Genomic DNA, 55,279 nt, shown 5'->3' with positions numbered 1-55,279 from the left:
TCGCGGACGTTCGCGGGGAGGCTATCGCGCTCGACTGCGAAGCCGTGGTTCATGCTGGTGATCTCGACCGCGCCGTCGGACAGGCGCTTGACCGGGTGGTTGGCGCCGCGGTGGCCCTGGAACATCTTGGTCGTAGTCGCGCCGACCGCGAGGCCGAGCAACTGGTGACCGAGGCAGATGCCGAACAGCGGCTTGCCCGTCTCCAGCAGCTGGCGGATCACCGGCACCGCGTATTCGGCGGTCGCGGCGGGATCGCCGGGGCCGTTCGACAGGAAGATGCCATCGGGCGCGAGCGCCATCACGTCGTCGAAACTGGCGGTGGCGGAGACGACGGAGACTTTCGCGCCTGCCTCCACGAGGTTGCGGAAGATGTTGCGCTTCGAGCCATAATCGATCGCGACGACGTGGGGCCGGCCCTTCTGCTCCCCTTCCGCGGAGCGGGAGGGGTCGGGGGAGGGCATTACCTCAGGCGGGGTCGGCACTGATTGGTCAGCCCCTCCCCCGACCCCTCCCGCAAGCGGGAGGGGAGCAGAAGCGCCCTCTCCCGCTTGCGAGCTGTCGCCGTAGCCGAAGCCCAGCTTCCAGACACCGCCGGGCGCATCCTCACCCCAGCCATAATGCATCTCGGTCGAGACATCCTTGGCGAGGTCCATCCCCTCAAGCCCCGGCCACGCCCGCGCCATCGCCAGCAACGCCGCCACGTCGAACTCGCCGCTCGCCGAATGCGCGATCACGCCATTAGGCGCGCCCGCCACCCGGATCCGCCGCGTCAGCGCGCGCGTGTCGACGCCCGACAGCCCGATCCGCGCATGCCGCTTCATCCAGCCATCCAGCCCCTCGACCGCACGGAAGCTCGACGGCTGCGTCACGTCCTCGCGAACGATGATGCCGAGCGCGTGCGGGTCGTCCGCCTCGACGTCGTCGGGGTTCGCGCCGACATTGCCGATGTGCGGGAAGGTGAAGCAGATCATCTGCCCGGCGAACGACGGGTCGGTCAGCACCTCCTGATAGCCGGTCATCGCGGTGTGGAAGCACACTTCGCCGACCGCACTGCCCTCTGCGCCGAACCCGCGACCCCAGATCACGTCGCCATTGGCGAGGACGAGGACGCCTGTTGCACCGGCAGGCATGGCTATAGGCTGGGCGTCGGCCATCAGGCTGGGCACTCTCTTTACGTTGACGATGTCGCTAAGTGGTGTCCGCTAAGGCCGGCGTGCCGCAGCGTCAATCTGTTAAACGGGCGGCGGACGCGCTATCCCGTCGGGCTATCCCGAACCGCCTGAAAGACCAGTACATGATTCGCGACGACATCAAGGCTGCGCAGCTGACCGCCATGAAGGCCGGCGACAAGCAGAGCCGCAACGCTATCTCGTTGATCCAGGCCGCGATCAAGAACCGCGACATCGAGGCGCGCACGGGGAAGGCGCCCGAGAGCGACGACGCGCTGGTGGTCGAGGTGCTCCAGAAGATGGTCAAGCAGCGCCGCGAGTCGATCGAGATGTTCTCGAAGGGCGGCCGCCAGGAGCTCGCCGATGCGGAGACGGCGGAGGTCGCGGTGATCGAACGCTTCCTGCCGCAGCAGATGAGCGAGGCGGAAACCGCGGCGGCGATCGAGGCGATCAAGGCGGAGCTCGGCGCGACCGGCATGAAGGACATGGGCCGCGTAATGGCCGAACTGAAGGCCCGCCACGCCAGCGAGCTGGACATGAGCAAGGCGAGCGGCCTGGTAAAGGCGGCGCTGTCGTAAGTTCTGCTCCCCTCCCGCCTGCGGGAGGGGTCGGGGGAGGGCTTGGCCACAAAGGAGACGGAGCATTGGAACAACGCACCCGCATCCGAGACCTCCGCGCCCACCCCACGCGTGCAGAGATCGCGCTATGGCAACACCTCGCCGCACGTCGGACTTCGGGCGTGAGGTTCAATCGTCAGGTCCCGATCGGTCCGTTCATCTGTGATTTCGTTTCCCGCGCTACGAAGCTCGTGATCGAGGTCGATGGCGGACAGCATGACTGGCAATCCGACGATGACGCCCGGCGGACGCACTTCATCGAACAGCAAGGCTACCGCGTGATCCGATTCTGGAACAACGACGTGTTGGAGCGGATGGAGGGCGTGGTGGCCGAGATCGGGCGCGTGCTTGCGGAACGCCCCTCCCCTAACCCCTCCCGCAAGCGGAAGGGGGACACTGCCGCGCTCGCTGCAAACGCCACCCCTCTTCTGCTCCCCTCCCGCCTGCGGGAGGGGTCGGGGGAGGGCATGGCCGCACAAACCACCCCCACCGAAGCCACTCCATGGCGCTAACCCCACAATTCCTCGACGAACTCCGCGCCCGCACCTCGCTCTCCGCGCTCGTCGGCAAGACCACCAAGCTCACCAAGGCCGGGCGCGAGTACAAGGGCTGCTGCCCGTTCCACAACGAGAAGACGCCCTCCTTCTACGTCAACGACGACAAAGGCTTCTACCACTGCTTCGGCTGCTCCGCGCACGGCGACGCGATCAAGTGGATGACCGACCAGCGCGGCCTCCCCTTCATGGACGCGGTGAAGGAGCTCGCCCAGGCCGCCGGAATGGACATGCCCGCGATGGACCGCCAGTCCGCCGCCAAAGCCGAGCGCGCCAAGGGCCTGCACGAGGTCATGTCCGACGCCGCCGACTGGTTCACCGAACAGCTCAACGGCCTCCCCGGCACCGACGCGCGCGCGCTCCTCGACCGCCGCGGGATCAGGCCCGAGACGGCGCGTGCGTTCGGCATGGGGTTCGCCCCCGACAGCCGCGGCAAGCTCAAGACCGCGCTGAAGGACTACGGCGACCCGATGCTGGTCGAGTCCGGCATGCTGATCAATGTCGAAGGCAAGGACCCCTACGACCGGTTCCGCGGCCGCCTGATGATCCCGATCCGCGACCCCCGCGGCCGGACGATCGCGTTCGGCGGACGCGTGCTCGACGGTGGCGAGCCGAAGTATCTCAACTCCCCCGACACCCCGCTCTTCGACAAGGGCCGCACGCTCTACAATCTCGACAAGGCCGCCCCCGCCTCGCGCAAATCGGGCCGCGTGCTCGTGGTCGAGGGCTATATGGACGTCATCGCGCTCGCCCAGGCCGGCTTCGGCGAAGCGGTCGCCCCGCTCGGCACGGCATTGACCGAAGCGCAGCTCGAACGGCTGTGGCGCATGGTCGACGTCCCCCTGCTCTGCTTCGACGGCGACGGTGCCGGCCAGAAGGCGTCGCTCCGGGCCGCCCACCGCGCGCTCCCGCTACTCGCGCCCGGCCGCAGCCTCGCCTTCGTCACGCTCCCGCAAGGCCAGGACCCCGACGATCTCGTTCGTGCCGGCGGCCCCGGCGCGTTCGAGGCGTTGCTGAAGACCCCCGAACAGCTCGTCGACCGGCTCTGGGCGTCCGAAGTCGCCGCCGAGGCGCTCGACACCCCCGAACAACGCGCCGGCCTCAAGCGCCGCCTCCACGAACTCGCGGAGGGCATCGCCGACCCGTCGGTGAAGCAGCAATATCACGCCGAGTTCAAGAACCGCTTCTACGAGCATTTCAAACCGGTGCGCGCCCCCTTCGTGCCCCGCGGCGAACGCCCCAAAGGCGGTTGGAAGCCTCCCGCAGCACCGGTGACCGAAGACGCAAAGGCGTTCCTCGCCACCGGCATCGACCGCGTTTTGGCCAAGGCAGTGCTCGCCGGCCTGATCCGCCACCCGGTCGAGATCGCGCGCCACATGGAGGTGCTCGGCTCGCTCCAAATGATCGACGGCGCGCTCGGCCGATTGTTCGAAGCGGTCGTAGATGTTGCACTTGAGGACCAGAAGCTTGATAGCGGGCGCTTGCTCACCATATTGGCGAGGTCCGGTTTCAATTCAGTCGCGAGTGACCTGTTGAGAGCCGATACGATGCCCTATTCGTTCACGCAGACCACGGCCGATCCAGCCCGCGTCCGTGCCGACCTCGACGAAGCGATCGCGATCATGGTCGCCCGCCCTGAGGTAGACGCGGCACTCAAGCAGGCGACCGCGGCGATGCAGACGCACTTCACCGAAGATGCGTTCGAACGACAAGTGGCTATGGTAAGAGAGAAACAGGCGTTGGAAGTCCGACTTGCAAATCTTGTACAGTCGAACGAAGACGCCCGAGCGTTGGGTACCGAGGGCGATTGATGGCTAAGGCGAACATGGCGGAACCCGCCGAGACGAACGAAACCGGCGATGCGCCGCTGATCGACATGAACGATGCGTCGATCAAGAAGGTCATCGCGCGCGCCAAGAAGCGCGGCTACATCACCTATGAGCAGCTCAACGAAGCGCTGCCGCAGGGTGAGATGTCGTCCGACCAGATCGAGGACATCAGCGCCGCGCTGAGCGAGATGGGCATCAACATCGTCGAGAACGACGAAGCTGGCGAGGACGGCGAGACCGAGCCCGCCAAGGACGACGAGGACGAGCCGGAGGCCGCCGACGCGGATGCCGACACAGGCCCCGCGATCGAGAAGAAGAAAGAGACCATCGATCGCACCGACGATCCGGTCCGCATGTACCTGCGCGAGATGGGCGCGGTCGAGCTGCTCAGCCGCGAGGGCGAGATCGCGATCGCCAAGCGGATCGAGGCGGGTCGCGACACAATGATCCTCGGCCTGTGCGAATCGCCGATCACCTTCAACGCGATCATCGACTGGTCGACCGCGCTGAACGAGGGCACGATGCAGTTGCGCGAGATCATGGATCTCGATGCGATGCTGTCGAAGGACCCCGCCCCCGAAGCGATGGCCGAGGACGGCGAAGCCGACGACGGCGAGATCAGCGAGAAGAACGCCGGCCCCTCGTTCAAGGAAGAGGCCGAGCCCGAAGAGCCGTCCGCCGACGAGGACGAGGACGGCGAGCGCCGTGCCCCGCGCGCATCGGACGACGAGGAGGAGGACAACACCCTCAGCCTCGCGCAGATGGAAGAGCAGCTCAAGCCGATCGCGCTCGAGCGGTTCGCCAGCATCACCGCGCTCTACAAGAAGTTCAGCAAGATCCAGCAAGCCCGCGTCGACGCGATGGGCATCGGCGGCGATTTCTCCGCGGCCGACGAGCGGAAATACCAGAAGCTGCGCGAGGAACTCACGGCGGAAGTCGAGAGCGTCCAGTTCCACAACGCCAAGATCGAATATCTGGTCGATCAGCTCTATGCCTATAACCGTCGCCTGACCGCGCTGGGCGGCCAGATGCTGCGCCTCGCCGAGCGCCACAAGGTGCCGCGCAAGGACTTCCTCGATCGCTACATCGGTCACGAGATCGACGAGAACTGGCTGACGACGGTCAACAAGGTCGACAAGAAGTGGACCGCGTTCGTCCTCAACGAGGGTGAGGCGGTCGAGCGCATCCGCGCCGAGATCGCCGACATCACGCAGCAGACCGGCATGGCGCTCACCGAGTTCCGCCGGATCGTCAACATGGTCCAGAAGGGCGAGCGCGAGGCGCGGATCGCCAAGAAGGAGATGGTCGAGGCGAACCTGCGGCTGGTGATCTCGATCGCCAAGAAATACACGAACCGCGGCCTGCAGTTCCTGGATCTCATCCAGGAGGGCAATATCGGCCTGATGAAGGCGGTCGACAAGTTCGAGTATCGCCGCGGTTACAAGTTCAGCACCTACGCGACGTGGTGGATCCGCCAGGCGATCACCCGCTCGATTGCCGACCAGGCGCGGACCATCCGCATCCCGGTCCACATGATCGAGACGATCAACAAGCTGGTCCGCACCAGCCGCCAGTTCCTCCACGAGCAGGGCCGCGAACCGACCCCGGAGGAGATGGCCGAGCGCCTTTCCATGCCGCTGGAGAAGGTGCGCAAGGTGATGAAGATCGCCAAGGAGCCGATCAGCCTCGAAACGCCGATCGGCGACGAGGAGGATTCGCATCTCGGCGACTTCATCGAGGACAAGAACGCGATCATCCCGGTGGACGCCGCGATCCAGGCGAACCTGAAGGAGACGGTCACGCGGGTGCTGGCATCGCTCACCCCGCGCGAAGAACGCGTGCTGCGCATGCGCTTCGGCATCGGCATGAACACCGATCACACGCTCGAGGAAGTCGGTCAGCAGTTCTCGGTCACCCGCGAGCGCATCCGCCAGATCGAGGCGAAGGCGCTGCGGAAGCTGAAGCATCCGTCGCGGTCGCGGAAGATGCGGAGCTTCCTCGACCAGTAAGGGTTGGGGTTTTCGCAAATTAGGGGCCGCAGCTTTCGGCAAGCTGCGGCCCCTTTTTTATCAGCCTGAGATTCTGGACCTGACTAACTCAGCCGTGCGCGTATCGTCGTAGCACCGTTCCTGTGATGACGATCGCACTTCCCCAAAAAACAACAAATAACAAATTTCCTCGCCAGCCAGAGTAGGCAGGGGGCGGCATAGGCGGCGATCGCCATTCTACGCGCTTGATTCCAGCAAGTCGGATTACGATCCAAGCAACGGCACGAACAAGCAAATCGTCGATCGGGCCAGCGGCTTCGGAACCCAACAATATACGCAGCGGCGCCCGCTCATACCCACTAACACCACGCGCTAGGCACCTTCTAATCAGACCCAAGTCCATGTCGCGGCCCAGCTCGAAAATGACCTGCTCCCACGTAGGCCAGATCCCCCTGCTCAGAGCGCCGTCGGAGGTTTTGCGCTGCATTCCAACCCAGCTTGATCATGTCGTGCAGCTATTTGGCGAACAAGACTGAGAAAGTCTCGATCACGCGTACAGCTACCAGTGAAGTCGACGAACATGGTTGGTTTATCACTCGCAACGAGCCCAGCGGTCCGAACTTTAACCTTTTCGGTAGCTGGGAGTTCGTGGTTCATCGCATCTATGATCGCCCAACCACTGTCCTGTGTTTTTGGATTAAATACAATATAGCCATGCTCGACGTCATCTGGCGATCGACCCCGGTCCGGACTACATGCCGTAACAAGTAGTGCGATCAAAAATACTCGCGTCCTCACCAGCCACGTCCCCGAATAAAAGAACCTACATGATCCGCCAAGGTTGGCGCGCGTCCTATCAGATCATGGCTATCAAACGGACGGCGGAAGAGAGTGAAGGGATCCTCCGTCGGGACATATACTCGTAGAATTCCGGCATCGTTGGTCAGCGGCCCAATCGCATTGGGGGCGAAAGTTGTGATGGACCTCCCCGAAGCACCTCCTATGGCGGCGCTTCCTGCAGCGGAGGCGGATGCCTTGAGACCGTCAGATGCCTTGGCTTTGCCGAGCATGCTTCGTCCGCTCGCTTGCCCGCTATACCAAGTCTGCTTGAACCAAATACGCCACGCAACCGGTTGCGTGGGAACCGAGCTACGGAACACTTGAGGACGTACTTCACCATAGGTAAGTTCGATACGACGGTTGCGCGCCATCGCTACAGCATTGCCAACACTGACCGGTAGCCCCATCAAGTTCGACTTAACGCGACTTTCCATAAACTCGCGATCTAAGCCAGCCTGCGAGGCTGCTATCGGCTCAGGAACACGCCCGCGAAAACGACGTGAGTTCACCTGAAAATCGAACTCGCTCTTACCGATTCTCATGTCATATTTCTCGACCGCGATTACAGCACCCGCGGAAAAATACAGACTGCCACCCTCGTTCACCGTAGCGACGAGACGAAAGGTCTTACGATCGATGCGGATCACTTTCTCGGCCATCGCTCAACCTCCAAGTCAAACCACCAGTCGTTGATGATAAATGTAATTAATCGTTTGATACAGCCAAAAATGGTAGCTTTTGGGCGCCACCTTACTTGGCGTGCTTCCATGCGTGGCGGCATCAACGAGTCTTTTATGTCGCCGGTTTGGCGTTACCCCTCGACCCTCTTAATGGCCTTCCCCTAAGACAGCGCCATGCCCCGGGTAATCCTGTTCAACAAACCGTACGACGTGCTCAGCCAGTTCACCGACGTGAACAGTCCGACCCCGCGCGCGACGCTGTCGCAGTTCGTCGAGGTGCCGGGCGTCTATCCGGCGGGGCGGCTCGACCGCGATAGCGAAGGACTGTTGCTGCTGACCGACGACGGTCGCCTCCAAGCGCGGATCGCGGACCCGCAGTTCAAGCTGGCCAAGACCTATCTCGTGCAGGTCGAGGGCGACGCCGGCGAGGACGCGCTCGATCGGTTGCGGGGCGGCGTCGTGCTGAAGGACGGCCCTGCCCGCGCCGACGTCGAGCGGATCGCCGCGCCCGACCTCTGGCCGCGCGTGCCGCCGATCCGGGTCCGCGCGAGTATCCCCGATTGCTGGCTGACGATAACCATCCGCGAAGGCCGCAACCGCCAAGTCCGCCGCATGACCGCCGCGATCGACCACCCCACGCTGCGGCTGGTCCGGTGGAGCATCGGCGACTGGACCGTGGCAGGTCTGGAACCCGGCGCGTGGCGCGACGCCTGACGGGCGCTTGAGGCGGGCTGACGGGTGCATGCTGGCCACCGGAGGCGCGTACACACCACAGGCACGCCCTTCAGACGGCACCGTTCGCGACGACAAGCCGAACACCTCCCCACCCACGGCGTCATCCTGACGAAAGTCAGGACCCAGGGCCAAGCAGCGCGGCGTTCGTGATCCTGCGTCCTGACTTTCGTCAGGATGACGGAGAAGGGCATGTTCACGCGAAGGCGCTAAGGCGCGAAGAGAAGCAGCTTATTTAGCGCAATTGCCCGGTCTTCTCTTCGCGCCTTAGCGCCTTCGCGTGAATCCAGTCCTTTAGCTGCGCTCCGTGGCACAATGTGATCATAAGTCCCGAGGATAGGGTTCCCCGCCCGCGAGGGGATGTCAGTGCGTTGCGTAACGCGCCGAAATCGCATGGTGGCACGACGAAAACTCCCTCCCCTTCAGGGGAGGGTCGGGGTGGGGCATGTCCACGCGAGCGCGCTCCGCATGGCAAGGTCCGTACAGCCCAAGCAGGCGGCGATCCCAATCCGCCAGCAAGAGTTGTTTCCCCGCGAAGGCGGGGACCCAGACTGGGCTCCCGCCTTCGCGGGAGAACAAGGAAGCGCAAGTCGCGCCTGCGGAGAAATGCGCGCCCCTGTCCGACCAAATAACCGCCCCCATGCTCCGAAGGACAGAGGCGTGCAGGCACCACCACGGCCGCCGCTGGCCGACGCGCTAATCCGCTGTCCTACACGCGCCTCGGAGCGCACCCTCAGCGGATGCCCAACCCCGCCCATCCCGCATGCATCACCTCGGCCCAGAACGCCCCTATCAAACCCCATATCGGGCGATGTGCAGAACGCTGTGAGACTGTGAACTTCGTGCACTTCCGCACTGCAGCATCGCCGCAAGACACTGATTTCAGGCGCTCAACGAAAAAGGGCGCGGGGACCATCGCCCCCGCGCCCTTCTCCAACTCGAACAGTCTCCGATTACTCGGCGGCTGCGGTACCCTTGGCAGGGCGCATGTCGCGACGCTCGGCGATACGCGCTGCCTTGCCGGTGCGGCCGCGCAGGTAATACAGCTTGGCGCGACGCACGGCGCCCTTGCGGACGACTTCGATCGAATCGACGTTCGGCGAGTAGAGCGGGAAGACGCGCTCGACGCCCTCGCCGAAGCTCATCTTACGCACGGTGAAGTTCGATCCCATGCCCTTATTCGAGCGCGCGATGCACACGCCCTCGTAGTTCTGAATACGCGTGCGCTCGCCTTCGACGACCTTCACGCCGACCTTCAGCGTATCGCCGGGGCGGAAATCGGGGATCGTCTTGTTGGCCAGGAACTTCGCGATGTTCTCGGCTTCGATCGTCTGCAACAGGTTCATGTCTCGTCCTCGTGTCGCTGCGCGCCAGAGGGCGACTGGACCCGAACGCCCTCATGGCGCTCCCAAAGGTCCGGTCGCCGTGACCGTGTATCGATCTCTGCGCGGCGTTTGCGCCATGCAGCGATCTTCGCATGATCCCCCGATCGCAGCACCTGCGGGATCGTGCGCCCTTCCCATATCTGAGGTCGGGTATAATGCGGATATTCGAGCAGCCCCGTTTCGAAGCTCTCGTCATCCCCACTAGAAGCCGCGCCCATTACGCCGGGCAGCAGCCGAATGCAAGCATCGAGCAGCACCAGCGCGCCCATCTCGCCACCCGACAGGATGTAGTCGCCGATCGAGACCTCCTCGATCTCCCGCGCCTCGAATAGGCGTTCGTCGAACCCCTCGAACCGGCCACACAGAATGGTGACGCCGGGACCCTGCGCCAGCTCCCGAACCCGCTCCTGGGCAAGCGGCTTGCCCCGAGGCGTCATCGCCAGCACCGGCCGCCCATCCGCCACGCTGTCAATCGCCGAGGCCACCACGTCGGCCCTGAGCACCATCCCGGCCCCGCCCCCCGCCGGCGTATCATCCACCGACTTGTGCTTGTCCGTCGCAAAATCCCGGATCTGCACCGGCGAGCAGGACCACCGCCCCTCGCCCAATGCGCGGCCCGCAAGCGACGTCCCCAGCGGCCCCGGAAACATCTCCGGATACAGCGTCAATATCGTGGCAGCGAAAGTCACAGCGTCCAATTCTCTATGCGAAGGCCGGGCACGTCGGCGAAGTCGCGCTCGTTGTTGGTGATCAGGGTCACTCCAAGCGACAGTGCGTGCGCAGCGATCAGCCGATCGAAGCTCCCGCGTTTGAAGGGCAGTTGTGCATGTAGCCGGGCCGACAGTTCGTCGAACGGAAGTACCGGCACCCATCGGCTAAACGCATCGACCGTCTGCAACGGCGGCAGCTTGCCTTGCCAACTACCGACCGCCAGTTCGGCAAAGACGATCGCCGACATGCCCAGTTCGCCCTCGTCGCATCGCTCGACACGCTGTCGAAGCACAGGGACATTACCACCAAGCAACAGGATACAGATATTGGTGTCGAGCAGATACTTCACGGCTCGTCGGTCCGCCCCGGCCAGGACGGATCGTCCCAAGGACGCGGCGAGGGTTCGAAGATCCGGTCTTCGCGGTCGATGAGCTTCAACCCGGGGATCGACCCATAGATGCCGGTAAGATCGATCTTCTTGGGCACCGGAGAATAGGGCTCGACGATGAACTTGCCGCTGTCCTCGCGCACGGTCATCTCCGCGCCCTCCGCAATCCCGAGGGCCTTGGGCAAGCGCAGGGCGACCGAGTTGCCCGACTTGAAGACCTTCGCGCGATATTCCTTGGCCATTGCCGCCTCCGTATGCACACGCGGTATATACCAGAGCGGCGCAAGGAACAATTACGCCTGCGAAACGCTCGCGCGGGATGGACGATTGCATCATCATCGGCGCCGGCCCGGCGGGGCTCACCGCGGCGATCTATCTCGCTCGGTTTCATCTTTCGATCCGCCTGTTCGATTGCGGGAGCAGTCGCGCTGCGCTGATACCCTGCACGCATAATCATGCGGGGTATCCGGAAGGCATCCGCGGCACGGACCTGCTCGCCCGGATGCTGGAGCAGGCGGAGACGTACGGCGCAGTGCGCGAGGGTGTGCGGGTCGATGCGATCGAGGTCGACGACGACGGCTTCACCGTTCGGCTGGGCGATCGCCGCGCACGAGCCCGGAGCGTGCTGCTCGCCACCGGAGTCGTGAACAACCGTCCGAATATGCCCGATGCGATCCACGACGAGGCGCTGGAGGCCGGGTTGCTCCGCTACTGCCCGATCTGTGACGGCTACGAAGTCACCGACAAGCGCGTAGGCATCATCGGCACTGGCGACCACGGCATGCGCGAGGCGCTGTTCCTGCGCGGCTACACGAAAGACGTGACGCTGATCGCGCCCGAGGGCGGCCACGATCTCGATCCGACATGCGAAGCAGCGCTAGACGAAGCCGGAATCGTCCGCGTCGGAGGCCCCTGCGGCAACTACGCGATCGAGGACGACAAATTGGCGCTGGACACGGTCGAAGGGCGGTTGTCGTTCGACAGCATCTATCCAGCGCTCGGATCGGTAATCCGTTCGGAACTGGCCGTCGCAGCAGGCGCGCGCGCATCCGAGGATGGTTGCCTGGAGGTTGACTCGCATCAGCGAACCTCAGTCCCCGGCCTGTTCGCGGCGGGCGATGTGGTGAAGGGTCTCGATCAGATCAGCCACGCGATGGGAGAAGCGGGCGTTGCGGCCACGACGATCCGCAACATGCTCGCCGAGCAACGGCCGCTGCGGCGGTAAGCGCACGCTCGAAGGAGATTGTTTCCCCGCGAAGGCGGGGACCCAGACTGGACTCCCGCCTTCGCGGGAGAACAAGGCTTACTCAGCCGCGAACGAAGCCTCGACGACAAGCCGGTCAGCATCCCATTCGGGAACGGCCTCGGGCCGCATCGGTATCATGAACCGCTTGCCTGGCTTGTCATCCACGGACGGCCGCTCGATCTCGATCACGTCGCCCGCACCGAAATTGTCGATCGCCACGACCCGCCCGATCGCCTCGCCATCGGTCGAGACGACATCGAGACCGATCACATCCGTGTGATAATACTCACCGTCTTCCAGCGGCGGCAACGAGGAACGTGGCACCGTCAGTTCGGTCCCGCGCATCGCCTCTGCTGCATTGCGATCGGCGACCTCGGCGAAGCGCGCGATCATGCCGTTGTTGCCGTTGCGGGCGGACTTCAGCGACAGCGCGCCGTTGTTGAAGCTCTTATAGCTTCCGAAATTCTCGGCAAAGACCTTCAGCCGCACTTCGCCACCGATGCCGTGCGCACCGATGACGACGGCGAGCGTCACGTCAGCCTTGCGCGGAGCCTTCATCGCGGCCGGGAGTGTCGTCGGAGCCTTCGGCGGGGTCGTCGGCGGAGACGCCTTGGTTGGTGGCATCTTCGATGTCCTCGGGTGCGGGGGCTGTGCGGGGGTCGGTTTCGGGGGCCATCGTGCGCTCCTGTTCGGGGTTACCGATTGAAAGAACGCATGAAGTGCCGATCGGGTGCGCTTACGCACGCCTAGGTGGAGGGGACACTCAGGTCCCGCCCCCTCACCGTCATCCTGGGCTCGACCCAGGATCCAGAGCAACGGAACGCTTTCGCCCGTGGCTCTGGATCCCAGCTTTCGCTGGGATGACGAGGAAAAGGATGGATCGGCTCAATCCGAACCGATCCATCCGCCGTCTTACGAAGCGGCTTCTTCGGTCTCGGCAGCGGCAGGAGCCTCTGCTTCGACAGCAGGTGCAGCCTTCGCAGCGGCCTCGGCCTCGGCAGCTTCAGCCGCCTTGGTCGCACGCTCTTCAGCGCGCTCGGTGGCCTTCTCGCCAGGCTTGCCCTTGTTCGGGTTGTTGCGCGCCGAACGCTCGAGCACGCCAGCCTGGTCGAGGAAGCGCGCGACGCGGTCGGTCGGCTGCGCGCCGACGCTCAGCCAATGCTTCGCGCGGTCGGCGTCGAGCTGCACGCGCTGCTCGTTGTCCTTGGCGAGGAGCGGGTTGTAGTTGCCGATCTTCTCGATGAAGCGGCCATCACGCGGCGAACGCGCATCGGCAACGACGATCTTGTAGTAAGGACGCTTCTTGGAGCCACCCCGCGCGAGGCGAATGTTGATTGCCATGATATTTTCCTTCGTTTTCTAGATAGATCCCCGAGCGAAGCCGAGGTGTCGTGGTTGGATAAGGAGGGTTATTTCTTCTTCAGAAAATCGTCGAAACCGGCCGGCATCTGCGGCATCTTGGGGCCACCAAGCCCCGGCAGACCGCCGCCACCGCCCGGTAGGCCACCCGTGCCGGCCTTGTTGAGCATGTCGCCCATCTGCGGCCCGCCGATCGCATTGCCGATTCCGCCAAGGCCGCCGCCCATGCCGCCCTTGCCGAGCATCGCCATCATGCCCTTCATGCCGCCCATCTTCTTGATCTTCTTCATGGCGGTCGACATTTCGAGGTGCATCTTGAGCAGCTTGTTGACCTCCTGGACCGTCGTCCCGGAGCCCTTGGCGATGCGGATCTTGCGCTTGGCGTTGATCAGTTCGGGCTTGTTGCGCTCCTTGATCGTCATCGATCCGATCATCGCGTCCATGTGCACCAGCACCTTTTCGCCACCGACCGACGCGACCGCGCCCTGCGCCTTCTTCATGCCAGGGATCATCCCTGCCAGCGCGCCGAGCCCACCCATCCGCTGCATCTGCGCGAGCTGTGCGCGCAGGTCGTTCATGTCGAACTGACCCTTGGCCATCTTGGCCGCCATCCGCTCGGCGTCTTCGGCCTGGATCGACTCCGCGGCGCGCTCGACCAGGCTGACGACGTCGCCCATGCCGAGGATACGGCCGGCGACGCGCTCCGGATGAAACGCCTCGAGCGCATCGAGCTTCTCGCCGGTCCCGGCGAACTTGATCGGCTTGCCGGTGACCGCGCGCATCGACAGCGCCGCGCCGCCGCGGGCATCGCCGTCCATGCGGGTCAGCACGATACCCGTCAGCGGTACCTGGTCGCTGAAGTTCTGCGCGACGTTGACCGCATCCTGGCCAGTCAGCGAGTCGACGACGAGCAGGATCTCTGCCGGGTTCGCGACGTTGGCGACCGCCTTCATCTCATCCATCAACGCCTGGTCGACATGGAGACGACCCGCGGTATCGAGCATCAGGACGTCATAGCCCTGGAGCTTGGCCGCCTGCATCGCGCGCCGGGCGATATCGACCGGCTGCTGACCCTGCACGATCGGCAAGGTCGCGACATCGATCTGCGTACCGAGCGTCGCCAGCTGCTCCTGCGCGTTCGGGCGATTGACGTCGAGCGACGCCATCAGCACCTTTTTCCGCTCGCGACCGGCCTGGCCGAAATTGGCCTGCCCCGCCGCCAGCCGCTTGGCGATCTTGGCAGTGGTGGTCGTCTTGCCCGAGCCCTGGAGGCCGACCATCATGATGACAGCGGGCGGCGTAACGCCCAGCTCCAGCTCGACGGCATCCGAACCGAGCATCTCGACCAGCGCATCGCTGACGATCTTGACGACCTGCTGTCCCGGCGTGACCGAGCGCAGAACGTTCTGGCCGATCGCCTTCTCGGTCGCCTTCTCGACGAACTCGCGCGCGACGGGCAGCGCGACGTCGGCTTCGAGCAGCGCGACGCGCACCTCGCGCATCGCCGCGCGCACGTCCGCTTCGGTCAGCGCACCCCGGCCGCGAAGGCGGTCGAAGACGCCGCCAAGTCGATCGCTCAGGCTTTCGAACATCGAAATACTCCAAATCACCGCGACAAAACGCAAAAGCGCCGGCGGGCGAAACCTCGCCGGCCAGCGTGCATCCTTGGATGCTCGTCCAATGCGCCCCGTAACGGAACGTGGGCCGCCATCTACGGGAAACGCGCGTGAAGTGCAAGGCAGGCATGATTCCGAAGGCCCGCCGACAGCGTACGGGCTCCTGCGCGTTCCCTTCACCGCAGCATATCAACGCCCCGGCGCAACGCCGCGGACCTTAACCTGTCCTACATATCTCACGGAGCACATCGGATGGACCAAGGACCCTACAGGCCGTTTTATCGATGATTTTACCGCCGGCGACGACCCGTTCGCTTCGCCTCATCAGCCGGGAATTCATGACCGGCGCGCTCACGGGCGCCGCACTGCTGCTGTTCATCGGCACCGGCGGGGGCGTATTGCTGGAAGCGATCGAGCATTTGAAGGGCGGCAACGCCGTCATCGATCGCACGCTGATCGCGGCCATGTTTCTCAACGTCGCGCTGATCCTGTTCGGCTGGTTCCGATATCGCGGCCTCGCCGAAGAACTGTCGCAACTGTCAGACGCGGATCAGCGCGCGAAGCTGCTATCGCAATATGATCCGCTGACCGGCTTCCTGAATCGCCGAAGCCTGATCGAGGAAGGCGCCGCGCTCTTCACCGGATCGCTGCGCCGGGGCAAGGCCTTGGCCCTGCTGACCATCGATCTCGATCACTTCAAGACGGTCAACGACGTGCACGGTTATGCCATCGGCGACGCGCTGCTCACGCTGGTTGCCGAGAAGATCAGCGCATTGGTCCCCGGATCGAGCCTGCTCGCGCGCCTCAACGCCGACGAGTTCGCCTGCGCGGTGGTATTCGATGCCGCCTATCCTGCGGTCGTCGACCGGATCGCCGACCGGCTGATCGCGGATCTCTCGAAACCGTTCCTCATCGGTGAGACCGAAGTCCATGTCAGCACCTCGATCGGCATCGCCCGCTCGGACATCGATTGCACGTCGATGGACGCACTGTTGCGGACGTCGGACATGGCGCTGCATGCCGCCAAGGTCGCCGGGCGCAATCGTCATGCCTGGTTCGATGGCGCGATGGAGCGATCCGTCCAGTTGCGCGGCGAACTCGAGGCCGGGTTGCGCGTGGCCGTTCCCAACGATGCGATCGTGCCGTTCTTCGAACAGCAGGTCGATCTAACGACCGGCTGCATCACCGGGTTCGAGGTGCTCGCGCGGTGGGAGCATCCGACGCGCGGCGCGATCGGGCCGGAAGTTTTCATTCCGATCGCGGAGGGGATCGGCCTGATCGGCGATCTGTCGCTGTCGGTCATGCGTCAGGCCTTCACCGCCGCGCGCGACTGGGATGCAGGCCTGTCGCTGTCGATCAACATCTCGCCGGTGCAGTTGCGCGACGCATGGCTGGCGCAGAAGATCATCAAGACGCTCGTCGAGACCGGCTTCCCCGCCAGCCGGCTCGAGATCGAGATCACCGAGAGCGCGCTATTCGACAATCTTCCACTCGCGCAGTCGATCGTCGGCAGCCTGAAGAACCAGGGCATCAGCATCGCTCTGGACGACTTCGGCACCGGCTATTCGAGCCTCGCGCATCTGCGCGCGCTGCCGTTCGACCGGATCAAGGTCGACAAGAGCTTCGTCGGCTCGATGCTCGACAATCCCGACAGCATGGCGATCGTCAACACGATCGTCCGGCTCGGCGACAGTCTCAACCTGCCGACCACCGCCGAGGGAATCGAGAACGCCGCAATCGAAGAGCGACTGCGCGGCATGGGATGCGCAAAGGGCCAGGGCTATCTGTACGGGCGGCCGCTGTGCGCTGCGCAGGTGCGCCGGCTGCTCGCGGAAAAGCGGCTGCTGGCGCAACGACCGGACATCAGCGCGCCGCCTCAGCGCGGCATCGCGCCAAGGTTGGCGGGCTGATCGACGGCAGCCGGGCCAGACCCGAACCACAAAGCGTGGACTTCGCCCCCTACGGCTCCTAAATCGCGCGCATGTCACCCGCCCCCGCGCCAGAGGTCATCAGCCTCGGCTGCCGCCTCAACATCGCCGAAAGCGAGACCATCCGCGCACTCGTCGCCGGGCGGGACATGGTCGTGGTCAACAGCTGCGCCGTCACCAACGCGGCGGTGAAGGCAACGCGCGTCGCCATCCGCCGCGCGAAGCGCGACCGCCCCGAGGCACAGATCGTCGTCACCGGATGCGCCGCGCAGATCGATCCTGCCAGCTTCGCTGCGATGGCCGAAGTCGACCGCGTCGTCGGCAACGCCGACAAGCTGACGTTTTCAGCCTGGCAGACGGATGACGCAGTGGTGGTCTCCGACATCATGCAGGTCCGCGAGACCGCGCCGCATCTCGCCGCGAGCTTCTCCGCGCACGCTCGCGCGTTCGTCGAAGTCCAGAACGGCTGCGACCACCGTTGCACCTTCTGCGCAATCCCGTTCGGCCGCGGCCCCAGCCGCTCGGTGCCCGCCGGCGCGGTCGTCGACCGGATCGCCAGGCTCGTCGACGCAGGCCACCGCGAGATCGTCCTGACCGGCGTAGACCTCACCAGCTACGGCCCCGACCTCCCCGGCGCGCCGACGCTGGGCCACCTCGTCGAGCGCATCCTGCACCACGTGCCCGCACTCGAGCGCCTGCGTCTCTCCTCGCTAGACGGCATCGAGATCGACGACCGCCTCTTCGCACTGCTGACGACCGAAGCGCGGATCATGCCGCACGTCCATCTCTCGCTCCAGGCCGGCGACGACATGATACTCAAGCGCATGAAGCGCCGCCATTCGCGCGCCGAAAGCGTTGCCCTCGTCGATCGCCTAAAGACCGCCCGCCCCGACATCGCGATCGGCGCGGACCTGATCGCCGGCTTCCCGACCGAGGATGCGGCGATGTTCGCCAACACGCGCGCGCTGATCGACGACTGCCACATCGTCCACCCGCACATCTTCCCCTATTCGCCCCGCGCCGGCACCCCCGCCGCCCGGATGCCGCAGGTCGAACCCGAGGTCCGCCGCCAGCGCGCCGCCCTCCTGCGCGAGGCCGGCGAAACATCGCGAGCGAACTGGCTGCAAACGCTGGTCGGCACGTCGCAGGATCTGCTCGTCGAACGCCCTGGCGAACGCGGCCATATCGGCAATTTCGCAGAAGTCCTGCTGGACGAACCCGCCATACCCGGCGACATCGTCCGCATCACGATCACCGGCGCCACGTCCGACCGCCTCAGCGCAACACGAGAACCATCATGAGCACCACCCCAACCTGGCACGACAAGCTGATCGGCGGCTTCAAGCGCACCTCCGACCGGCTGGTCGGCAACCTCGCCGGCCTCGGCGGCGCACGGCTCGACGATTCGACGCTCGACGACATCGAGGAGGCACTGATCGCCTCCGATCTCGGCCCCGAGACCGCCGGCCGCATCCGCCGCCGCCTGTCCGAGGGCAGCTTCGAGCGCAACATGGAAGAACTCGGCATCCGCGTGATCGTCGCTGAGGAGGTCGAGAAGGTCCTCGCCACGGTCGCCAAGCCGATCGAGATCGACGCCTTCCCGCGCCCGCAGGTGATCCTCGTCATCGGCGTCAACGGCTCGGGCAAGACCACCACCATCGCCAAACTCGCGCATCTGTTGATGGAGCAGGACTACGGTGTGATGCTCGCCGCCGGCGACACCTTCCGCGCCGCCGCGATCGGCCAGCTCCGCACCTGGGCCGAGCGCGTCGGCGTGCCGATCGTGACCGGCCCCGAGGGCGGCGACGCGGCGGGCGTAGTGTGGGACGCGGTCAAGAAGGCGACAGAGACCGGCATCGACGTACTGATCGTCGACACCGCGGGTCGGCTCCAGAACAAGCGCGAGCTGATGGACGAGCTCGCCAAGATCCGCCGCGTGCTGGGTCGGATCAACCCGGAGAGCCCGCACGACATCGTCCTGGTGCTCGACGCCACCACCGGCCAGAATGCGCTCCAGCAGATCGAAGTCTTCAAGGAAGTCGCCGGCGTCACCGGCCTCGTAATGACCAAGCTCGACGGCACTGCGCGTGGCGGCGTGCTGGTCGCGGCGGCCGAGAAATACGGCCTGCCAATCCACGCGATCGGCATCGGCGAAGGGATGACTGATTTGCGCCCGTTCGATGCCAACGAAGTGAGCCGGATCATCGCCGGGGTCGAGAGCGTCCGGAAGTAACGCTTGCCCCGCCTCCCCCGTTCGTCCTGAGCGAAGTCGAAGGACTGGTCAGCTTGTGGCAATGTCCTTCCACTACGCTCAAGACGAACGGCATCTTACCGTATTTCGTGGATATTCCAGTGACCAAGTCCCCCCTATCCCCAGGCCTTCGCATGGCGGTCGACTACGGTCCGCTCGCGGTCTTCTTCGCGGTGAACTTCCTCACGCCCGGCCTGCCGATCGTCCGCGTCGTCGCCGCCACCACCGCGTTCATCATCGCCACGATCGCCGCGATGATCGTGTCGAAGGTCAAGACCGGCCACATCTCACCGATGCTGTGGCTATCGGGCGCGCTGATCGTCGTGTTCGGCGGGCTGACGATCTATTTCCACGACCAGCGCTTTATCCAGATGAAGCCGACCATCATCTACGCGATGTTCGCGGCGATCCTGACGTTCGGTCTCGTCACCGGGCGTCCGCTGCTTCAGTCGCTGCTCGCCACCGCTTACCCCGGTCTGTCCGCGGATGGCTGGCGCAAGCTGACGCGCAACTGGGCGGTGTTCTTCGTGTTCATGGCGGTGCTGAACGAGGCCGTGTGGCGCAACACGACCTGGGACTTCTGGGTCGGCTTCAAGCTCTGGGGCGCGATCCCGCTGACGCTGCTCTTCGCGTTCGCCAACATCCCGATGCTGCTGAAGCACGGATTGCAAACGGGCGACAAAGCCGTGACCGACCTGCCGCCCGAAGGGTAACGCTTCTTCTCCCTCCCGTTCACGGGAGGGGTCGGGGGAGGGGCTGCCCAAACAGACCGGACGCCAGTACGTGCGTCACCCCCTCCCCTAGCCCCTCCCGCAAGCGGGAGGGGATCAAAGTCAGCCCGCGACCTTCGCGTAGCGCTCACCGACGACGTCCCAGTTCACGATGTCCCACCAAGCCTTCAGATAGCCCGGACGATCATTCTTGTACGTCAGGTAATAGGCGTGCTCCCAGACGTCGTTGCCGAGCAGCGGCGTGCCGGGCTCCTTGGCGTCGTCCATCAGCGGGTTGTCCTGGTTCGGCGTGCTCGTCACCTTTAGCGTGCCGCTCGCATCCGCGATCAGCCATGCCCAGCCCGAGCCGAACTGCCCCGCACCCTTGGTGTTGAACTCTTCCTTCAGCTTGTCGAGGCTGCCGAAATCACGATCGATCGCCTCGGCGAGCTTGCCCGACGGTGCCTGGCCATTCTTGGCCGCCATCGTCTTCCAGAAGAAGTCGTGGTTCCAGAAACCGCCGCCATTGTTGCGGACCAGCGGCGGCTGCGACGAGATCATGCCGAGGATGTCCTCGATCGACTTGCCCGCCAGCGCGGAATCCTTCTCGACGCCTTCGTTCAGCTTCGCGGTGTACGCCGCGTGATGCTTGTCGTGATGAAACTTCATCGTTTCCTGGTCGATCACCGGCTCGAGCGCGTCATAGGCATACGGCAGCGGTGGGAGTTCGAAAGCCATGGGGGTTCTCCTTTATGGGGTCGGACGCTCAACGTCCGCACGTCGCAAATGGTCCCGCAAAAGTCGTTGCGCAAGCGTATCCAGCGGCCGAAACGCCGCGACCCGACAGCATCATCGGTCAGGCGGCGGTCTTGCCGTATTCCTGCCGTGTCACGGGATGGCTCGACGAGAGGCCGCCGTCGACCGCGATCGCCTGGCCATTGATGTAGCTGGCGTCGTCGGAGGCGAGGAACAGCGCGACCTTGGCGAGTTCCTCGGGCTGCGCGCCGCGGTGAAGCGGGTTGAGGCGGCCGACGCGGTCCATCTTGTTCGCCTCGCGCGCATAGTCGAACACGGGTTTGGTCATGCCGGTCTCGGTCAGGCCGGGGCAGATCGCGTTGACGCGGACGTTCGAGCCTGTGAGTTGCTGGGCAGAGACGGCGGCAAGGTTGATGACGCCGGCCTTCGACGCGGAATAGGCGGGCGAGCCAGCGCCAGAGCGGATGCCGGCGACGCTGGCAGTGAGGACGATCGCGCCCTTCCCTCGCTCGGCGATCCGCGGCGCGGCGTGCTTGATCGCAAGGAACGGGCCGATCAGGTTGACGCGCAGCACTTCGGTGATGAGCGCGACGTCGGTGTCGAACAGGTTCGCCATGCCGCCCGAGATTCCCGCATTGGCGAACATCACGTCGAGCCCGCCGAAGCTGTCGCAAGCGAGCGCGATCGTGCGGATCACGTCGTCTTCGAGCCCAGCGTCGATGCGGATCGCCTTCGCCGTGCCGCCGGCCTGCACGATCAGGTGCGCGGTTTCGTCCGCCCCCTCGGTCTTGTCCGCGACGACGACCCTGCCCCCTTCGCTCGCGAACAGGAGCGCGGCGGCGCGGCCGATGCCGGAACCTGCTCCGGTGACGATGATGGATTTGTCCGTAAAACGCATCGCATGGTCCTTCGCTTAGATCGTGACGCCGCCGTCGATGACCATCGTCTGGCCGGTCATGAAATTGCTTGCCGACGACGCCAGAAAGACGACCGCGCCCGCGATTTCTTCCGGCTCGCCGATCCGGCGGAGCGGCACGCTGGTGTTCGCTGCCTCGATCCGCTGCGGGTCTTCCCACAAGGCGCGCGCGAAATCGGTCTTGATCAGGCCGGGCGCGATGCTGTTCACGCGGACGTTGGACGGGCCGAACTCGACCGCGAGGTTGCGCGCGAGTTGCATGTCGGCGGCCTTGCTGATGCAATAGGCGCCGATCACCGGCGAGCCACGCAGCCCGCCGATCGAGGATATGATGATGATGCTGCCGCTGCGGCGCTCCAGCATCTCGGGCGCGACCATCTGGATCAGCCAGTGGTTCGAGACGATGTTGTTGTCGAGGATCTTCCGGAACTGATCGTCGGCGATGCCGGCCTGGGGCCCGTAATAGGGGTTCGATGCGGCGTTGCAGACGAGGATGTCGATGCGACCGAACGTCGCGCGGGTCTCGTCTACCAGATGCTGAAGCCCCGCCTTGTCGGAGATGTTCGCGGCGATGGCGATCGCGGTGCCGTCGCCATGCCTGGCGTTGAGTTCCGCCGCGACCGTGTCGCACGCGTCCTGCTTGCGGCTGGAGATCACGATTTTCGCGCCGTGCTCTGCGAGTTCGCGCACGGACGCCAAGCCGATGCCGCGCGAGGAGCCGGTGACGATGGCGACCATGCCGGTCAGGTCGAACTGTGACATTGTCTTCTGCTCACCTTCCGCTTGCGGGAGGGGTCGGGGGAGGGCCCGACCTTTCCGCAACGTTTCATGCCGGGGGAGGTCACCCCCYCCCCTAACCCCTCCCGCAAGCGGGAGGGGAATCAGGCCCCCGCCTTCACCGCGAAACCCCAGGCCGCGTCCGCCAACCCGTGAATCTTCGCTACCGTCTTCTCCGCCTGAGCACTCGACGCAGTGCCATCGATGATGCGCTTCTTGATGCCCTGGACGATGCCGGTCAGGCGGAAGAGGTTATAGGCGAAATACCAGTTCAGATCAGGCACGCCGTCGCGACCGGTGGCGGCGCAATAGCGTTCGACGACCTGCTCGATTGTCGGAATGCCCGTCTCCGGCCCGGTCATGCCGAGCACGCCCGAGCGCCCCTCGGGTTCGGTCACCCAACTCATCAGCAGATACGAGAAGTCCGCGAGCGGATCGCCCAGCGTCGACAATTCCCAGTCGAGCACCGCGATGACCTTAGGCTCCGACGGCGCGAAGATCATGTTGTCGATGCGGTAGTCGCCGTGGACGATCGAGGTCCGCGTCTGCTCGGGCAGCGTACGCGGCAACCATTCGATCAGCCGTTCGACCGACTCCATATGCTCGGTCTCGGCGGCGCGATATTGCTTGGTCCAGCGGCCGACCTGGCGCTCGAAATAATTGCCGGGCTTGCCGTACTCCTCAAGCCCCGCCGCCGCGTAATCGGTGTTGTGGAGCGCGGCGAGCGTGTCGACCATTGCCTCGTAATGCGCGGTGCGCTCAGCCGGACTCGCACCCGGCATCGCGCCGTCCCAGATCGTCCGCCCTTCGACCATCTCCATGACATAGAACGCCGAACCGATGACCGCCGCGTCCTCGCAGAGACCATAGGGCCGAGGCACCGGGAAGCCGGTCGGATGCAGCCCCGCAATCACGCGGTATTCGCGGTCGACGGCGTGCGCGCTCGGCAGGATCGGGCCGAACGGTTTCCGGCGCAGCACGTACGCGCGCTCCGGCGTGTCGAGGCGGTAGGTCGGGTTCGACTGGCCGCCGGCGAACTTCGCGTAGCTCAGCGGACCGGCATAGCCGGGCACGTTGGCCATCATCCATGCACAAAGCGTGTCGAGGTCGAGGCGGTCCTTGTCGCCGACCTCGATCGTGCCGACCATGCTGGTCGATGCGTCGCTCACGAGAAGGTGATCACGCTGCGGGTCGTATCCCCGCGGCGGAGTTCGTCGAACGCGTCGTTGATCCGCTCCAGCGGCATCCGGTCGGCGATGATCGTGTCGAGATCGAGCAACCCGCGCATGTAGAAATCGACCAGCCGCGGGATGTCGACCGGGAAGCGGTTCGAGCCCATGAAGCCGCCCTGCAACCGCTTGCCCGACAGCAGGTCCATTGCCGACAGCCCGACCTTCTCGCCGAGCGGCATCATCCCGAGGATCGTCGCGGTGCCCCCGCGACGCAGGACCTTGACCGCTGTCGCCGCCGATTGCGCACGCCCGACCGCCTCGATCGCATGATGCACGCCGCCCTTGGTAATCGCGACAACCTCGTCCGCTGCGGTCTCGGACAATGCATCGATGCTGTGCGTCGCGCCGAGTTTCTCGGCCATCGCGCGTTTTTCCGGGACGGGATCGAGCGCGATGATCTTCCCCGCGCCGGCGATCTTGGCCGCGTTGACCGCCGCAAGCCCGATCCCGCCGCAGCCAACCACGCACACCGTCTCGCCCGGAGTCACGTCGGTGGTGTTGAACACCGCCCCCGCCCCGGTCGTGATCGCGCACCCGAGCAGCGCGGCACGATCCATAGGCATGTCGCGGTCGATCGCGACGCACGCGTGTTCGTGGACCAGCATCATCTCAGCATAGGCGCTCAGGTTGAGCATCTGCGCGATCGGCTGGTCGCCGAGCATGAGGCGCGGTGCGGTGCCCTTGGGACGGCGCACGCTGGCGTCGATGCACAGCGACATCCGGCCGGTGACGCAGAATTCGCACTGACCGCAGAACGCCGACAGGCACGTGACGACATGGTCGCCCACCTTCACGCCGCGAACTTCCTCGCCGACCGCCTCGACTACGCCGCAAGCCTCGTGCCCCGGGATCGTCGGCATCGCGTGCGGATAGGCGCCGTCGACGAAATGCAGATCGGACCGGCAAACGCCGACTGCCACCGTGCGGATCAGCACCTCGTGCGCAGTCGGCTTCGAGATGGTGACATCCTCGATGCTGAGCGGGGTGTTGGCTTCGAAAAGGACTGCGGCTTTCATGGGTAGGTGCGCTCCGAAACGAGACCGTCATCCTGACGAAAGTCAGGACCCAGAGCCGAGATCGCTGCCCTTGTGGCTCTGGGTCCTGGGTCGAGCCCAGGATGACGAAGAAAGAAGGACGAACGGGGGTTTATCGGCTCACCCCGACATCCCCGCTCGACACGCCGCCCTTGCGGAAGTCGCCGTATTTCCCGAACTCGTTGCGCGCGATCGAGCGGTTGTGGACCTCGTCCGGGCCGTCCGCGAACCGGAGCGTCCGCATCGCCGCCCAGTCGTGCGCCAACCGGAAATCGCCCGACACGCCGCCGCCGCCATGCGCCTGGATCGCATCGTCCAAAATCCGCAACGCCATGTTCGGCGCGGCGACCTTGATCATCGAGATCTCGATCTGCGCGGACTTGTTGCCGGCCTTGTCCATCATGTCCGCCGCCTTGAGGCAGAGCAAACGAGTCATCTCGATGTCGATCCGCGCGGTCGCGATCCGCTCCTCCCACACCGAGAAGTCGGCGATCCGCTTGCCGAACGCGACCCGGTCGAGCAGTCGCCGCGCCATCGCCTCGATCGCGGTCTCGGCGACACCGATGGTCCGCATGCAGTGATGGATACGACCCGGCCCGAGCCTCCCCTGCGCGATCTCGAACCCGCGCCCCTCACCGAGCAGCACGTTCTCGACCGGCACCCGGACGTTCTCCAGCACCACTTCGCCATGCCCATGCGGCGCGTGGTCATAGCCATAGACGGAGAGCATGCGCTTGATCGTCACGCCGGGCGTGTCCATCGGCACGAGGATCTGGCTCTGCTGCTGGTGCCGCGATCCCTCGAAGCTCGTCTTGCCCATCACGATCGCGATCTTGCAGCGCGGATCACCGACGCCCGACGACCACCATTTGGTGCCGTTGATGACGTAGTGATCGCCATCGCGGACCATCGACGTCTCGATGTTGGTCGCGTCCGACGACGCCACCGCGGGCTCGGTCATCAGGAACGCGGAGCGGATATCGCCGCGCATCAGCGGGCCGAGATACGCCTCCTTCTGCTCGCGCGTGCCATAGCGGTGAAACACCTCCATGTTGCCGGTATCGGGCGCCGAACAGTTGAAGCACTCGCTCGCCCAAGCGACCTTCCCCATCTCCTCCGCGCATAACGCATATTCGAGATTGGTGAGCTGCGTGCCTTCGAACGCGAACGAATCGTCGACGTGAGTCTGGCCCGAATGCGGCGGCATGAAGAAATTCCACAAGCCCGCGGCCTTGGCCTTCTCCTTCATCTCCTCGATCACCGGAATCACCTTCCAGCGCTCGCCCTCATGCGCCTGCTGGTCGTAATCGGCTTGCCGCGGGCGGATATTCTGGTCGATGAAATCCCGGACCCGATCCCGGAAATACGTCTCTCGTTCGCTCAGCGTAAAATCCATGCGGGCTCTCCGTTCGTCATCGCTTTTGTGGCGGGTTAGACCATACCGCACATTCGGTAAAGCGTGTGGAGGGCCCCGGAAAGCATGTTTTCAAGTCCGCCCTGAAACCGCCTAAAAAACACTGTATCTTCAAATCGAAGCTGTTAGGGTGTTTCGATGAAGGTTCCGGCAGAGGCCAGCGACGAGAGCGAACAGGGGACCAAGCGCTTCCGTGCGAAGCGTGACGCGATCCTCGCCGCGGCGGCAGAAGCGATCAACGAACAGAGTGCCAAGGGCATGACGTTCGCGGACGTGGCGCGGCGCGTCGGGCTCAACACGACGAGCGTTACCTATTATTTCAAGCGCAAGGAAGACCTCGCGGCGGCAGCGTTCGAGAACACGCTCGAATCGCTGATCGCGATGCTCGACGTCGCGGCGGAAGAGGCAACGCCGGAGGACCGCGTTCGGCGCTATCTCGCGCTCAACATGGACCGGCTCGGGCGGATCCAGCGCGGCGAGGAGAAGGCGTTCGCGGTCCTGTCCGATCTGCGCGCGACCGAAGAGCCGATGCGCGGCCGCCTGATGGCGGGCTGGCGCGAGGTGTTCCGCCGGACGCGCCTGTTGTGGGGCCCGACTTCGTCGCGCGCGCAGACCGATCTCAACGGCGCACGCGCGCATGTGCTGCTGGAAAACACGTTCTGGCTGCCGATCTGGCTGACGCGGTACGAGCCTGACCAGTACGGCCGGGTCGAGGAACGGCTGATGGACGTGTTCGCACACGGCATCGCGGGCAAGAACGCCAAATGGTCGCCTACCCTGCTCGATCTCAGCCATGACGAGGCGGAGCCGGGCCGAGAGGCGTTCCTGCTCGCCGCGACGCGCTTGATCAACGAACTCGGCTATCGCGGCGCCTCGGTGCAGAAGATCGCCTCCGAGTTGAACGTGACCAAGGGCAGCTTCTACCACCATCTCGATGCGAAGGACGACCTCGTCATTGCGTGCTACCGCCGCAGCTTCGACACGATCGCCGATGCGCAGAGCCGTGGCGAAGCCGAAGGCGGGAGCTACTGGCACAAATTGTCGAGCACCGTCGCGACCTTGCTCGACGTGCAGTTCGCCGAGCGCGGGCCGTTGCTGCGTACCACGGCGCTGAGCGGCCTGCCGGTCGGCGTCCGCAACGCGATGGTCGATCGCTCGAACGGCATCGCACGACGCTATGCCGGCATGATGATGGACGGGATCGGCGAAGGCTCGATCCGCGCGGTCGATGCGCTGATTGCCGCACAGGCGTTGATGGCGCTCCAGAACGCGGCGTTCGACATGCGCAAATGGGCGTCGACGATGCCGCGCGAGCGGGCGATCGCGATGTACGCCTCGACGTTGATGTTCGGCCTGTTCGACGATCGGATGGCGAAGGCCTGACGCCAGTCGCCACTACGACATAGTCGGCGACAATCGCACTCGTAACGGTTTGGTTACGCGTCGTTAACGCCGAGCGGCCGATTCCGACACCTCCACGGAGGGCGTCATGCACACGATCACGACCGATCTCGACACCGGCATCATCGAGGTCGAAGCGTCCGGATTCTGGACGATCCCGCATGTCGAGGGCTTCCTGCGCGACCTGGATGGCGAGGCACGGCGGGTGCTGGCGACCGGCAAGCGTCACATGCTGCTGGGCAATTTCTCGCGGTCCGCGATCCAGCCCCAGGAGGTGGTGGCGATGCTCCAGCGCGTGGCTTTGACCATCCCGCTGAAATCGCGGAAAGTCGCCTTGTTCACCGACGGCAAGCTCGCGCGGCTGCAGGTGAAGCGGATCGTCGCGGTGCGCGACGACATGGCGGTGTTCGATGACCGGACAAGTGCGATGACGTGGTTGTTGGCGGATGCGTTGGCCCACCCGACCGCGGCCGCGGCCTCTCGGCCGGCCTGACGAAGAAGCGGCTACCTCGCAGCGTCCTCCGCGCGCTTCAGCAGAACCCCGGCGCGCCAATAGTGGAACAGCGCCCACGGCGTCATCAGCACGATGATGATCAGCGCATACCGCAGCGAGTCCTCGCCAAACCCAGGCTTCAGCAGGTCGCTCAGCCAGCCGACCATCGTCGGTCCGAGCCCCAGTCCGACCAGATTGATGACCAGCAGCGTGATCGCCGCCCACATCGCACGAATCTGCAACGGCGCGAGATGCTGGATCAGCGCGAAGCTCGGCCCCAGATACGAGTTCGCAAAGATCAGCGACACGAAATAGCTGCCGATCGCAATCACCGGCGCGTCGATCAGGTAGAAGGCGAGCGCGAACGGGAGCGACAGGCCCTTCATCACCAGCACCACCCAGGCTTGGACGTGGAGCCCATGACGCTTGGCGAGCATGTCAGCGATCTTGCCGCCCGCCAGCGCGGAGACCGCACCGAACAGCGCCCCCGGCAGCGCGATATACCGCGAGATGTCGAGCATCGAGATCCCGAGCGAGCGCTGGATGTAGCTCGGCCCCCAACCGGTCAGCGCGTAACCGATCATCGACGTCAGCGTGACGCCGACCACCAGATGCCGCGCCGGGGCACTCGCCCACATCGACGCAAACCCTTGCGCGACGCTCGGCATCGGCGCCGCCACCGCGCGGGCGGCATCGGACAGGCCGCGGCGCGGCTCGACCATGAACAGGCGAACGAGGACAGCAAGCGCGATCCCCGGCAGGCCGACTGTCATCATCGCGATCCGCCAGCCATACGAGTGCGCGACGACCCCGCCGATCAGCGTGCCGAACCCTGCGCCGAGCACCACGCCGAGCGAATACACCGCCATCGCGCTCGCGCGTTTCTCGGGCGGATACAGATCGGCGATGATCGAATGGCTGGGCGGGCTCGACCCCGCCTCGCCGATGCCGACGCCGATCCGGAAGAGCATCAGCTGCGTGAAGTTCTGCGCGAGCCCGCACAGCGCGGTCATCGCGCTCCAGATCGTCAGGCTGGCGGCGATGATGTTCCGCCGGCTGGTCCGATCCGCGAGTCGCGCGACCGGAATGCCGAGCGTCGCATAGAAGATCGCGAACACGAGTCCGGACAGCAACCCGAGCTGCGTATCGGTCAGCACCAGGTCCGCCTTGATCCGCTCGAGCAGGATGGCGAGGATCTGGCGGTCCATGTAACTGAAGAAATAGGTGAAGGTGAGCAGCGCGAGCGTCAGGCCCCGTCGCTCCATCGCCAGCGTGTCGGCGATCTCGGGATGGGACTGATACGCTACTGCCATTACGATACCTCGACATCGAATATTGCCCGAGGCTAAGGCATTGGTCGCGTACCAGACAAGCTAAACCTGCATCATAGCGCGGCTAGCGACCACCACGGCACGCGCAAATCGGCTGAAGCGCGCGCCGAGGGCAGGGTTTTTGACGCGCCTGGGTTGAACCGGTGGAATGAGAAGAAGGACGGCGGAAGATGCGACCTCCGTGGATCGCTCTTCCGCCTTATCCCCTCTCCAACCTCGTGGCCGGGCTCGTCGGTCCATCGGCGATGGAGCGGAGCGTCCGGGCAATCTGAATACCGGGTATGCGGCTCCCTCGCACAGAAAACCGGGATTGCAAAGGATCTTTTCGCACAAGGGCCAGACCGATCGCATCGTGCCGGACGCATGCCGGCTCGTCAGTCGCTGATCGTCCACCCCAGACGCGGATCACCGCCACGGACGGGTTGCGCGGCAGCGAGACGCTGCGCCAAGGTTCCATAGGCGACGTAGGCGGGCGCGACTCTGGGAGCAGCATCCCCGAATAGCGGTCCGTTCGACCCCACTCGCTCGAACATCGCGTTGCGCATAGCGGACGTCGTGACGGGCGGAACGAACCGCGCCATCCGAACGGTCGGGCGGGCAATCGGAGTCGCGGCGCCGGTAAAGGCGGTGAACTCGCGGCCTTCCTCGAAGATCGCGTGATGACCCGTGACGAACGCGCCGGCGACGACCCCGCCGATCAGGATCGTACCGATCGTCTCGCCGGTCCGGCCGTCGCCTGCGGCGTGATAGCGACCGACCACCGGGACCATGCGCCCCCCGACGTCGATCGACCTTAGCTCGATGTCGACCTTGCCCGATTTGCCGAACGCGCCCTTGCCGGTGCGATAGGTCACGGCGCCCGTTCCCGCGGTGCCGCGTGGGATCACCACCAGACCGTCGACGATGACATCGCGCGCCACCGAGAGGGCGACCGGTTGGCCGACGCGGGCGCGGTCGGAGCCGATTTCCTCGTCCAGCCGCAACATCATCTCGGTATGCGCGGGCACGACGATCTGTGAAACCGGGGCGACCGCCACAGACGCGATACCGGGCCGCACATCTTCAGCCAATGCCGCCGTCGACAGCGCGCAGATCGCTCCGATTAGTAACGCCGCTTTCATCGATGCTCCCCGAACTGTGCAATCAGCCTGCCGGGGGTTTTAGGTCGCGATGACTGCGATCTCGTCAAACGAGTTGGTTAATCCAGCCTGTTCGCATCAAGATAGCTCTACGCACTCGCACTGGGGCGCGCCGACGCACGCGCATGCCAGGCCTTCAGGTGCGCCAGTTCGTCGGGCATCGCGATGCCGACGAACTTGGCGAAGTCGATCGTCGTGAGCAGAACGATGTCGGCGATCGTATAGCGTTCGCCGTCGAGCCAGTCGCGACCGTCGAGCGCGTGATCGAACTCCGCCATCGCCGCCAGCACGCGCGGACGCTGGCTCTCGCCGAAGTCGGTATATTGCGGCTGGACGATGCGCGCGGTCCAGGGATGCGTGTGCAGCCACACCATCGACAGCGGAGTCATCAGCCGCAATTCGATCCGCCGCGTCCACATGTCGATCTCGGCGATGTTGTGCGCACCGTGCCCGAACATCGGCGGTTCGGGGTGCAGCAACTCGAAATAGCGGCAGATCGCAACACTCTCGGTCAGCACGCGGCCATCGTCGAACGCGAGCGCGGGCGTCTGGCCGAGCGCATTGACCGACAGGAACGCTTCCGCCTTGTGTTCGGCCTTGGGGATCGAAATCTGCGCCATCGGTACGCGGACATGCTTTTCGGCGAGGAATATGCGGACGCGGCGCGGGTTGGGCGCTGGCAGCGCGCTATCGTAGAACAGCAACGGCATCTCCTCGAGTCCGGTTTTCGAATATACCGTATGGCATTGCCGGACGCGTTCGCCTAGCGATGCGCGGATGACGACCGCCTCAGACATGCTCGCCACCGGCTTTGCCACCCTGCCCGATCTGATCCGTGCGCACGTGCTCGAACGGGGGGATCGTACCGCGGTGGCCGACGCGCAGGGCAGCATCGACTATCGGACGCTGGACGCGATGATGGACCGGGTCGCGGCGGCGTTGCAGCGCGACGGGGTGGCGCCGGGGACGGCGGTCGCGATCGTCGCGGCGCCGACGACCGACTATGCGGCGGCTTTCCTGGGTTCGGTACGCGCAGGGTGCGCCGCAACGCCGATCGCGCCATCCGCTACGCCGGCGGCGATCGCGGCGATGATTGCGGATAGTGGCGCGCCGATCGTGTTCCTCGATGCGGAGAACGCGCGAGCTTTGGAAGGGCAACAACTTGTAGCCCGCGTGGTCTTGTTCCCCCGCGAAGGCGGGGGCCGAGGCTGGGCCCCCGCCTTCGCGGGGGAACAAGCTTTTCAGGCTTTCGATGACTGGCTCGCTCCCGATGGCGCCCAGCCAATCCCGGTCAATATTTCGCCCGAAGACCCGTTCAACATCATCTATTCCTCCGGTACCACCGGCACGCCGAAGGGCATCGTCCAGAGCCACGCGATGCGCTGGGCGCATATCTCGCGAAACACCGCCGCGGGGTTCGACACCGCCGTGACGATGATCGCCACCCCGCTCTATTCTAACACGACGCTCGTCAGTTTCCTGCCGACGCTCGGCTGGGGCGGCACTGTGGTGCTGATGGGCAAGTTCGACGCGCGCGCCTATCTCGAACTCGCGCAGCGCTATCATGCGACGCACACGATGCTGGTCCCGGTACAATATCAGCGGATCATGGCGCTGCCCGATTTCGACGCCTTCGACCTGTCGGCGTTCCGTTTCAAGACCAGCACCAGCGCGCCGTTCTCCGCGACGCTGAAGGCCGACGTGGTCGCGCGCTGGCCGGGCGTGCTCGTCGAATTCTACGGCATGACCGAGGGCGGCGCGAGTTGCGCGCTGAACGCGACCGCGAACCCGACCAAGCTCCACACCGTCGGCCAGCCGATGCCGGGGCACGAGATCCGCCTGATCGACGATGACGGCAGCGAGGTCGCGCCAGGCGAAATGGGCGAGGTCGTCGGCCGCAGCCCGGCGATGATGAACGGTTATCACGGGCGCATCGAGGCGACCCGCGACGCCGAATGGCATGACGCGGACGGCAACCGCTACATCCGCCACGGCGATGTCGGCCGGTTCGACGAGGACGGGTTTCTCACGCTGATGGACCGGAAGAAGGACCTTATCATCTCGGGCGGGTTCAACATCTATCCGTCGGACCTGGAGGCGGTGCTCGCCCAGCATCCCGCGGTGGCGGACTGCGCGGTGATCGGCGTTCCGTCGGAGGCGTGGGGCGAAACACCGGTGGGATTCTACGTGCCGCGTGGCGGTGCGACGGAGGATCCGTCCGCGATCCTAAGCTGGGTAAACGCACAAGTCGGCAAAACGCAGCGACTATCTGCCCTCTATGTCGCGGACGAACTCCCCCGCAGCGCGATCGGCAAGGTCCTGAAACGCGACCTGCGCGATCAGTTGGCCGCCTCCCTCCCGTCATCCTGACGAACGTCAGGATCCAGAGCCACGAATGCTCCGATGCTTGGCTCTGGATCCTGGGTCGAGCCCAGGATGACGAAGGATGAAAGGACCATAATGACCAGTCTCAAACAGGCGATCGACGCGCTCGAGCCGATCTCGGGCGGCTGGCGCGGCACCGTGCCGGAGAACTGGACGCAGGGCCGCACGGCCTATGGCGGCTTCTCCGCGGCGCTGGCACTCCACGCCGCGCAGAAATCCGACGTCGATCTGCCGCCGTTGCGGTCCGCGCAGGTGTCGTTCATCGGGCCGCTGTCGGGTGACATCACGATCCGGGCGCAGCGGTTGCGGCGCGGGCGCAACGCGGCGTTCGTCCAGGTCGACGTCGCGAGCGAGGCCGGGCTAGGCCTGCGCGCGACGTTCGTGTTCATGCGCGCAGTGGAGTCGCGCGTCGATTACCAGACCGGCAGCGCGCCCGACTTCCCGATGCCGGAACCAGACACGCAGACGTTCCGCGGTCACAGTGCGGTCGCGTTCTCGCGCAACTTCGACCTGCTCGACCGCCGCGACGACCGCGTCGGGCCCGCCGAGTGGCTCCGCTGGGCGCGTCTGGTCGAGCGCGAAGGGCTCGATCCGATGGTCGAGCTGATCGCGATCGCGGACTGCCTGCCGCCTGCCGCGCTGAAGCTGCTTGGCGGCCCCGCCCCGCTCAGCTCGATGACGTGGCTGCTCAACATCCTCGGGCCGGAGCCGGTGACGCAGGACGGCTGGTGGCTGCTCCGCGCGACCACCGACTACACGCGGGAGGGGAGTTCGAGCCAGCAGATGGCGATCTGGAACGCCGACGGCACGCCGGTCGCGGAACAGATGCAGAGCGTCGCGATCTTCGCCTGACGCCGACATATCTTGCGACACATTGGCGGCCCGGCGGCAAAAGCCTGCGACAACCAGGGCTTAGACCGGCGTCATTCGATGGGAATTCGTCCCACACAGCCGGAGTCCGACATGCGCAAGACCGTCCTCACCCTGATGCTCGCCGCCAGCGCGCTCACCTCTGCTGCCAGCGCGCAGACCGCGCCTGCAACCCCGCGCCCACCGATGCGGCAAGATGCAAACCATGACGGCGTCGCCACACGCGCGGAAGCGATCGCGCAGGCCGACGCGCGGTTCGCGCAGATGGACACCGACCATGACGGCCGCGTGAGCGGTGGCGAGATGCAGGCCTATCGCGCGGCGCTGCACGACCGGATGGTAGCCAGCGGCCGCGACGTGCCCGTGCCCCCGCCCGGTGGTCGCAAGCATGACGGGATGGGCCGGCGGATGGATCCGAACGGCGATGGCAGCATCACGCGCGATGAGTTCGAGGCGCGCGCGCTCAGGCGGTTCGACCGGATGGATGCCAATCACGACGGCACGATCGACGCGACCGAGCGCGCCAATGCCGCCGAGATGCGCCACGTCGACCGAAGCGAACGCGCCACCCCGCCAGCGCCCGCTCCTGCTCGATAACTCGGAAAGGGGGGAGGCACCACGTCCCGGTGCTTCCCCTGGACAGCCGCCATGCTAGACACTGCCCCGATGGGAGATATGCCGCATCTGCTGCTCGTCGACGACGAGCGCTCGATCCGCGAGCCGCTGGCCGCGTACCTCACCAAACAGGGGTTTCGCGTCACGCAGGCGGGCGATGCGGAGAGCGCGCGGACGCGGCTGACGGCGTATGCGATCGATCTCGTCATCCTCGACATCATGATGCCGGGCGAGGACGGGCTGTCGTTGTGCCGCCATATCGCCGCGACCAGCGACGTGCCGGTGATCCTGCTGACCGCGCGGACCGAGGAGACCGACCGGATCATCGGGCTCGAGATGGGCGCCGACGATTACGTCGTGAAGCCGTTCTCGCCGCGCGAACTGGCGACGCGGGTAAAGGTGATCCTGCGCCGTGCGACCGCGGGCGGTGCGCGCCAGCACGCGCCCGAGGCGAACGCCTATGCCTTTGCCGGCTGGGTGCTCAAATCGGGCGAACGCGCGCTGGTCGACCGCGAGGGCGTGTCGGTGCCGCTGTCGACCGGCGAGTATAATCTGTTGTTGGCGCTGGTCACGCGACCGCGCCAGGTGCTCACGCGCGACCAGTTGCTCGATTTGACGCAGGGGCGCGAGGCCGCCGCGTTCGACCGCGCGGTCGACAATCAGGTCAGCCGGTTGCGACGCAAGATCGAAACCGATGCCAAGACGCCCGAGTTGATCAAGACGGTCTGGGGCGGCGGCTATACGCTGGCCGCGGAAGTGACCCGCCTGTGATCGCCCGCCTGTGATTACCCGCCTGTGATTACCCGCCCGTGATCATACGCTCATGACCCGTCCGTGGCCGCGTAATCTGGCCGGGCAGATGGCGTTGCTGATCGCGCTCGCGCTGTTTGTGGCGCAGGCGATCAACTTCGGTCTGGTCCTGCGTGATCGGATCGAGTTTCGCCTTTCGCAGGCGACCCGCCCGGTCGCGACCCGGATCGCCGATGCGCTCGACCGCGAGGCGCATGGCGGGCGTCCCCTGACCGCGGATCGCGGCCGCGTCCGCCGTCTTCCCGACGATCCGATCCGACGGACCGGAAACGCCGGAAACGAGAGCCATCCCGAGGTCGCAGCCGAACTTCGCCGCCAGCTCGCGGATCAGGGCGTGACGGTCGGGCGGATCGATACCGGACTGCAGCCCTCGACGCTCGACGACGACAGCGACCGCGACAATCGCCGCCGTGCGGGGATCCGCCGTGGCGAGCGCGATGGCGCCACGCTGTTGATCGCGGTCGAACAGCCCGGCCGCGGCTGGCTGACGATCACCGCGCCGTGGCCGCAACCCGGTGCGCGCCTGCTGTTCGCGTTGCTGAGCCAGACCGCGATCCTCTACATCATCGTCCTGCTGCCGGTGCTGTGGATCGTCCGCCGGCTGTCGCGCCCCTTGCGCGATCTGCGCGTGGCGGCGGAGCGGTTCCGACCGGGCGAACCCGGCACGCCGATGCCCGCCGAAGGACCCGACGACGTCGCCGCGCTGATCACCGCGTTCAACGCGCTCAGGCTGCGCGTGACGGGCATGCTCGACGAGAAGGACCGCATGCTCGGCGCGATCGGCCACGACCTGCGGACGCCTCTCGCCGCGTTGCGGGTGCGGATCGAATCGGTAGAGGACGACATTGATCGCGCGAAGATGATCGACACGGTGGCGGAAATGAACCGCACGCTCGACGATATCCTGTCGCTGGCGCGGCTGGGACGGCCGAGCGAGCCGCCGACCGATGTCGACCTCGCGGCGCTCGTGGATGCGGTGGTCGAGGATTTTCGCGACATCGGCAGCGAGGTGAGCTTCGTCGAGGCGGACCGGCTGCGGATGCGGTTGCGGCCATCGCTGATGCGCCGCGCGGTACGCAATCTGATCGAGAACGCGGTGAAGTATGGCGTCTCTGCGGAGGTTCGGGTCGAGGCTGGGGCAAAGACCGTCGCCATCGTGGTGGCCGATCAAGGCCCGGGCATTCCCGAGGACCGGATGGGCGACGTGTTCGACGCCTTCACGCGGTTGGAGAGTTCGCGCAACCGCGAGACGGGGGGGATCGGTCTGGGACTGGCCCTAGCGCAGGCGATCGTGCGCGAGGCTGGTGGAGAAATCCGGCTGGTGAACCGTGCCCCTTCAGATCAGGCTGGCGGCGGCCTCGACGCGATCATCGAGTTGCCGCGCTAGGACAGGTTTGGACTTGGGGCTACGCTACCCCATCCGTCATCCTGGGCTCGACCCAGGATCCAGAGCCACGAAAGCCTCGGCATGAGGCTCTGGATCCTGACTTTCGTCAGGATGACGGGAGGGTTGGGTCAGTTTGGGGCGCGCTCAATCCTCGATGATCTGGCTGTGTGTGCGCGTGTCCTTCATGCGGAGGTACACGATCAGCGACACGCCGATCATCGCCGTCACGTACCAGTAGAAGCCGCGCTCCATGCCTTCGTTCTTGAGCCACAGCGCGACGTACTCGGCGGTGCCGCCGAACATCATGTTCGCCAGCGCGTAGGGCAGCGCCACGCCCAGCGCGCGGACGTGTGCGGGGAAGAGTTCCGCCTTCACCACCGCGTTGATCGCGGTGTAGCCCGTCACGATGAACAGCGAGGCCACGACCAAGCCGAACGCAAGATACGGATTGGTCGCCGTCTCCAGCACGGTGAAAATCGGCACCGTACACAACACGCCGGCGATGCCGAACCCGACCATCAACGGTTTGCGCCCGATCCGGTCGGACAGCGCGCCCGCCGCCGGCTGGAAGGCCGCATACAGTGCCAGCGCCGCGGTCATGATCAGCGTCGCGGACTCGCGGCTGAACCCGCTCGTGTTGACCAGGAACTTCTGCATGTACGTGGTGTACGCATAGAAGGCGAGCGTGCCGCCCGCGGTGAGCAACAGCACGGTGAACGCCTCGCGCGGGTATTTGCTGAACAGCAGCCAGCCGCTCGATTTGGGCGTGCCGTCAGCCTTGGCGTTCTGATAGCTCTCGGTCTCGAGCAGCCCGCGACGGATGCGGAACACCACCAGCGCGAGCACGCCGCCGATCGCGAACGGAATACGCCAGCCCCACGCGTCGAGCTGTGCCGTGTCGAGCGTCGACTGCAGCAGCAACAACACGCCAAGCGCGAGCAACTGCCCCGCGATCAGCGTGACGTACTGGAAGCTGGAGAAGAAGCCGCGCCGCGACTTGCCCGCCATCTCCGACAGGTACACCGCGCTCGCGCCATATTCGCCGCCGACGCTGAGGCCCTGCATCAGGCGTGCGAGGATCAGCAGCGCCGGCGCGATCCAGCCGATCGTCGCGAAGCCCGGCGTGATCGCGATCAGGAACGAGCCCGCGCACATCAGCGTCACCGACAGCGTCAGTCCCGATTTGCGCCCATGGCGATCGGCGTAGATGCCCATCACCCACGCGCCGATCGGCCGCATCAGAAAGCCGACCGCGAACACCGCGGCGACGCTCATCAGCTGCGCGGTCGCATTGCCCTTCGGGAAGAACACCGGTGCGAAATACAGCCCGAACGCCGAATAGACGTACCAGTCGAACCATTCGACGAGGTTGCCCGCCGACCCGCCGAGGATCGACTTCAGCCGGTGGTTCTTCTCCGGCGGGAGTGTGCTGCTAGCCATTACTTCGTTCCCTGCGCCGCTTGAGTTGGGGCAAAACCGCGCTTCTTGAGCAGCGCGTTCACATCCGGATCACGCCCACGGAATGCGCGATACGCCTCCGCACGATCGGTCTCGTTGCCGGTCGACAGCAGGATCTTCGCGAACCTGTCCGCGGTCGGCTTGTCCCACGGGCTGCCCGCCTCCTCGAATGCCGCGAAGGTGTCGGCGTCCATCGTCTCGGACCAGAGGTAGCTGTAATAGCCCGCCGAATAGCTGTCCGACGCGAACAGGTGCTGGAACTGCGGCACGCGGTGGCGCATCACCAGTTGCTTCGGCATGCCGATCTCGGCGAGCGTCGCGGCCTCGAACTTGTCCGGATCGATCACGCCGTCTGGCACGGTGTGGATCTTCATGTCGACGATCGCCGACGACAGATATTCCGCGGTCTTGAAGCCTTCGTTGAACTTGCTCGACTGCTCGATCTTGTCGAGCAACGCCTGCGGCATCGCCGCCTTGGTCTGGTAATGCCGCGCATATTTGTCGAGCACGTCGCGGGTCAGCAGCCAATGCTCGTTCACCTGGCTCGGATATTCCACGAAGTCGCGCGGCGTGCCCGCGAGCCCCGGATAATAGACGTTCTGGAGCATCGCGTGGATCGCATGGCCGAACTCGTGGAACAGCGTCTGCGCATCGTCGAGGCTGATCAGGATCGGCTCGCCGGGCGCACCTCGTGCGAAATTGTTGTTGTTCGACGACAGCACAAGCTGCGCCGGCGCTAAGCCCCGCTGCCCGCGATACGTGTTCGCCCAAGCGCCCGATCGCTTGCCGGTCCGCGCGAAATCGTCGCGGTAGAACAGCCCGACGTCCTTGCCGGTCTTGTCGGTGACGCTCCACACGCGCATGTTCGGCTCGAACACGGGCACGGTGCCGGTGATCTCTTTGAAGTTCAGCCCGTACAGCCGGTTGGCGGCGTACAGCGAACCCTGGATGATGTTGCCGAGCTCGAAATACGGCTTCAGCTGCGCCTGATCGAGGTCGTACCGGGCTTTACGCACCTTCTCCTGGTAGAAGCGGTAATCCCACGGCTCGATCGTCAGCGAGGTGCCGGCGACCTTCTGCATGTCCGCGACTTCCTCGGCCACGCGCGCCTTGGCGGCGGGCCAGACGCGCATCATCAGGTTCATCGCCGCGGCGGGGGTCTTCGCCATCGTGTCCTGCATCCGCCAGTCGGCATGCGTCTTGAACCCGAGCAGGTGTGCGCGGTCGGCGCGGAGCTTGACGATCTGCGCGATCGTCGCATTCGTGTCGTTCGCATCGCCATTGTCGCCGCGGTTGACGAATGCGCGCCAGACCTTCTCGCGCAGCGCACGATCGGTGGCGTAGGTCAGCACGGGATCGACCGCCGACCGCGTGTTGACGATCGCGAAGCCCGGCAGCTTCCGCTCGGTCGCCGCCGCCTTGGCAACCGCCTTCACGCTATCGGGAAGCCCCGTGAGTTGCGCCTCGTCGGTGACCGAAATCGCCTTGCTCTCGTCGGCGAGCAGCTTCTCGCCGAACGTCGAGAACGCGGTCGCGAGCTGCTGGTTATACTGCGAAAGCTGCGTCTTCTGCGCATCGGTGAGCTTGGCGCCCTGCCGCACATAGCTGTCGTAGATCCGCGTCACGAGCCGGATCTGCTGCGCGTTCAATCCATTGGAGTTGCGGCCTGCGTAGATCGCCTGGATGCGCGCGAACAACGGCTTGTCGAACGTGATCGCATCCGACGCCGCGGAGAATTTGGGCGACCATTCGCGGTCGAGCTTCTGATACGCCGGGGTGTTCATGTTGCCGGTCATCACGCCGAACAGCGTCATCACCTGACCGTAGCGCTTGCCGGCCAACTGCATCGGCACGATCGTGTTGGCGAAGGTCGGTTTGGCCGGATTGTCGGCGATCTTGCGATATTCGGCGGTCCGTTCGGCAAGCGTCGTCTCGAACGCCTGCGGGAAAAGCTCGGGGCGAACCTTGTCCCAGGGCGGCACCCCGCCCAGCGGACCGGTCCAGTCGGCTAGCAACGGGTTCGTGGCAGGCGTCGTCGGTGGCTGGGCGGCGGGCGCGAGCTGCGCGACGACGGAGGTAGACGCCATCAGCGCGACGGCGCTGGCGGCGAAGTATAGAAATTGCACATGGATCTCCCGGTCGATGTCCCGGGTAGCATAGTGATAAAGTCACAATGCGGAACCCTGCCGCAGGATCGGACGCGATCTTCGCCGATCCGCGACACTATTCCGGTTCACCCGTCCGTGTGCGTGCCGTACAGATATTGCGGTTCGAACTCCGCCAGCTTGGCGAGTTTCTGCTGGTCGAGAATGCAGACCTGCCCGCCCTTGAACGTCAGCAATTCACGCTCGCGCAGTACCCGTAGCACGCGGTTGACGTGGACTCCCGTCAACCCCGTCGCCTCCGCCAGATCCGGCTGCGTCATCGGCAGCATGAACTGTCCGTCCTCGGCCATCCCGATCATCTCGAGCCGCGCGTTCAGTTCGCAGAACAGATGCGCGATCCGTCCTTCGGCGCCGAGCCGCCCGAGCCGAAAGATCCACTCGCGGTGCATCGCCGCATCGAGCAGCGTGCTGAACCACAGCTTTTTCGTCAGATGCGGATAGCGTTCGGTGATCGTCTGGAGCGTGCGGTGTTCAAAGCAGGCGATCTTCACCGGCCCCAGCGTGGCGATGTCGTGATCGAGCCGCTTCATCGGGAAGGCGTGGAGGTCGACGAAATCGCCCGGCACATGCACCGCGACCAGCTGACGCTGGCCTTCGCGATCGTCCATATACCGGCACACGAACCCCTCGATCAGCAGCGTGCTCGTCTCGATCAGGTCGCCCGCGCGGACGATCTGCTTGCGCGCGGGCACCTGCCGCACGGATTCGATGCCGTCTTCCAGCACCTGCTTTTCTTCGTTGCTCAGCTCATGGCGGCCGCGCCCCATGAGAAACTTTTCCGAGATCATCGACACCCCTTCATCACCCGGCCTCGTACCGCCCGGCCTCGTACCGCTGCGCGCGATAGAAGAACAGATCGGGATTCGTACTGATCAATATCAAAGGTTATGCCGGATGCGAAACATTGCGGCGGTTCGCGGGTTCCTCCCCGACCATGTACCAGCCAATCTTCCAGAACGATCATCCGCTCGCGCGCAAGTTCATCGAAACGGTGCAGGCGCCGCAGTTTCCGTGCGTCGGCGCAAAATCGGCACTCGCCAAGGGCCAGATGGACATCCTGGTCGCGCGTGACGTGCGATCTGCTTGGGATGACATGAGAATCTCCCCGGCCCTGGGTGAAACGGTGCGGAAATACCGCGAAGACCGCGCGATCTTCCGGACGCTCATCATCCTGTTCGAAGCGCCTGCCTTGTTGTCCGAAGAAGAGTTCGAAGCGCATCTTTGGGCGCGTGCTCAGTCGCTTAGCGACAAGGACGAGTGGCTTGGCTATCGTCCCGACCCGTCGGTGAGCAGCGATCCCGACGATCCGCATTTCTCGCTGAGCTTTGCCGGCGAGGCGTTCTTTGTGGTTGGCCTGCATCCGAATGCGAGCCGTCCGGCGCGGAAGTTCGAATCGCCCGCAATGGTGTTCAACCTGCACGACCAGTTCGAGGTGCTGCGCGACCAGCAGCGCTACGACAAATTGCGATCTTCGATCCTCGCGCGCGATCTGGAATATGCCGGCTCGATGAACCCGATGCTGGCGCGCCACGGCGAATCGAGCGAAGCGCGACAATATAGTGGGCGCGTCGTCGACGAATCCTGGAAATGCCCTTTCAAGCGAGGCGAAGCCCGTGGCTGATATCAAGACGATCCCCCCGCGCTCGGGAGCCGGGTTCACGCTCGACAAGGGGCAGACGCTCACCGTGATCGATCCGGAAGGCCGCCAGGTATCGGATTTGCTCGCCTACAACCGCGCGGACGTGCGTGAGGCGATCTCGTCGGGGCGGACACTGGATTATTCGAGCCGACTGTACCTGACGACCGGCGACCTGCTCTATTCGAACCGCAGCAATGTGATGCTGGAGATCGTTTCGGACGATGTCGGCCGGCATGATTTTCTGCTGACGCCGTGCTCGAAGGAAACCTTCGCGATCATCTATGGCGATACCGATCCGCATCGCGGGTGCTTCGGCAACCTGGCCGAGGCGCTCGCGCCATGGGATATCGAGCCCGACCAGATCCCGGTGGCGTTCAACTGCTTCATGAACGTGCCGATCAACGGCGAGACCGGCACGTTCACGGTCGAGCCGCCGCTGAGCAAGGCCGGCGACACGATCGTCTTCCGCGCGGCGATGGACCTCGTGATCGGCATGACCGCGTGTTCGGCGCTGCAATCGAACGGCGGCAGTTTCAAGCCGATCCAGTACCGCATCGATTGAGCGGCTCAGCGCGGTTGTCTGACCGCGCCTGCCGCGCGCACGTCGGCGATGCTCGGATAACCATTGACCGCCATCAGCAAGTCGGCCTCGGCGAGCAGACACTTCAGGACGTGCGCCGCACCGTCCGCGCCATCGAGCGCCAGACCGTAGGTATACGGGCGGCCCACCCCGACCGCGGTGGCGCCGAGCGCGAGTGCCTTCACGACATCGGTGCCCGACCGCACGCCCGAATCGAACAGCACCGGCGTCGCGCCAGACGCGGCGACGACATCGGCGAGCATGTCGATCGCGGCGATCCCGCCATTCGCCTGTCGGCCGCCGTGATTGGAGCAGTAGATGCCGTCCGCGCCCTCGTCGATCGCGCGCCGTGCATCGTCGGGGTGGCAGATGCCCTTCAGCACGATCGGCAGCTTCGTGAGCGAGCGCAGCCACGGCATGTCCGCCCAGGTCAGCACGCGCCCGAACGTCGCCGCCCACGCGCCGATCGCCGCCGCGGGATCCTCCTCGGGCGGTTTGGCGAGCAGCTTGCGGAAGGCGGCGTCCGAGAAATAGTTCATCAGCACATGACCGCGGAGCTGCGGGAAGTTCGCCGCATTCAGGTCGCGCGGCCGCCAGCCGGTCACCCAGGTGTCGAGCGTCACGACGATCGCCTTGTACCCCGCCGCCTCTGCGCGGTGCACCAGGCTCTCCGCGACGCCGACGTCCTTGGGCGTGTAGAGCTGGAAGAACCCCGGCGTATCCCCCAGCGCCTGCGCCACGGTTTCGAGCGGATCGTTGGAGAGGGTCGACGCCATCAGCGGCACGCCGGTCATCGCCGAGGCACGGGCGGCAGCGAGATCGCCGTGCTGGTCCTGCGTGCAGATGCCGTTGATCCCGACCGGGGCCATGAACAGCGGCGTCGGCAGCGTCATCCCGAACAGCTCGACCGACAGATCGCGCGTCCGGCAGTCGACCATCATCCGCGGCACCAGGCCCCAATGGCTGAAGGCGCGCGCGTTCTCGTCCTGCGTGAACTCGTCGCCGCACCCACCCTGGAGATACGACAGCACCGCGGGCGGCAGCGCCGCGCTGGCGCGACGTTCGAGCGTCGCAAAATCGACCGGGAGCTTCGGCACGACACCGCGCAAGCCCGCGCCATAGATCGCGTTCTGGAAATCGCCGTACTGCGCCATCGAACCCTCTCGCGTTTCTCGTTGCGGTGATCGTGCCGGACCGACGCGGCGCCGGCAAGCGGCAGGAACGGCGGATGAAATACCCGAGCGGTAACATCGATGAACAGGATCCAGCGATATCCGCTAAATCGGACTTGCCCGACCCGCCCTCCTCCTGCACGGCTTGGGTCATGAGCGAACCCGCGCCCCTGCTGTCGGTCAAGGCGCTCGGCAAATCGGTGCCGGGGCCGCGGCGGCTGTTCGAGCATCTCGATCTCGAGGTCGCGGGCGGCGAGTTGGTCGCGATCATCGGCGAATCGGGGGTCGGCAAGTCGACCTTGCTCAACATCCTCGCCGGGCTCGACGACGCCGATGAGGGCAGCGTTGCGATCGACGGCATAGTGCTCGGCCCGCTCGACGAAACCGCGCGGACGCGGTTGCGGCGCGAGCGGATCGGCTTCGTGTTCCAGGCCTTCCACATCCTGCCGTATCTGACGTTGCAGCAGAACGTCGCGCTCCCGCTCGCGCTGATCTCGCCCGATGCCGGTGCGGCAAAGGCGCGTGCGGAAGCGATGCTCGATGCGGTCGGTCTTGGTGGCCGCGGCGACGGCTATGCGCGCGATCTGTCGGGCGGCGAATTGCAGCGCGTCGCGATCGCCCGCGCGCTCGTCCATCGGCCTGCGCTGATCCTCGCCGACGAACCGACCGGCAATCTCGATCCCGAAACGGCGGCGCGCGTGCTCGCGCTGTTCGCCGACGCGGTGCGCGGCAACGGCGCGGCGGGGATCATGGTGACGCATTCGGCAGCGACCGCGGCGATCGCCGACCGCGTGCTGACGCTCGGCCGTGACGGACTGGTGGAGCAGCGTGGCGTTTAAGCCAGGCGAACGGGGTGAACCAGGCCTTCGCTCGAGCCGCCTGGCGCTCGGCTGGCTGATCGGCGGCGAGTGGCGGTTCCACCCTGCCCGCTTCCTGTTGACCGCCGTGGCGATTCTGGTCGGCGTGGCGCTCGGCTTCGCGGTGCATCTGGTCAACGGATCGGCGCTGGCGGCGTTCGACGGGGCGATGCGCGGGGTCAGCGGTGCGGCCGAACTGTCGGTCCGTGCGACCAGCCCGCTCGGCGTCGACGAGCGCCTCTATCCGCGCGTGGCACGCGCCGACGGCGTCGCCGATGCGAGCCCGGTCGTCACGCTGGATGCGCGGATCAGCAAGACCCGGCTGACGCTGCTCGGGGTCGACGTGATCCGCGCGGCGATGGTGACGCCGTCGCTGATCGGCGTGCGTCCGCCGAGTCTCGGCCAGAACGCGGCGAGTACCGATACCCCGTTCGACGAGGACTCGGTGTTCCTGTCGCGGGCCGCGCTCACGCAGGCCCGGACCGCGGTCGGGCAACGCATCGTGGTGACCGCGAACGGCCGGTCGGTGCCGCTGCGCATCGCCGGGACGCTGCCCGCCTCCGACGCGGCGACGGCGGTCGCGGTGATCGACATCGCCGCCGCGCAGTGGCGGTTCGGGCGGCTCGGCCGGGTCGACCGGATCGATCTCGCGCTGGCTGATCGGCCCGCCGCGGAGTCGGCGTTGCGCGCGATCCTCCCCGCCGACGCGATCCTCTCCAGCGCGCAGACGCAGAACGCGCAGGGCGACTCGCTGTCGCGCGCATACCGCGTCAATCTCGACATGCTGGCGCTGGTGGCGCTGCTGACCGGCGGTTTCCTCGTCTATTCCGCGCAGTCGCTGTCGGTGGTGCGTCGCCAGCGCGCGTTCGCGTTGCTGCGGACGCTCGGCATGCCGCGCGGCGGGATCGTCGCGGCGGTGGTCGTCGAGGGGCTGGCGATCGGCCTGGTCGGCGCATCGGCGGGCCTCGCCGCAGGCTATGGCCTCGCCTGGGCGGCGCTGCACTGGTTCGGCGGCGATCTCGGCGCGGGCTATTTCGGCGGCGGCGCGGCGCACGTCGTGTTCCAGCCCGCAGCGGCGCTCGGCTTCTTCGCGCTCGGGCTGCTCGCCGCGGTGCTCGGCAGTGCGCTGCCCGCGCGTGCCGCCGCCCGCGCCGCGCCCGCCGCCGCGTTGAAGAACGCCGGCGACGTTCTCGACCCGCGCCGCGCCGTGCCGTGGTGGCCCGCCGCCGCGCTGTTGCTCGTCGGTGGCGGCGTGGCGATGCTGCCAGCGATAAACGGGCTCCCGCTGTTCGGCTTTGCCGGGATGGCGGCGATGCTTGCGGGCGGCGTCGCCGGCGTGCCGTGGTTCGCCCGGACGCTGCTGGCGCCTATGGCGAAGCGAACGCGCGGTAGCGTGCCCGGGATGTTGGCGATCCGACATCTCCACGGTGCCCCCGGCGAAGCGGCGACCGCGCTGTGCGGGATCGTCGCGTCGACCGCGCTGATGATCGCGATGGCGACGATGGTGACGAGCTTTCGCGGCGCGGTCGACGAATGGCTCGGGCAGGTGCTGGGCGCCGATCTGTATCTGCGCACGACCGCAGGCGCGAGTTTCGATCCGGCGACGCGGACTCGTCTCGCCACCACACCCGGCGTCGCGCGGCTCGCCTTCAGCCGCCAGATCCCGCTGACTATCGCCCCCGATCGCCCGCCGATCAGCCTGATCGCGCGGCCCGAACGCGGCGGTCGCGATCCGCTGCTGGTCCTGATCGCGAAGGGGTCGGCCTTGCCCGCCAACGCGCTACCCGTCTGGGTCTCGGAACCCGCGCAACGGCTGTACGGCTGGAATCCGGACGAGACTATCACGCTGCCGATCGCAGGGCGGACGCGGTTCGTGGTCGCCGGCGTCTGGCGCGATTACGGGCGGCAGGCGGGCGCGGTTCTCATCGACGAGGGCGATTACCAGCGGCTCACCGGCGACGACGGCCGCGACGAGATATCGGCAATGGTCGCGCCCGGCGAGGATATCGGCAAGGTCGCCGACGCAATGACCGCGCGCTTGCCCGCAAGCCTGCGCGATCAGGTCGAGGTCGGTCGCCCGGCAACGCTCAGGAAACTCGCCCTGACGCTGTTCGACCGGAGTTTCGCGGTAACCTATCTGCTCGAAGCCGTCGCGATCCTGGTCGGACTGGCGGGCGTCGCAGCCACCATGTCGGCGCAGACGATCGCGCGCGAACGCGAGTTCGGGATGCTGCGGCATCTCGGGCTGACCCGCGGCCAGTTGACAGCGATGCTGGCGATCGAAGGCGCGATCATCGGCTTGACGGGTGCGCTCGCGGGGATCGGGCTAGGGCTGATCCTCTCGCAGGTACTGATCCACGTCATCAACCCCCAGTCGTTCAACTGGACGATGACGACGCGGATTCCCTACGAAACACTGCTCGGGGTCGCCGCGGCGCTGACCGGGGCGGCCGCGATCACCGCCGTGCTGGCAGGACGCCGCGCGACCGCGAACAGCGCGGTGCAATCGGTACGAGAGGATTGGTGATGCGCCGCACGCTGCCGTTGTTGCTCGGCTTCATCGCAACGGTCGGCGTCGCCGCGCCTGCCGCGACGCCCTACCCCGTCGTCCGGCCCGGCATCGTCCTGCGTTTCCCCGTCGATCACGGTGCGCATCCGCAATTCCGCACCGAATGGTGGTACGTCACCGGCTGGCTGAAGACCGATGCGGGCGAGGATCTCGGGTTTCAGGTGACCTTCTTCCGCACGCGGCCGCCGAGCGACGCGCGCAATCCGAGCCGGTTCGCGCCGAACCAGGTGTTGTTCGCGCACGCCGCGCTGTCCGATCCCGCGACCGGCCGGCTGCTCCACGGCGAGCGCGCCGCGCGCGCCGGCTTCGGTCTGGCGCAGGCGCGTACCGGGGATGCCGATATCGCGATCCGCGACTGGCGGATGCTGCGCGCGAAGGACGGGCATTGGACGACGCGCGTGACCGCCGACGGTTTCGGCCTGGCGCTCGATCTCCAGCCGACGCAGCCGCCACTGCCGCAGGGTCGTGGCGGCTATAGCCAGAAGGGGCCGCGGCCCGAGGAAGCGAGCTATTACTACTCGATCCCCCATCTGCGCGTGACCGGGCGGGTGATGCGCGGCGGGCGGGCGGTCGCGGTGCGTGGCGAGGCGTGGCTCGATCGCGAATGGTCGTCCAACTATCTCGCGCCGACCGCGCAAGGCTGGGACTGGACCGGGCTCAACTTCGACGACGGCTCGGCACTGATGGCATTCCGGATCCGCCGCAAGGGGGGCGGGATCCTGTGGTCGGGCGGATCGCTGCGCCGCGCCGATGGCACGACGACGGTGTTCGGGCCCAACGACGTCGCGTTTCGCCCGCTCGCGACGTGGCGGAGCAAGGCGACCGGCGCGACCTATCCGGTGGCGCAGGAGCTGAGCGTGCGTATTGCCAACCGGATCCAGCGCTGGCGCCTGACGCCGATGTTCGCCGCGCAGGAACTCGACGCGCGCCGCAGCGGATTGCCGGTCTATTGGGAGGGTGCGGTGCGCACGCGCGGCGGTCGCGGCTATCTCGAACTCACCGGCTACGATCGCGCGCTGGCGATGTAGGGCGCGCGCCTCAAAAGCCCGCGGCGGAAAGCTGCGACCGGAAGCTCAGGCGGTCGTGCTCCGAAATCGGTGGCAATGCCCGTGCGGCCTTCCCGTTGCGCAACCGCGCGCGATCCTTTTCGGACGGTTCGACGCGGCGCACCCGCACCGCGGCCAGCCCGCCGGCGCGCACGCCGAGCAGTTCGGCGGCGCCGCGCGACAGGTCCAGGATCCGCGCATGACCGGCAAACGGCCCGCGATCGTTGATCCGGACGATGATCCGCCGCCCGGTATCGAGCGCGGTGACCTCGACATAGGTCGGCAGCGGCAAGGTGGTATGCGCCGCGGTCGGCCATTCGGCACGGAAACGCTCGCCGTTGGCGGTTCGGTTGCCCGATTCGCTGCCGTACCAACTGGCGTAGCCGAGCACGTCGTAGCTCGGGTCCGCCGCCGGGACATAGGTCGTGCCACGGACCCGATACGGCCCGCCGAGCTTGACCTGCGCGTCGCTCACCGGACGGTACGATCCGCCCGCGCACCCCGTCACGAGAAACACGGCGAGGCAGGCGACCCTGGCCAGCGGTGTCGGAAATCTAAGCATGCAGGTCATCGCCGTTGATAGAAGATATGGGACTCGACGGTCGCCACCTTGACGAGCGAACTGCGCCAATACGGCACCATCCAGTCGGTATGATAGTGCGTCGCGCGACCGACCGGCGCGTAGACATAGCCGCTCAGCGCACGGCGCGCGGCGCGACGCGCCTGCTCCCAGCCGTCATGTTCGGGCCGCCGCGTGCGCGACCCGTCGCAGCTGAACGAGAACTGGCACCCGGTCGTCCGGTTCGCGCCCTGATAGACGACGCCGCACACCGTCTTGGGAAAGCCCGCCGCGCCGACGCGGTTGAGCACGACCTGGATCACCGCGCGCTGCGCGTCGCGGCCGTTGCCCGCCTCGTACAGCGCGACGGTCGCGAGGCATTCGGTCGCCTGGAGCCGCGCGGCGGGACCGCCACGGAAGCGGAACGGCGTCGCCGCCCGGCGCTTGGCGGTCGCGATCGGGACGAGCGCGTTCGAGGCGCGCGCCTGCGCCATCGTCAGCCGCGCTTTCCGGTTACCCGTGGTGGTTTCGGTCGGCCAGGGCACATCGGTCAGCCATCCGATGACGACCGCGAACGCAACGACTGCGCCAAGCAGGAGCAGCCAATGCTCGGACGATGGCCTCAGCCCGGATCGCTTGCGCCGTCGCGACGAGACATATCGGACCGGTCGCTTCGCCATCCCGCGTCCTTACCGGCGAAATTTTCGCAAGGGAACGATCGGTATGACGCTAGCCGCAAGGGTCGAAGCGCGATCGTTGGAAAGAGATGGTGCCCCTGGCCTCTGCCGGTTTTCGCCGATCATGGTGTTGTTTTCCCTGCGTTTTCATAGTTGGTTGATTTGCGAAGTGCCCCCTTAAGTGCCCCCATCCTCAGGGGCGTAGGGGGCACGCTGCTAGCCTTTCGCGCATCCAATCATCGATGTCGGCCTGCCACCAGCCGCTGGCTTGCACGGTCAGCTTCACTTGCTGAGGGAACGTACCGGCCGCGACCATGCGGTAGATCGTTGATCGACCAAGGCCTGTGGTCTTCATCACGTCAGGTACGCGCAGGAAGCGACCGCCGGAGCTGGCCGCGCCGCGTTGTCTGGCGGTAGCGAGAGTCATAGCGGTCATGCGGCTTCCTTGAGGCAATCGTGTTCAAATAGGCGGGCGAGTACGGCCCGAAGCCTGCGTGCATGGGCGAGGAGCCGTTCGCCCCTTCCCTCGCGGGCGGCCGCTGCGGACCTGATGTCGGCATCGGACGCGCCACGCTCGCCACTGCTTTTGTAATTGAGTGCGCGAACGGTGATGCAGAGTTCGTCTGCACGGCGGCCCTTGCCCATCAACCCCACTGCGGTATCCAGGCCCATCATCCGCACGACCTCGATCGGGAATGCTACCTGATCCCGCTTTAAGGCACTCCCAGCTGGGGTGCGGCCCTGTTTCCGAATTGGGGAACAGGCAGCTAGCTGCTTTGATGGTTCATTCACGTGGGTTTCAACGGTCGCTGCAATGCTCATAATGAATTTTCCACTGGTGGAGATTCGGCTGCCATTGCGGAGCGATCGTCGCGGCGATCACACCGATCGACACGCCGCCCCCCCCCCTCATGAACAGAGCGATCCCGACGTCGTGAGGGATTGGCTGCGCGATCATGCGCGGCGGTCCGATACGCGGAGCCTGCCGGTTGTCGTTGGCTGTAATGGAAGCCGCTGCGGGAGCGGCTACAGGCTTGGCGTTTATCATCAGATGCGTTCCGGCAAGGCGGTGGCGTTCTCGGAAGCGCGTTCCGAGCGATGGGGTAGGGCGGACGTGTCGAAATTAGCGGGTGCGCTTGGCCTTGGGCGGTCGCAGGCGCGGCTTACTGGCCACGCGGTACGCCTCGACCATTAGCGTCAGCCACCAGCGGACCAATAAGACCTGGAAAACCTCGCCGATCGGACGGGGCCTCGGCACCGTCTCCAACGGAGCGTAGAGGTCGGCCGGTTCGCGAGGCTTCACGATCATGCGGAAGCTCCGCCGTCTGGTGTGTGCCAGACCGATCGCAGAACCGCGGAGACGTCGATCGCGATCATGGACTTTGCGCCATCCGCGCGCGCCAGTTTGCCTGCGTCGGGACCCCATCTGAAACGGTAGTCGTCAGTCTCTCCAACCCGCCAGAAAAAGGTCAATTCCTCGGGGGATGCAACGCCGTCGGGCGCATAGCTCACCTCGGCCTGCTCGGTGATGTTCACATAGGGATCGAGGTGGCGGCGAAATTCCTCGCGCGGCATCCCTTCCCACAACTCCATGACGCGCACCGTTACCTTCTGCGCGCCGTGGATTTCAGCGGTCCACGGCACGATCTCGGCCCAAAGCTCGTCTTCCATCGAGATATTATCGGCCGCTTCTGCGGCAATCCATGGGTTCGTATCTGGGTCGAAGCCGGGGGCTTCAACTATGTCGCGATACCCCCAGCGCTTCACCCTGCGGGCGATCACGTTGCGCTCAATCATGTCGAGCGTCCACATGGCGTGAACTTCGTCGCGAGTCGCGCCGCGACCATCGAAGAACGCAATAGCGTCGCGATAGACCTTGCAGACCGACAGCATCCCTTTGATGCTGACGCCAAGGATGCGGAGCTGGTTCATGATCGCGGCGATGTTCGCCTCATACCATTCGAACCGCAACTTGAAGCCGGTGCCCGTTTTCGGAGCGTCGATCGGGCGCAGCACGCCGCCCCTAACCCAGAACGTCATGACGTCCCGAGGGATTTCAGCCTTGGCCATGATATCGCCGCGTAGAATCGGCTTTTTGGTTGGCATCGGCCATCCTTGTTTTCGACTGGCCTTCATCCCTAAGTGACTAAAGATCACTCCACAAGCGACGATTTGGAAAGCCGGTGCCTATCACGCTGCGTTCTGCCAAAGGGTATCGAGCCGCGCGCCTGCATTGGGCCGCCTTCGCCCGCCGTGCAGCGGTCTAGGTCCCCGTCTTCCAAGTCCGGATCGCCTGCGGCTTGATTGAGCAATCCAAACAACGCCTCGATCAGATTGCCAATCCGAATGCCGTCGAAGCGATCGAGCGCAGCCGGCGCAACCGACCTAGCGAAGGCGAACACTTCGCCCTCTCTCACCAAGCTGTCTGCGGCCTTCCGTTGCAACGCGGCCCTCACGCTGCCATGACCTTTGGCAAGCGCTGGCCGGCCTTCTCCATTTCCCCGCCGACGTCGACGATCTCGGTTGCTTTGGTCCGGACCATCGTAAGCAACGACGCAATCGCACCGCAAAGCTCGTTATCGATCAGGAAGGCGTCGGCGTGGTGATGACGCATCATTCCACGCTGCCGCTCGATCAAAGCCTCGACGCCAAGTATCAGCGCGTCGATCGAGTCGCCGCCCTCTTGGACGTCGCTGGAACCGCTCATGACTATGTCGCGGTCGGCCATGTCGATCAAAGGGACGTCGGCGGCATCAATTTCGGGTGCACGGATTCGCACACCCCTATAAGGGGCTTCAGCAGCCATATTCGATCTCCACTCGATCGGTTGTGGTCAGAGCTGACGCGAGGGTCCTAAGCCTTGCGTCAGCTCGTTATATCTGGCACCAACTATTAACCATGTCAATTGTTGGTGCCAACAAAAGAGGTCGCGGAAGGCCGCCAGTGGGTTCGACACCCATCAACTTGCGCTTGGCTCCTGATCAACTCGCCGCGCTGGATGCATGGATCGACCGCCAGACGAGCCCACTGTCTCGTCCCGAGGCAGTGCGCCAACTCATGATGGCACAGCTCGCCACAGCCGACTGATCCAGATTCGAATTTTGCATAATCCGCACAGACTGGGCCGCCTTTAGGGCTGTTGTTCCTGAACGGGGTCGTCCAAATCGGCTATGCAAATTCGCCCAGAGTATCACTGGTTCCGCCCGATTGGCGTGAGTTTTCTGCGGCGATACAAATTCCTCTGGATCAGCCAGCCGCGAACGTCGGCAATCGGTCCTTGATGGCCCGGCCGGTTGGGGCCGGCGAGACCGAATTGCGGACGCTCACGCCCCTTCCCTCGCTTCCCAACTTCGGACGCTGGTTCATCTTTGCGAAAACCGATTTTGAAGCCCGACTATCCGCTCGCGAATGTCGTGATGGGGAGGAAAGCGGACTGGCCGTTATTGGGTAGGGGGCGGTGTTAGCAGACACTGCGTGGCGCAGCCGCTCTTCAGAAAAGGGCCGTTGATCGGGAGTCAACTTGTCGCGCTATTACCTTGATGCGGGTAGCGGCGCTATCACACCACTACTAACGGTTTTCACAGAATAGTACCGAACCTCACGGCCCCCACGAGATTTAGCGGTTTCGTGCTCATTTAGCATAATCGCTATCAGATAGCAGCTTGTTGAGCGGGGGGTTCCCCCAATTATAGCGGTTGTGCAGCTGTTCTTCGTGACACCAATATGCGAAAAACCTCGGTCTGCCGCCATTTCAGACGTCTTGGTTATAAGTTTTTCGTATAACAATGAATTATCATATGGCTCTGACGTGATGTACGTTCTTATCTGGTTATTTGATTGATACGATCCGCCGACTTCGCCCTCTGGTGGAAGTCCAAATCTTTTTCCGAGTAGACCCGCAAATTGTGCATTTGCACTAGTCGAAAATAATAAAGCTACGATGCAAAATCCTAGAATATCTTTCCGCATCTGAAATCCCTAAATTAGATTTTACTTTCTGGAAATTGGACCCAAATTATCTAGGATTTGTAAATACTGGATGAGGTCGGGCGAACCGAACGGCCGCTTTCGACGGCAGGTACGGCCTGATTGAATGTCCATATTTGGGCGTTAGCGGGCTGGCGGGTTTGCGGAAGGGGAGCGGTCAGGCTGCTTTCGCGGGCGATGGATGGAGAGCGGACATCAAGTTGGTGTCGAGAACGCCCGATAGATCGCATATCCCCACGAGGCAGCGAATAGAAAGTATGCCGCATAAACGAGTCTGGCGGACGGTGCGTCGGTCCAGTTCAACGATCCATAAGCTATTGCGACCGTGGCGCAGATCAGGATGCCGGGCAGCATCATTCCGGAGAACAATCGGCGTGAACCGGGGAGGAGGCTAGCCAGCGGAAGGAGCGCCAACGGGAGAGCCACGGCCGCAAACTCACTCACTCCCAAAAGGTCAAGAAGGAGAACGGAAACGCCATACAGACCGAGCACTCCTGCCAGACCGAGTTTGTTGGTCCAGTAACGAGCAAGCATGATCATCCCGTCCTAAGTCGCATCCATCGCTGTAGGAACCTTAACGGTCGGCGGCTTTCGGGCAAGAGACGGTGAGGGACGAACGACCGCTATTGGGCGTTAGCGGACGTGCTCAGAGCGGGATAGGAGTATCCCACCTCCCGCCAGCATGATGCAAAGAGGCAGCGATAAAATGAAGTAGTCCCAAACGGATCGTTCACCCATACTGATGACGACGCAATGGCGAGCGCTAATAGCTCGACCGCACATCCAATTTGGCGACGGGAATTCCGGCACGTGAGTCGACACGACAGGACGAAACTCTAGGACGTAAGTTTGCCAACCCGCCCCGAGGAGCAAAATTGCGAAGCCAAAACAGCCTCCGATGCCGAATATCTTTTGAATGAATGTCTGCATTTGACCGCTCCGTTGGGCGGCGACGTGCTTAGCCGTAAATCTAAAAATCTTACCTAAAGCCCGTTGTTGGGCGATACCGGAATGGGAAGTTAGCGGACATCGCGGCGTGCAAAAATATAGGCCGGTCCGTTGCTACGATCCATCACCTCGATGCTGGATGGATCACGCTCCCGATCAAGTCGCAGCTTGAGCGGATATGCACTGCGATCGATGTCGAGCCGTTTGCTGGCGACACTGACTAGGGCGTTCGGCAGAACGTAAGCACCGACCTTATCCCGCTCGATCACGTAGGAGACAGCTTCGTTTCCATCCCGCAAATTACCACCGCGCAAGGTTAAGAAGCCACAGCACGGATTGTAGAAAGACCCATCTGCTCTGGCAGCCGGCAGGCGTGGTTCAACAGTCGAGAAAATGCTTATCCATGCAGCTACCGCGCCAAGCACCAGCGCAGTCGATACCCATTTACCAGTTGCCATACGCCGTCATACCGGAAGTAAGAATGACCGGGAATGAGCGTAAGCGGCCCGGGTACCGATGTCGCGGAATCGGGGTACGGCACGCGCCGAAGCCCGCGGGAGAGTGTGGCTGCGGCGGAGGGTATATCCGCCGCAGCCTTTTAACATTATTTGGAAAGGGCGCTTTCTAGAAGTCGCTCTGCATCCGTCGTTTCTTGCGAGCTACCAGAATCGACGCCAGGGGCGCCCGCACTTGCCGAGCTTCGGCCAAGCGACGGCGGAGTGGTAACCGGACTGCACCTACGTGCTCCCGGTGCCTGATAATCACCTCCAGATGTATCCGCCTCGAGTCGGCAGGCACGTAGGGTTTGGGCATCGGCAGGCATAGCGGGAAGAATTACAGCAGTCGCAGCCGCCAAAATTGTAAGCATCCTCACTTGAAATTCTCCGAATCGGTTATCGACATTGACATGGTAGCTTGGCTCGATGCCACTACAACAGCGAAATTATCGGGCATGGCTTCTAGGGCTCAGACTCATTCACATCCAAAAGGCGACCGCTGTTGCGAGCGCGACAGCTGACAGGAAGTTAGCCGCAAGCTTGTCGTAACGGGTAGCGATGC

At 65.0% G+C, this 55,279-nt stretch carries 56 protein-coding genes (1 of these 56 cut by a window edge); 22 read left to right on the top strand and 34 right to left on the bottom strand.

From position 1 onward, the window contains the following. Positions 1-1,154 carry the 5' portion of a glutamine-hydrolyzing carbamoyl-phosphate synthase small subunit gene (gene carA / locus ASF09_RS14405; RefSeq protein WP_060526858.1) on the bottom strand. 154 nt of this gene lie to the left of the window's left edge, so the window shows 1,154 of its 1,308 coding nt (coding positions 1-1,154); its start codon is at positions 1,152-1,154; the stop codon falls past the left edge of the window. A gap of 140 nt (positions 1,155-1,294) precedes the next feature. On the opposite strand from carA, the gene ASF09_RS14400 reads away from it, so the two are divergent. The 4 genes from ASF09_RS14400 (at position 1,295) to rpoD (ending at position 6,178) form a co-directional block, all read left to right on the top strand. Further along, complete coding sequence (locus ASF09_RS14400; RefSeq protein WP_060526857.1) at positions 1,295-1,747, top strand: GatB/YqeY domain-containing protein; 453 nt, start codon at positions 1,295-1,297, stop codon at positions 1,745-1,747. Between the two features lie 65 nt (positions 1,748-1,812). After that, positions 1,813-2,298, top strand: coding sequence for an endonuclease domain-containing protein (locus tag ASF09_RS14395; protein WP_082444313.1), 486 nt, complete (start codon positions 1,813-1,815; stop codon positions 2,296-2,298). Further along, positions 2,289-4,151 carry a DNA primase gene (gene dnaG / locus ASF09_RS14390; protein ID WP_060526856.1) on the top strand — a complete coding sequence of 621 codons (1,863 nt, stop codon included), beginning with the start codon at positions 2,289-2,291 and terminating at the stop codon, positions 4,149-4,151. Before ASF09_RS14395 ends, dnaG begins: the two co-directional genes overlap by 10 nt. After that, positions 4,151-6,178 (top strand): RNA polymerase sigma factor RpoD, encoded by a 2,028-nt coding sequence (gene rpoD, locus ASF09_RS14385; protein ID WP_060526855.1) that lies wholly within the window; start codon positions 4,151-4,153, stop codon positions 6,176-6,178. The genes dnaG and rpoD overlap by 1 nt, the downstream gene beginning before the upstream one ends. A gap of 773 nt (positions 6,179-6,951) precedes the next feature. On the opposite strand, the gene ASF09_RS20420 is transcribed toward rpoD, so the two are convergent. Further along, positions 6,952-7,656 (bottom strand): hypothetical protein, encoded by a 705-nt coding sequence (locus ASF09_RS20420; RefSeq protein WP_156359385.1) that lies wholly within the window; start codon positions 7,654-7,656, stop codon positions 6,952-6,954. 195 nt (positions 7,657-7,851) lie between these two features. On the opposite strand from ASF09_RS20420, the gene ASF09_RS14380 reads away from it, so the two are divergent. Then, complete coding sequence (locus ASF09_RS14380) at positions 7,852-8,391, top strand: pseudouridine synthase (RefSeq protein ID WP_060526854.1); 540 nt, start codon at positions 7,852-7,854, stop codon at positions 8,389-8,391. 971 nt (positions 8,392-9,362) lie between these two features. Here the strand turns inward: ASF09_RS14380 and rplS are convergent. The 4 genes from rplS to ASF09_RS14360 are packed head-to-tail and all read right to left on the bottom strand — an operon-like array spanning position 9,363 to position 11,135. Next, complete coding sequence (rplS, locus tag ASF09_RS14375; RefSeq protein ID WP_031395442.1) at positions 9,363-9,755, bottom strand: 50S ribosomal protein L19; 393 nt, start codon at positions 9,753-9,755, stop codon at positions 9,363-9,365. Then, positions 9,752-10,483 carry a tRNA (guanosine(37)-N1)-methyltransferase TrmD gene (gene trmD, locus ASF09_RS14370; RefSeq protein WP_060526853.1) on the bottom strand — a complete coding sequence of 244 codons (732 nt, stop codon included), beginning with the start codon at positions 10,481-10,483 and terminating at the stop codon, positions 9,752-9,754. The genes rplS and trmD overlap by 4 nt, the downstream gene beginning before the upstream one ends. Beyond that, positions 10,480-10,854, bottom strand: a complete 375-nt coding sequence (locus ASF09_RS14365; RefSeq protein WP_060526852.1) for a type II toxin-antitoxin system VapC family toxin — start codon at positions 10,852-10,854, stop codon at positions 10,480-10,482. The genes trmD and ASF09_RS14365 overlap by 4 nt, the downstream gene beginning before the upstream one ends. Then, the gene (locus tag ASF09_RS14360; protein WP_060526851.1) at positions 10,851-11,135 is read right to left on the bottom strand and encodes an AbrB/MazE/SpoVT family DNA-binding domain-containing protein; all 285 of its coding nucleotides are present in this window, start codon (positions 11,133-11,135) and stop codon (positions 10,851-10,853) included. The genes ASF09_RS14365 and ASF09_RS14360 overlap by 4 nt, the downstream gene beginning before the upstream one ends. 77 nt (positions 11,136-11,212) lie before the next feature. Here ASF09_RS14360 and ASF09_RS14355 point away from each other — a divergent pair, with 77 nt between their 5' ends. Further along, positions 11,213-12,118, top strand: a complete 906-nt coding sequence (locus ASF09_RS14355) for an NAD(P)/FAD-dependent oxidoreductase (RefSeq protein WP_060526850.1) — start codon at positions 11,213-11,215, stop codon at positions 12,116-12,118. A 78-nt stretch (positions 12,119-12,196) separates the two neighbouring features. On the opposite strand, the gene rimM is transcribed toward ASF09_RS14355, so the two are convergent. The 4 genes from rimM to ffh all read right to left on the bottom strand — a co-directional run bounded on the left by rimM (position 12,197) and on the right by ffh (position 15,090). Continuing rightward, on the bottom strand, positions 12,197-12,697 hold the full coding sequence (gene rimM / locus ASF09_RS14350; RefSeq protein ID WP_060526849.1) for a ribosome maturation factor RimM: 501 nt from the start codon (positions 12,695-12,697) through the stop codon (positions 12,197-12,199). Next, entirely contained in the window at positions 12,675-12,815 is a 141-nt protein-coding gene (locus ASF09_RS20745) for a hypothetical protein (protein WP_165895105.1), read from the bottom strand. Before ASF09_RS20745 ends, rimM begins: the two co-directional genes overlap by 23 nt. Positions 12,816-13,051: 236 nt before the next feature. Further along, a complete protein-coding gene (gene rpsP, locus ASF09_RS14345; RefSeq protein WP_060526848.1) occupies positions 13,052-13,480 on the bottom strand; it encodes a 30S ribosomal protein S16 in 429 nt (142 codons plus the stop codon). 68 nt (positions 13,481-13,548) lie between these two features. After that, positions 13,549-15,090, bottom strand: coding sequence for a signal recognition particle protein (ffh, locus tag ASF09_RS14340; RefSeq protein WP_060526847.1), 1,542 nt, complete (start codon positions 15,088-15,090; stop codon positions 13,549-13,551). A gap of 362 nt (positions 15,091-15,452) precedes the next feature. Between ffh and ASF09_RS14335 the strand changes: the two genes are divergently transcribed. The 4 genes from ASF09_RS14335 to ASF09_RS14320 all read left to right on the top strand — a co-directional run bounded on the left by ASF09_RS14335 (position 15,453) and on the right by ASF09_RS14320 (position 20,006). Further along, positions 15,453-17,024, top strand: a complete 1,572-nt coding sequence (locus tag ASF09_RS14335; RefSeq protein WP_082444337.1) for a putative bifunctional diguanylate cyclase/phosphodiesterase — start codon at positions 15,453-15,455, stop codon at positions 17,022-17,024. Between the two features lie 71 nt (positions 17,025-17,095). Next, positions 17,096-18,343: a tRNA (N(6)-L-threonylcarbamoyladenosine(37)-C(2))-methylthiotransferase MtaB gene (mtaB, locus tag ASF09_RS14330; RefSeq protein WP_060526845.1), complete on the top strand. Its 1,248-nt coding sequence runs from the start codon at positions 17,096-17,098 to the stop codon at positions 18,341-18,343. Further along, positions 18,340-19,275 carry a signal recognition particle-docking protein FtsY gene (gene ftsY, locus ASF09_RS14325; protein ID WP_056051078.1) on the top strand — a complete coding sequence of 312 codons (936 nt, stop codon included), beginning with the start codon at positions 18,340-18,342 and terminating at the stop codon, positions 19,273-19,275. Before mtaB ends, ftsY begins: the two co-directional genes overlap by 4 nt. Positions 19,276-19,388: 113 nt before the next feature. Continuing rightward, complete coding sequence (locus ASF09_RS14320) at positions 19,389-20,006, top strand: septation protein A (protein WP_082444336.1); 618 nt, start codon at positions 19,389-19,391, stop codon at positions 20,004-20,006. Positions 20,007-20,126: 120 nt separating this feature from the next. Here ASF09_RS14320 and ASF09_RS14315 read toward each other — a convergent pair whose 3' ends face one another. The 6 genes from ASF09_RS14315 to ASF09_RS14290 all read right to left on the bottom strand — a co-directional run bounded on the left by ASF09_RS14315 (position 20,127) and on the right by ASF09_RS14290 (position 26,114). Next, positions 20,127-20,741 carry a superoxide dismutase gene (locus ASF09_RS14315; RefSeq protein ID WP_060526843.1) on the bottom strand — a complete coding sequence of 205 codons (615 nt, stop codon included), beginning with the start codon at positions 20,739-20,741 and terminating at the stop codon, positions 20,127-20,129. Positions 20,742-20,859: 118 nt separating this feature from the next. Beyond that, positions 20,860-21,657 (bottom strand): SDR family NAD(P)-dependent oxidoreductase, encoded by a 798-nt coding sequence (locus tag ASF09_RS14310; protein ID WP_056051089.1) that lies wholly within the window; start codon positions 21,655-21,657, stop codon positions 20,860-20,862. Between the two features lie 15 nt (positions 21,658-21,672). Beyond that, positions 21,673-22,437: an SDR family oxidoreductase gene (locus ASF09_RS14305; RefSeq protein ID WP_056051092.1), complete on the bottom strand. Its 765-nt coding sequence runs from the start codon at positions 22,435-22,437 to the stop codon at positions 21,673-21,675. A 119-nt stretch (positions 22,438-22,556) separates the two neighbouring features. Then, positions 22,557-23,600, bottom strand: a complete 1,044-nt coding sequence (locus ASF09_RS14300; RefSeq protein WP_060527080.1) for a phosphotransferase family protein — start codon at positions 23,598-23,600, stop codon at positions 22,557-22,559. A 17-nt stretch (positions 23,601-23,617) separates the two neighbouring features. Further along, positions 23,618-24,700 carry a Zn-dependent alcohol dehydrogenase gene (locus ASF09_RS14295; RefSeq protein WP_060526842.1) on the bottom strand — a complete coding sequence of 361 codons (1,083 nt, stop codon included), beginning with the start codon at positions 24,698-24,700 and terminating at the stop codon, positions 23,618-23,620. 130 nt (positions 24,701-24,830) lie between these two features. Further along, on the bottom strand, positions 24,831-26,114 hold the full coding sequence (locus ASF09_RS14290; protein WP_060526841.1) for an acyl-CoA dehydrogenase family protein: 1,284 nt from the start codon (positions 26,112-26,114) through the stop codon (positions 24,831-24,833). Between the two features lie 156 nt (positions 26,115-26,270). Between ASF09_RS14290 and ASF09_RS14285 the strand changes: the two genes are divergently transcribed. Then, complete coding sequence (locus tag ASF09_RS14285; protein ID WP_060526840.1) at positions 26,271-27,515, top strand: TetR/AcrR family transcriptional regulator; 1,245 nt, start codon at positions 26,271-26,273, stop codon at positions 27,513-27,515. 106 nt (positions 27,516-27,621) lie between these two features. After that, positions 27,622-28,026: a hypothetical protein gene (locus tag ASF09_RS14280; RefSeq protein WP_060526839.1), complete on the top strand. Its 405-nt coding sequence runs from the start codon at positions 27,622-27,624 to the stop codon at positions 28,024-28,026. An 11-nt stretch (positions 28,027-28,037) separates the two neighbouring features. On the opposite strand, the gene ASF09_RS14275 is transcribed toward ASF09_RS14280, so the two are convergent. The 3 genes from ASF09_RS14275 to ASF09_RS14265 form a co-directional block, all read right to left on the bottom strand. Then, on the bottom strand, positions 28,038-29,339 hold the full coding sequence (locus ASF09_RS14275; protein WP_060526838.1) for a spinster family MFS transporter: 1,302 nt from the start codon (positions 29,337-29,339) through the stop codon (positions 28,038-28,040). Between the two features lie 392 nt (positions 29,340-29,731). Continuing rightward, entirely contained in the window at positions 29,732-30,478 is a 747-nt protein-coding gene (locus tag ASF09_RS14270; protein WP_060526837.1) for a hypothetical protein, read from the bottom strand. Positions 30,479-30,585: 107 nt separating this feature from the next. Then, complete coding sequence (locus tag ASF09_RS14265; protein ID WP_235529836.1) at positions 30,586-31,293, bottom strand: glutathione S-transferase family protein; 708 nt, start codon at positions 31,291-31,293, stop codon at positions 30,586-30,588. Here ASF09_RS14265 and ASF09_RS14260 point away from each other — a divergent pair. The 5 genes from ASF09_RS14260 to ASF09_RS14240 all read left to right on the top strand — a co-directional run bounded on the left by ASF09_RS14260 (position 31,274) and on the right by ASF09_RS14240 (position 36,563). Then, entirely contained in the window at positions 31,274-32,866 is a 1,593-nt protein-coding gene (locus ASF09_RS14260) for a class I adenylate-forming enzyme family protein (protein WP_060526835.1), read from the top strand. The genes ASF09_RS14265 and ASF09_RS14260 overlap by 20 nt on opposite strands. A 90-nt stretch (positions 32,867-32,956) precedes the next feature. Beyond that, positions 32,957-33,733 carry a thioesterase family protein gene (locus ASF09_RS14255; protein ID WP_060526834.1) on the top strand — a complete coding sequence of 259 codons (777 nt, stop codon included), beginning with the start codon at positions 32,957-32,959 and terminating at the stop codon, positions 33,731-33,733. Between the two features lie 111 nt (positions 33,734-33,844). Continuing rightward, positions 33,845-34,348 carry an EF-hand domain-containing protein gene (locus ASF09_RS14250; RefSeq protein ID WP_060526833.1) on the top strand — a complete coding sequence of 168 codons (504 nt, stop codon included), beginning with the start codon at positions 33,845-33,847 and terminating at the stop codon, positions 34,346-34,348. 69 nt (positions 34,349-34,417) lie between these two features. Next, the gene (locus ASF09_RS14245) at positions 34,418-35,137 is read left to right on the top strand and encodes a response regulator (protein WP_056051122.1); all 720 of its coding nucleotides are present in this window, start codon (positions 34,418-34,420) and stop codon (positions 35,135-35,137) included. A gap of 52 nt (positions 35,138-35,189) precedes the next feature. Beyond that, complete coding sequence (locus ASF09_RS14240; RefSeq protein ID WP_060526832.1) at positions 35,190-36,563, top strand: sensor histidine kinase; 1,374 nt, start codon at positions 35,190-35,192, stop codon at positions 36,561-36,563. A 144-nt stretch (positions 36,564-36,707) separates the two neighbouring features. On the opposite strand, the gene ASF09_RS14235 is transcribed toward ASF09_RS14240, so the two are convergent. The 3 genes from ASF09_RS14235 to ASF09_RS14225 form a co-directional block, all read right to left on the bottom strand. Next, positions 36,708-38,003, bottom strand: coding sequence for an MFS transporter (locus tag ASF09_RS14235; RefSeq protein ID WP_060526831.1), 1,296 nt, complete (start codon positions 38,001-38,003; stop codon positions 36,708-36,710). Continuing rightward, positions 38,003-40,147 carry a M3 family metallopeptidase gene (locus tag ASF09_RS14230; RefSeq protein ID WP_060526830.1) on the bottom strand — a complete coding sequence of 715 codons (2,145 nt, stop codon included), beginning with the start codon at positions 40,145-40,147 and terminating at the stop codon, positions 38,003-38,005. Before ASF09_RS14230 ends, ASF09_RS14235 begins: the two co-directional genes overlap by 1 nt. A 107-nt stretch (positions 40,148-40,254) precedes the next feature. After that, positions 40,255-40,974 carry a Crp/Fnr family transcriptional regulator gene (locus tag ASF09_RS14225; RefSeq protein ID WP_056051132.1) on the bottom strand — a complete coding sequence of 240 codons (720 nt, stop codon included), beginning with the start codon at positions 40,972-40,974 and terminating at the stop codon, positions 40,255-40,257. A gap of 146 nt (positions 40,975-41,120) precedes the next feature. Between ASF09_RS14225 and gntA the strand changes: the two genes are divergently transcribed. Continuing rightward, positions 41,121-41,807, top strand: coding sequence for a guanitoxin biosynthesis heme-dependent pre-guanitoxin N-hydroxylase GntA (gene gntA, locus ASF09_RS14220; RefSeq protein WP_056051135.1), 687 nt, complete (start codon positions 41,121-41,123; stop codon positions 41,805-41,807). Beyond that, positions 41,800-42,387, top strand: coding sequence for a DUF1989 domain-containing protein (locus ASF09_RS14215; protein WP_060526829.1), 588 nt, complete (start codon positions 41,800-41,802; stop codon positions 42,385-42,387). Before gntA ends, ASF09_RS14215 begins: the two co-directional genes overlap by 8 nt. Before the next feature lie 5 nt (positions 42,388-42,392). On the opposite strand, the gene ASF09_RS14210 is transcribed toward ASF09_RS14215, so the two are convergent. Further along, positions 42,393-43,559 (bottom strand): alpha-hydroxy-acid oxidizing protein, encoded by a 1,167-nt coding sequence (locus ASF09_RS14210; RefSeq protein WP_060526828.1) that lies wholly within the window; start codon positions 43,557-43,559, stop codon positions 42,393-42,395. Between the two features lie 170 nt (positions 43,560-43,729). On the opposite strand from ASF09_RS14210, the gene ASF09_RS14205 reads away from it, so the two are divergent. From ASF09_RS14205 to ASF09_RS14195, 3 genes are read left to right on the top strand one after another with little or no spacing between them, the layout of a single operon-like run. Then, entirely contained in the window at positions 43,730-44,416 is a 687-nt protein-coding gene (locus tag ASF09_RS14205; protein ID WP_156359384.1) for an ABC transporter ATP-binding protein, read from the top strand. Then, positions 44,406-46,961, top strand: coding sequence for an FtsX-like permease family protein (locus ASF09_RS14200; RefSeq protein WP_060527078.1), 2,556 nt, complete (start codon positions 44,406-44,408; stop codon positions 46,959-46,961). The genes ASF09_RS14205 and ASF09_RS14200 overlap by 11 nt, the downstream gene beginning before the upstream one ends. After that, entirely contained in the window at positions 46,961-48,031 is a 1,071-nt protein-coding gene (locus ASF09_RS14195; protein ID WP_060526827.1) for a lipocalin-like domain-containing protein, read from the top strand. The genes ASF09_RS14200 and ASF09_RS14195 overlap by 1 nt, the downstream gene beginning before the upstream one ends. Before the next feature lie 10 nt (positions 48,032-48,041). On the opposite strand, the gene ASF09_RS14190 is transcribed toward ASF09_RS14195, so the two are convergent. The 11 genes from ASF09_RS14190 to ASF09_RS20410 form a co-directional block, all read right to left on the bottom strand. Next, a complete protein-coding gene (locus tag ASF09_RS14190; RefSeq protein WP_060526826.1) occupies positions 48,042-48,611 on the bottom strand; it encodes a septal ring lytic transglycosylase RlpA family protein in 570 nt (189 codons plus the stop codon). Between the two features lie 5 nt (positions 48,612-48,616). Further along, complete coding sequence (locus tag ASF09_RS14185; RefSeq protein WP_060526825.1) at positions 48,617-49,288, bottom strand: cell wall hydrolase; 672 nt, start codon at positions 49,286-49,288, stop codon at positions 48,617-48,619. 190 nt (positions 49,289-49,478) lie between these two features. Further along, positions 49,479-49,721: a helix-turn-helix transcriptional regulator gene (locus ASF09_RS14180; protein WP_107952245.1), complete on the bottom strand. Its 243-nt coding sequence runs from the start codon at positions 49,719-49,721 to the stop codon at positions 49,479-49,481. Then, positions 49,718-49,960, bottom strand: a complete 243-nt coding sequence (locus ASF09_RS14175; RefSeq protein WP_060526824.1) for a hypothetical protein — start codon at positions 49,958-49,960, stop codon at positions 49,718-49,720. Before ASF09_RS14175 ends, ASF09_RS14180 begins: the two co-directional genes overlap by 4 nt. 124 nt (positions 49,961-50,084) lie before the next feature. Further along, positions 50,085-50,333: a hypothetical protein gene (locus tag ASF09_RS20415; RefSeq protein WP_156359383.1), complete on the bottom strand. Its 249-nt coding sequence runs from the start codon at positions 50,331-50,333 to the stop codon at positions 50,085-50,087. 75 nt (positions 50,334-50,408) lie between these two features. Next, a complete protein-coding gene (locus ASF09_RS14170) occupies positions 50,409-50,594 on the bottom strand; it encodes a hypothetical protein (RefSeq protein WP_060526823.1) in 186 nt (61 codons plus the stop codon). Next, positions 50,591-51,391: a hypothetical protein gene (locus ASF09_RS14165; protein ID WP_156359382.1), complete on the bottom strand. Its 801-nt coding sequence runs from the start codon at positions 51,389-51,391 to the stop codon at positions 50,591-50,593. Before ASF09_RS14165 ends, ASF09_RS14170 begins: the two co-directional genes overlap by 4 nt. A 47-nt stretch (positions 51,392-51,438) precedes the next feature. Next, positions 51,439-51,687, bottom strand: coding sequence for a hypothetical protein (locus tag ASF09_RS14160; RefSeq protein ID WP_156359381.1), 249 nt, complete (start codon positions 51,685-51,687; stop codon positions 51,439-51,441). A 50-nt stretch (positions 51,688-51,737) separates the two neighbouring features. Continuing rightward, positions 51,738-52,091 (bottom strand): hypothetical protein, encoded by a 354-nt coding sequence (locus ASF09_RS14155; protein WP_156359380.1) that lies wholly within the window; start codon positions 52,089-52,091, stop codon positions 51,738-51,740. A gap of 1,376 nt (positions 52,092-53,467) precedes the next feature. Then, entirely contained in the window at positions 53,468-53,812 is a 345-nt protein-coding gene (locus ASF09_RS14150; protein WP_060526819.1) for a hypothetical protein, read from the bottom strand. A gap of 479 nt (positions 53,813-54,291) precedes the next feature. Continuing rightward, on the bottom strand, positions 54,292-54,678 hold the full coding sequence (locus ASF09_RS20410) for a hypothetical protein (protein ID WP_156359379.1): 387 nt from the start codon (positions 54,676-54,678) through the stop codon (positions 54,292-54,294). Between the last annotated feature and the right edge of the window lie 601 nt (positions 54,679-55,279).

Source organism: Sphingomonas sp. Leaf242, assembly GCF_001422045.1.
Taxonomy (GTDB): domain Bacteria; phylum Pseudomonadota; class Alphaproteobacteria; order Sphingomonadales; family Sphingomonadaceae; genus Sphingomonas.
The sequence above is the reverse complement of the archived record's forward strand: the minus strand, read 5'-3'. Positions and strand labels throughout refer to the sequence as shown.

What these genes read in the sequence shown, in the direction of transcription:
- ASF09_RS14265 (WP_235529836.1), bottom strand. Translation starts at nt 31,293, where the DNA reads ATGTCTGAGGCGGTCGTCATCCGCGCATCGCTAGGCGAACGCGTCCGG.
- ASF09_RS14355 (WP_060526850.1), top strand. Translation starts at nt 11,213, where the DNA reads ATGGACGATTGCATCATCATCGGCGCCGGCCCGGCGGGGCTCACCGCG.
- ASF09_RS14210 (WP_060526828.1), bottom strand. Translation starts at nt 43,559, where the DNA reads ATGGCGCAGTACGGCGATTTCCAGAACGCGATCTATGGCGCGGGCTTG.
- ASF09_RS14310 (WP_056051089.1), bottom strand. Translation starts at nt 21,657, where the DNA reads ATGCGTTTTACGGACAAATCCATCATCGTCACCGGAGCAGGTTCCGGC.
- ASF09_RS14360 (WP_060526851.1), bottom strand. Translation starts at nt 11,135, where the DNA reads ATGGCCAAGGAATATCGCGCGAAGGTCTTCAAGTCGGGCAACTCGGTC.
- ASF09_RS14400 (WP_060526857.1), top strand. Translation starts at nt 1,295, where the DNA reads ATGATTCGCGACGACATCAAGGCTGCGCAGCTGACCGCCATGAAGGCC.
- ASF09_RS20420 (WP_156359385.1), bottom strand. Translation starts at nt 7,656, where the DNA reads ATGGCCGAGAAAGTGATCCGCATCGATCGTAAGACCTTTCGTCTCGTC.
- gntA (WP_056051135.1), top strand. Translation starts at nt 41,121, where the DNA reads ATGTACCAGCCAATCTTCCAGAACGATCATCCGCTCGCGCGCAAGTTC.
- ASF09_RS20415 (WP_156359383.1), bottom strand. Translation starts at nt 50,333, where the DNA reads ATGATAAACGCCAAGCCTGTAGCCGCTCCCGCAGCGGCTTCCATTACA.
- ASF09_RS14175 (WP_060526824.1), bottom strand. Translation starts at nt 49,960, where the DNA reads ATGATGGGCCTGGATACCGCAGTGGGGTTGATGGGCAAGGGCCGCCGT.
- ASF09_RS14250 (WP_060526833.1), top strand. Translation starts at nt 33,845, where the DNA reads ATGCGCAAGACCGTCCTCACCCTGATGCTCGCCGCCAGCGCGCTCACC.
- ASF09_RS14280 (WP_060526839.1), top strand. Translation starts at nt 27,622, where the DNA reads ATGCACACGATCACGACCGATCTCGACACCGGCATCATCGAGGTCGAA.
- ASF09_RS14190 (WP_060526826.1), bottom strand. Translation starts at nt 48,611, where the DNA reads ATGCTTAGATTTCCGACACCGCTGGCCAGGGTCGCCTGCCTCGCCGTG.
- ASF09_RS14305 (WP_056051092.1), bottom strand. Translation starts at nt 22,437, where the DNA reads ATGTCACAGTTCGACCTGACCGGCATGGTCGCCATCGTCACCGGCTCC.
- rplS (WP_031395442.1), bottom strand. Translation starts at nt 9,755, where the DNA reads ATGAACCTGTTGCAGACGATCGAAGCCGAGAACATCGCGAAGTTCCTG.
- ASF09_RS14205 (WP_156359384.1), top strand. Translation starts at nt 43,730, where the DNA reads ATGAGCGAACCCGCGCCCCTGCTGTCGGTCAAGGCGCTCGGCAAATCG.
- ASF09_RS14225 (WP_056051132.1), bottom strand. Translation starts at nt 40,974, where the DNA reads ATGATCTCGGAAAAGTTTCTCATGGGGCGCGGCCGCCATGAGCTGAGC.
- ASF09_RS20745 (WP_165895105.1), bottom strand. Translation starts at nt 12,815, where the DNA reads ATGGCCCCCGAAACCGACCCCCGCACAGCCCCCGCACCCGAGGACATC.
- ASF09_RS14235 (WP_060526831.1), bottom strand. Translation starts at nt 38,003, where the DNA reads ATGGCTAGCAGCACACTCCCGCCGGAGAAGAACCACCGGCTGAAGTCG.
- ASF09_RS14295 (WP_060526842.1), bottom strand. Translation starts at nt 24,700, where the DNA reads ATGAAAGCCGCAGTCCTTTTCGAAGCCAACACCCCGCTCAGCATCGAG.
- ASF09_RS20410 (WP_156359379.1), bottom strand. Translation starts at nt 54,678, where the DNA reads ATGGCAACTGGTAAATGGGTATCGACTGCGCTGGTGCTTGGCGCGGTA.
- dnaG (WP_060526856.1), top strand. Translation starts at nt 2,289, where the DNA reads ATGGCGCTAACCCCACAATTCCTCGACGAACTCCGCGCCCGCACCTCG.
- ASF09_RS14180 (WP_107952245.1), bottom strand. Translation starts at nt 49,721, where the DNA reads ATGACCGCTATGACTCTCGCTACCGCCAGACAACGCGGCGCGGCCAGC.
- rpsP (WP_060526848.1), bottom strand. Translation starts at nt 13,480, where the DNA reads ATGGCAATCAACATTCGCCTCGCGCGGGGTGGCTCCAAGAAGCGTCCT.
- ASF09_RS14285 (WP_060526840.1), top strand. Translation starts at nt 26,271, where the DNA reads ATGAAGGTTCCGGCAGAGGCCAGCGACGAGAGCGAACAGGGGACCAAG.
- ASF09_RS14260 (WP_060526835.1), top strand. Translation starts at nt 31,274, where the DNA reads ATGACGACCGCCTCAGACATGCTCGCCACCGGCTTTGCCACCCTGCCC.
- ASF09_RS14315 (WP_060526843.1), bottom strand. Translation starts at nt 20,741, where the DNA reads ATGGCTTTCGAACTCCCACCGCTGCCGTATGCCTATGACGCGCTCGAG.
- ASF09_RS14275 (WP_060526838.1), bottom strand. Translation starts at nt 29,339, where the DNA reads ATGGCAGTAGCGTATCAGTCCCATCCCGAGATCGCCGACACGCTGGCG.
- mtaB (WP_060526845.1), top strand. Translation starts at nt 17,096, where the DNA reads ATGTCACCCGCCCCCGCGCCAGAGGTCATCAGCCTCGGCTGCCGCCTC.
- ASF09_RS14185 (WP_060526825.1), bottom strand. Translation starts at nt 49,288, where the DNA reads ATGGCGAAGCGACCGGTCCGATATGTCTCGTCGCGACGGCGCAAGCGA.
- ASF09_RS14245 (WP_056051122.1), top strand. Translation starts at nt 34,418, where the DNA reads ATGGGAGATATGCCGCATCTGCTGCTCGTCGACGACGAGCGCTCGATC.
- ASF09_RS14165 (WP_156359382.1), bottom strand. Translation starts at nt 51,391, where the DNA reads ATGCCAACCAAAAAGCCGATTCTACGCGGCGATATCATGGCCAAGGCT.
- ASF09_RS14270 (WP_060526837.1), bottom strand. Translation starts at nt 30,478, where the DNA reads ATGAAAGCGGCGTTACTAATCGGAGCGATCTGCGCGCTGTCGACGGCG.
- ftsY (WP_056051078.1), top strand. Translation starts at nt 18,340, where the DNA reads ATGAGCACCACCCCAACCTGGCACGACAAGCTGATCGGCGGCTTCAAG.
- ASF09_RS14170 (WP_060526823.1), bottom strand. Translation starts at nt 50,594, where the DNA reads ATGATCGTGAAGCCTCGCGAACCGGCCGACCTCTACGCTCCGTTGGAG.
- ASF09_RS14335 (WP_082444337.1), top strand. Translation starts at nt 15,453, where the DNA reads ATGACCGGCGCGCTCACGGGCGCCGCACTGCTGCTGTTCATCGGCACC.
- rimM (WP_060526849.1), bottom strand. Translation starts at nt 12,697, where the DNA reads ATGAAGGCTCCGCGCAAGGCTGACGTGACGCTCGCCGTCGTCATCGGT.
- ASF09_RS14300 (WP_060527080.1), bottom strand. Translation starts at nt 23,600, where the DNA reads ATGGTCGGCACGATCGAGGTCGGCGACAAGGACCGCCTCGACCTCGAC.
- ASF09_RS14290 (WP_060526841.1), bottom strand. Translation starts at nt 26,114, where the DNA reads ATGGATTTTACGCTGAGCGAACGAGAGACGTATTTCCGGGATCGGGTC.
- ASF09_RS14240 (WP_060526832.1), top strand. Translation starts at nt 35,190, where the DNA reads ATGACCCGTCCGTGGCCGCGTAATCTGGCCGGGCAGATGGCGTTGCTG.
- ffh (WP_060526847.1), bottom strand. Translation starts at nt 15,090, where the DNA reads ATGTTCGAAAGCCTGAGCGATCGACTTGGCGGCGTCTTCGACCGCCTT.
- ASF09_RS14195 (WP_060526827.1), top strand. Translation starts at nt 46,961, where the DNA reads ATGCGCCGCACGCTGCCGTTGTTGCTCGGCTTCATCGCAACGGTCGGC.
- ASF09_RS14155 (WP_156359380.1), bottom strand. Translation starts at nt 52,091, where the DNA reads ATGGCTGCTGAAGCCCCTTATAGGGGTGTGCGAATCCGTGCACCCGAA.
- rpoD (WP_060526855.1), top strand. Translation starts at nt 4,151, where the DNA reads ATGGCTAAGGCGAACATGGCGGAACCCGCCGAGACGAACGAAACCGGC.
- ASF09_RS14150 (WP_060526819.1), bottom strand. Translation starts at nt 53,812, where the DNA reads ATGATCATGCTTGCTCGTTACTGGACCAACAAACTCGGTCTGGCAGGA.
- ASF09_RS14255 (WP_060526834.1), top strand. Translation starts at nt 32,957, where the DNA reads ATGACCAGTCTCAAACAGGCGATCGACGCGCTCGAGCCGATCTCGGGC.
- ASF09_RS14380 (WP_060526854.1), top strand. Translation starts at nt 7,852, where the DNA reads ATGCCCCGGGTAATCCTGTTCAACAAACCGTACGACGTGCTCAGCCAG.